This is a genomic window from Paenibacillus sp. MT86 (genome assembly GCF_058792535.1).
This window is the reverse complement of record NZ_CM179499.1, coordinates 267,844-325,514: the sequence shown is the minus strand read 5'-3', so window position 1 is coordinate 325,514 and position 57,671 is coordinate 267,844. Positions and strand designations below refer to the sequence as shown.

48 protein-coding genes and 1 other RNA gene (2 of these 49 only partly in view) are annotated in these 57,671 nt (G+C 48.8%); 14 read left to right on the top strand and 35 right to left on the bottom strand.

Going from position 1 to position 57,671, the window contains the following annotated elements:
- The 7 genes from lepB to AC3RCL_RS01450 all read right to left on the bottom strand — a co-directional run.
- Nucleotides 1-244: the 5' end (the start) of a signal peptidase I gene (lepB, locus tag AC3RCL_RS01480; protein WP_277747535.1), read on the bottom strand. It extends 401 nt beyond the left edge of the window; 244 of the gene's 645 nt are visible here — the first part of the coding sequence; it begins with the start codon at nt 242-244; its stop codon lies beyond the left edge, outside the window.
- Nucleotides 245-730: 486 nt separating this feature from the next.
- On the bottom strand, nt 731-1,078 hold the full coding sequence (locus AC3RCL_RS01475; RefSeq protein ID WP_452516354.1) for a transposase: 348 nt from the start codon (nt 1,076-1,078) through the stop codon (nt 731-733).
- A 172-nt stretch (nt 1,079-1,250) separates the two neighbouring features.
- Nucleotides 1,251-1,856: a response regulator transcription factor gene (locus AC3RCL_RS01470; protein ID WP_036664865.1), complete on the bottom strand. Its 606-nt coding sequence runs from the start codon at nt 1,854-1,856 to the stop codon at nt 1,251-1,253.
- Nucleotides 1,857-3,029, bottom strand: a complete 1,173-nt coding sequence (locus AC3RCL_RS01465) for a sensor histidine kinase (RefSeq protein ID WP_119850474.1) — start codon at nt 3,027-3,029, stop codon at nt 1,857-1,859.
- Nucleotides 3,030-3,773: an ABC transporter permease gene (locus AC3RCL_RS01460; protein ID WP_036664867.1), complete on the bottom strand. Its 744-nt coding sequence runs from the start codon at nt 3,771-3,773 to the stop codon at nt 3,030-3,032. It abuts the gene before it with no gap.
- Between the two features lie 26 nt (nt 3,774-3,799).
- Nucleotides 3,800-4,705 (bottom strand): ABC transporter ATP-binding protein, encoded by a 906-nt coding sequence (locus tag AC3RCL_RS01455; protein ID WP_492534288.1) that lies wholly within the window; start codon nt 4,703-4,705, stop codon nt 3,800-3,802.
- Between the two features lie 643 nt (nt 4,706-5,348).
- Nucleotides 5,349-5,864 (bottom strand): hypothetical protein, encoded by a 516-nt coding sequence (locus AC3RCL_RS01450; protein ID WP_192570043.1) that lies wholly within the window; start codon nt 5,862-5,864, stop codon nt 5,349-5,351.
- A gap of 147 nt (nt 5,865-6,011) precedes the next feature.
- Between AC3RCL_RS01450 and AC3RCL_RS01445 the strand changes: the two genes are divergently transcribed.
- Nucleotides 6,012-7,019 (top strand): hypothetical protein, encoded by a 1,008-nt coding sequence (locus tag AC3RCL_RS01445; RefSeq protein WP_192570044.1) that lies wholly within the window; start codon nt 6,012-6,014, stop codon nt 7,017-7,019.
- A gap of 716 nt (nt 7,020-7,735) precedes the next feature.
- Complete coding sequence (locus tag AC3RCL_RS01440; protein ID WP_213579953.1) at nt 7,736-7,996, top strand: hypothetical protein; 261 nt, start codon at nt 7,736-7,738, stop codon at nt 7,994-7,996.
- A gap of 62 nt (nt 7,997-8,058) precedes the next feature.
- On the opposite strand, the gene AC3RCL_RS01435 is transcribed toward AC3RCL_RS01440, so the two are convergent.
- Together AC3RCL_RS01435 and AC3RCL_RS01430 are read right to left on the bottom strand one after the other, a co-directional pair.
- Nucleotides 8,059-10,818: an AAA domain-containing protein gene (locus tag AC3RCL_RS01435; RefSeq protein ID WP_492534285.1), complete on the bottom strand. Its 2,760-nt coding sequence runs from the start codon at nt 10,816-10,818 to the stop codon at nt 8,059-8,061.
- Nucleotides 10,819-11,076: 258 nt separating this feature from the next.
- Nucleotides 11,077-11,343: a DUF6809 family protein gene (locus AC3RCL_RS01430; protein ID WP_492534284.1), complete on the bottom strand. Its 267-nt coding sequence runs from the start codon at nt 11,341-11,343 to the stop codon at nt 11,077-11,079.
- A gap of 157 nt (nt 11,344-11,500) precedes the next feature.
- Between AC3RCL_RS01430 and AC3RCL_RS01425 the strand changes: the two genes are divergently transcribed.
- Nucleotides 11,501-11,728 carry a helix-turn-helix domain-containing protein gene (locus AC3RCL_RS01425; RefSeq protein WP_492534282.1) on the top strand — a complete coding sequence of 76 codons (228 nt, stop codon included), beginning with the start codon at nt 11,501-11,503 and terminating at the stop codon, nt 11,726-11,728.
- A gap of 250 nt (nt 11,729-11,978) precedes the next feature.
- Here AC3RCL_RS01425 and AC3RCL_RS01420 read toward each other — a convergent pair whose 3' ends face one another.
- From AC3RCL_RS01420 to AC3RCL_RS01355, 14 genes are all read right to left on the bottom strand, one after another.
- Complete coding sequence (locus tag AC3RCL_RS01420; RefSeq protein ID WP_492534280.1) at nt 11,979-13,376, bottom strand: ATP-dependent nuclease; 1,398 nt, start codon at nt 13,374-13,376, stop codon at nt 11,979-11,981.
- Entirely contained in the window at nt 13,361-13,960 is a 600-nt protein-coding gene (locus AC3RCL_RS01415; protein ID WP_492534278.1) for an AAA family ATPase, read from the bottom strand. The genes AC3RCL_RS01420 and AC3RCL_RS01415 overlap by 16 nt, the downstream gene beginning before the upstream one ends.
- An 828-nt stretch (nt 13,961-14,788) precedes the next feature.
- The gene (locus tag AC3RCL_RS01410; protein ID WP_492534276.1) at nt 14,789-16,558 is read right to left on the bottom strand and encodes a UvrD-helicase domain-containing protein; all 1,770 of its coding nucleotides are present in this window, start codon (nt 16,556-16,558) and stop codon (nt 14,789-14,791) included.
- 3 nt (nt 16,559-16,561) lie between these two features.
- Nucleotides 16,562-18,703 (bottom strand): AAA family ATPase, encoded by a 2,142-nt coding sequence (locus AC3RCL_RS01405; protein ID WP_492534274.1) that lies wholly within the window; start codon nt 18,701-18,703, stop codon nt 16,562-16,564.
- Between the two features lie 441 nt (nt 18,704-19,144).
- Nucleotides 19,145-19,509, bottom strand: a transfer-messenger RNA (tmRNA) gene (ssrA, locus tag AC3RCL_RS01400).
- 310 nt (nt 19,510-19,819) lie between these two features.
- Nucleotides 19,820-20,299: an SsrA-binding protein SmpB gene (gene smpB / locus AC3RCL_RS01395; protein WP_036664873.1), complete on the bottom strand. Its 480-nt coding sequence runs from the start codon at nt 20,297-20,299 to the stop codon at nt 19,820-19,822.
- Between the two features lie 152 nt (nt 20,300-20,451).
- The gene (gene rnr, locus AC3RCL_RS01390) at nt 20,452-23,088 is read right to left on the bottom strand and encodes a ribonuclease R (RefSeq protein WP_192570048.1); all 2,637 of its coding nucleotides are present in this window, start codon (nt 23,086-23,088) and stop codon (nt 20,452-20,454) included.
- 192 nt (nt 23,089-23,280) lie between these two features.
- Nucleotides 23,281-23,511 carry a preprotein translocase subunit SecG gene (secG, locus tag AC3RCL_RS01385; RefSeq protein WP_009593367.1) on the bottom strand — a complete coding sequence of 77 codons (231 nt, stop codon included), beginning with the start codon at nt 23,509-23,511 and terminating at the stop codon, nt 23,281-23,283.
- A 301-nt stretch (nt 23,512-23,812) separates the two neighbouring features.
- Nucleotides 23,813-24,262, bottom strand: coding sequence for a PaaI family thioesterase (locus AC3RCL_RS01380; protein WP_192570049.1), 450 nt, complete (start codon nt 24,260-24,262; stop codon nt 23,813-23,815).
- A 100-nt stretch (nt 24,263-24,362) separates the two neighbouring features.
- The gene (locus tag AC3RCL_RS01375) at nt 24,363-26,039 is read right to left on the bottom strand and encodes a long-chain-fatty-acid--CoA ligase (RefSeq protein ID WP_492534271.1); all 1,677 of its coding nucleotides are present in this window, start codon (nt 26,037-26,039) and stop codon (nt 24,363-24,365) included.
- A gap of 101 nt (nt 26,040-26,140) precedes the next feature.
- Nucleotides 26,141-27,931 (bottom strand): acyl-CoA dehydrogenase FadE, encoded by a 1,791-nt coding sequence (locus tag AC3RCL_RS01370; RefSeq protein ID WP_375121354.1) that lies wholly within the window; start codon nt 27,929-27,931, stop codon nt 26,141-26,143.
- A 685-nt stretch (nt 27,932-28,616) separates the two neighbouring features.
- Entirely contained in the window at nt 28,617-29,807 is a 1,191-nt protein-coding gene (locus AC3RCL_RS01365; protein ID WP_492534269.1) for an acetyl-CoA C-acyltransferase, read from the bottom strand.
- Nucleotides 29,808-30,152: 345 nt separating this feature from the next.
- Entirely contained in the window at nt 30,153-32,594 is a 2,442-nt protein-coding gene (locus tag AC3RCL_RS01360) for a 3-hydroxyacyl-CoA dehydrogenase/enoyl-CoA hydratase family protein (RefSeq protein WP_492534267.1), read from the bottom strand.
- Nucleotides 32,591-34,771 (bottom strand): (Fe-S)-binding protein, encoded by a 2,181-nt coding sequence (locus tag AC3RCL_RS01355; RefSeq protein ID WP_492534265.1) that lies wholly within the window; start codon nt 34,769-34,771, stop codon nt 32,591-32,593. Before AC3RCL_RS01355 ends, AC3RCL_RS01360 begins: the two co-directional genes overlap by 4 nt.
- 484 nt (nt 34,772-35,255) lie before the next feature.
- On the opposite strand from AC3RCL_RS01355, the gene fadR reads away from it, so the two are divergent.
- The 3 genes from fadR (at nt 35,256) to AC3RCL_RS01340 (ending at nt 37,903) form a co-directional block, all read left to right on the top strand.
- The gene (gene fadR, locus AC3RCL_RS01350; RefSeq protein ID WP_009590197.1) at nt 35,256-35,846 is read left to right on the top strand and encodes a fatty acid metabolism transcriptional regulator FadR; all 591 of its coding nucleotides are present in this window, start codon (nt 35,256-35,258) and stop codon (nt 35,844-35,846) included.
- 38 nt (nt 35,847-35,884) lie between these two features.
- Nucleotides 35,885-36,652: an electron transfer flavoprotein subunit beta/FixA family protein gene (locus tag AC3RCL_RS01345; protein WP_192570054.1), complete on the top strand. Its 768-nt coding sequence runs from the start codon at nt 35,885-35,887 to the stop codon at nt 36,650-36,652.
- Between the two features lie 273 nt (nt 36,653-36,925).
- Nucleotides 36,926-37,903 (top strand): electron transfer flavoprotein subunit alpha/FixB family protein, encoded by a 978-nt coding sequence (locus tag AC3RCL_RS01340; protein ID WP_096774907.1) that lies wholly within the window; start codon nt 36,926-36,928, stop codon nt 37,901-37,903.
- Between the two features lie 165 nt (nt 37,904-38,068).
- On the opposite strand, the gene AC3RCL_RS01335 is transcribed toward AC3RCL_RS01340, so the two are convergent.
- Nucleotides 38,069-38,386 (bottom strand): MazG nucleotide pyrophosphohydrolase domain-containing protein, encoded by a 318-nt coding sequence (locus tag AC3RCL_RS01335; protein ID WP_096774908.1) that lies wholly within the window; start codon nt 38,384-38,386, stop codon nt 38,069-38,071.
- A 215-nt stretch (nt 38,387-38,601) separates the two neighbouring features.
- On the opposite strand from AC3RCL_RS01335, the gene AC3RCL_RS01330 reads away from it, so the two are divergent.
- Nucleotides 38,602-39,180: an LOG family protein gene (locus tag AC3RCL_RS01330; protein ID WP_012818487.1), complete on the top strand. Its 579-nt coding sequence runs from the start codon at nt 38,602-38,604 to the stop codon at nt 39,178-39,180.
- A 170-nt stretch (nt 39,181-39,350) separates the two neighbouring features.
- Here AC3RCL_RS01330 and AC3RCL_RS01325 read toward each other — a convergent pair whose 3' ends face one another.
- The 4 genes from AC3RCL_RS01325 to AC3RCL_RS01310 all read right to left on the bottom strand — a co-directional run bounded on the left by AC3RCL_RS01325 (nt 39,351) and on the right by AC3RCL_RS01310 (nt 42,473).
- Nucleotides 39,351-40,094 carry an SDR family oxidoreductase gene (locus AC3RCL_RS01325; protein ID WP_012818486.1) on the bottom strand — a complete coding sequence of 248 codons (744 nt, stop codon included), beginning with the start codon at nt 40,092-40,094 and terminating at the stop codon, nt 39,351-39,353.
- A gap of 290 nt (nt 40,095-40,384) precedes the next feature.
- A complete protein-coding gene (locus AC3RCL_RS01320; protein WP_145040367.1) occupies nt 40,385-40,987 on the bottom strand; it encodes a TetR/AcrR family transcriptional regulator in 603 nt (200 codons plus the stop codon).
- A gap of 275 nt (nt 40,988-41,262) precedes the next feature.
- Nucleotides 41,263-41,976 (bottom strand): SAM-dependent methyltransferase, encoded by a 714-nt coding sequence (locus AC3RCL_RS01315; RefSeq protein WP_492534261.1) that lies wholly within the window; start codon nt 41,974-41,976, stop codon nt 41,263-41,265.
- 98 nt (nt 41,977-42,074) lie between these two features.
- Nucleotides 42,075-42,473 (bottom strand): hypothetical protein, encoded by a 399-nt coding sequence (locus AC3RCL_RS01310; protein WP_492534259.1) that lies wholly within the window; start codon nt 42,471-42,473, stop codon nt 42,075-42,077.
- A gap of 79 nt (nt 42,474-42,552) precedes the next feature.
- On the opposite strand from AC3RCL_RS01310, the gene AC3RCL_RS01305 reads away from it, so the two are divergent.
- Both AC3RCL_RS01305 and AC3RCL_RS01300 read left to right on the top strand, forming a co-directional pair.
- Nucleotides 42,553-43,314: a kanamycin nucleotidyltransferase C-terminal domain-containing protein gene (locus tag AC3RCL_RS01305; protein ID WP_036664886.1), complete on the top strand. Its 762-nt coding sequence runs from the start codon at nt 42,553-42,555 to the stop codon at nt 43,312-43,314.
- A 161-nt stretch (nt 43,315-43,475) separates the two neighbouring features.
- Nucleotides 43,476-45,224, top strand: coding sequence for a M28 family peptidase (locus AC3RCL_RS01300; RefSeq protein ID WP_492534257.1), 1,749 nt, complete (start codon nt 43,476-43,478; stop codon nt 45,222-45,224).
- 122 nt (nt 45,225-45,346) lie between these two features.
- Here AC3RCL_RS01300 and AC3RCL_RS01295 read toward each other — a convergent pair whose 3' ends face one another.
- Entirely contained in the window at nt 45,347-45,793 is a 447-nt protein-coding gene (locus AC3RCL_RS01295) for a DUF3888 domain-containing protein (protein WP_012818480.1), read from the bottom strand.
- Nucleotides 45,794-46,025: 232 nt separating this feature from the next.
- Between AC3RCL_RS01295 and AC3RCL_RS01290 the strand changes: the two genes are divergently transcribed.
- Nucleotides 46,026-46,958 (top strand): alpha/beta hydrolase, encoded by a 933-nt coding sequence (locus AC3RCL_RS01290; protein ID WP_313958354.1) that lies wholly within the window; start codon nt 46,026-46,028, stop codon nt 46,956-46,958.
- A 312-nt stretch (nt 46,959-47,270) separates the two neighbouring features.
- Nucleotides 47,271-47,480, top strand: coding sequence for a hypothetical protein (locus AC3RCL_RS01285; RefSeq protein WP_036664887.1), 210 nt, complete (start codon nt 47,271-47,273; stop codon nt 47,478-47,480).
- A gap of 205 nt (nt 47,481-47,685) precedes the next feature.
- Here the strand turns inward: AC3RCL_RS01285 and phnX are convergent, their stop codons facing one another.
- The 5 genes from phnX to AC3RCL_RS01260 form a co-directional block, all read right to left on the bottom strand.
- Nucleotides 47,686-48,504 (bottom strand): phosphonoacetaldehyde hydrolase, encoded by an 819-nt coding sequence (gene phnX / locus AC3RCL_RS01280; RefSeq protein ID WP_492534254.1) that lies wholly within the window; start codon nt 48,502-48,504, stop codon nt 47,686-47,688.
- The gene (gene phnW / locus AC3RCL_RS01275) at nt 48,501-49,595 is read right to left on the bottom strand and encodes a 2-aminoethylphosphonate--pyruvate transaminase (protein WP_492534252.1); all 1,095 of its coding nucleotides are present in this window, start codon (nt 49,593-49,595) and stop codon (nt 48,501-48,503) included. Before phnW ends, phnX begins: the two co-directional genes overlap by 4 nt.
- Nucleotides 49,596-49,617: 22 nt before the next feature.
- A complete protein-coding gene (locus AC3RCL_RS01270; protein WP_096774919.1) occupies nt 49,618-50,613 on the bottom strand; it encodes an extracellular solute-binding protein in 996 nt (331 codons plus the stop codon).
- 261 nt (nt 50,614-50,874) lie between these two features.
- Nucleotides 50,875-52,491, bottom strand: a complete 1,617-nt coding sequence (locus AC3RCL_RS01265) for an ABC transporter permease subunit (RefSeq protein WP_492534250.1) — start codon at nt 52,489-52,491, stop codon at nt 50,875-50,877.
- The gene (locus AC3RCL_RS01260; RefSeq protein ID WP_012818473.1) at nt 52,484-53,236 is read right to left on the bottom strand and encodes an ABC transporter ATP-binding protein; all 753 of its coding nucleotides are present in this window, start codon (nt 53,234-53,236) and stop codon (nt 52,484-52,486) included. The genes AC3RCL_RS01265 and AC3RCL_RS01260 overlap by 8 nt, the downstream gene beginning before the upstream one ends.
- Nucleotides 53,237-53,487: 251 nt before the next feature.
- Between AC3RCL_RS01260 and AC3RCL_RS01255 the strand changes: the two genes are divergently transcribed.
- Both AC3RCL_RS01255 and AC3RCL_RS01250 read left to right on the top strand, forming a co-directional pair.
- Nucleotides 53,488-54,252 carry a DeoR/GlpR family DNA-binding transcription regulator gene (locus AC3RCL_RS01255; protein ID WP_452516312.1) on the top strand — a complete coding sequence of 255 codons (765 nt, stop codon included), beginning with the start codon at nt 53,488-53,490 and terminating at the stop codon, nt 54,250-54,252.
- 318 nt (nt 54,253-54,570) lie between these two features.
- Entirely contained in the window at nt 54,571-55,629 is a 1,059-nt protein-coding gene (locus AC3RCL_RS01250; protein ID WP_492534247.1) for a hypothetical protein, read from the top strand.
- A 58-nt stretch (nt 55,630-55,687) separates the two neighbouring features.
- On the opposite strand, the gene AC3RCL_RS01245 is transcribed toward AC3RCL_RS01250, so the two are convergent.
- A complete protein-coding gene (locus AC3RCL_RS01245) occupies nt 55,688-56,572 on the bottom strand; it encodes a GNAT family N-acetyltransferase (RefSeq protein ID WP_192572722.1) in 885 nt (294 codons plus the stop codon).
- 229 nt (nt 56,573-56,801) lie between these two features.
- Between AC3RCL_RS01245 and AC3RCL_RS01240 the strand changes: the two genes are divergently transcribed.
- Nucleotides 56,802-57,671 carry the 5' portion of an ArsR/SmtB family transcription factor gene (locus AC3RCL_RS01240; RefSeq protein WP_492534245.1) on the top strand. 249 nt of this gene lie beyond the right edge of the window, so only the first 870 of its 1,119 coding nucleotides appear in the window; the start codon lies at nt 56,802-56,804; the stop codon falls past the right edge of the window.

Here is a 57,671-nt window from a genome sequence, read left to right as displayed (position 1 = left end):
TAAAATAAACAATATCGCCCGGCTTCATGATCATACGGTCAATTTCCGAGTCAATTACTAACGCACCATCTTCAGTATAGTGATATTCTGATCGTTGCCGGCTCATATTGTCAATTTTATAGTCAACTGTTTTTAATACCTTCGGTTTTTCTGAATTGTTTATGCTCTCCATGGATGTCTTATCTGTAGAACATCCCGACATTAGAAAAATCAAAATAATACCAAGAATCCACTTTCTTCTCATCACAGCACCTCCTGTTGTAGTAATCCCGATCAAATTATAATATGCACTCACGCTTTATTTACAATTTTTATGATTAAAAATCAATAAATTACATGAATAATCTTCATATCATATTATTTAACGTTTCGGATTTCTTGTTAGTTATTGTTTTTTTTATTTTGTAGTTAATTTATAAAGGGGGGGATTTTGTAAGCTGGAAACTGTACTTATTAAACTTAGTTCCAATAATGGGAAGGCAAGACCCTAAACTTAAAAAAGACGAATAAATTATAGAATTATTCCCTAATTAGAAAGAATTTTTATTAATCGACTCTGGATAAAATTCATTTCCTCAATTAAAACAAGAACCTATATGGGAAAAACAAAAACCAACTTATGTTTGTCAAGCACCCGGGCTTGGATAATTTAAAGTTTGCTGGTATAGTTATTTACAGAACAGCAAAGAACCCCTCCGTTGTCGCGGAGAGTTGGCGGATAAATGTGGAATTACCTATGGTAAGGCTCACCTTTCTTTAGGATCGCATAGATGTGATGAAGTAGCTTGTTGGCGCAAGCAATCACCGCGGCCTTGTAAGGCTGCCTTCTTTCTTTTTCTTGTCGTAATAGTTTCAACTTGGAGCATTCACTTCGTCTGAGACTGAATTGTACGGATAAAAACAAGGCTCTCCTCAAACGCTTAGAGCCCCTCTTGGTAATTCGGTTGCTGGATGATGTAAATTTCTCTGAAACACCCCCGGATCCATTCCGGCATAGGCCACACCAGCTGCTTCGGGTTCTCAAACTGCTGAATGTCTCCAAGTTCCGCCACGAGCGTAGCTGCCAGCTTCTCCCCAACTCCTGAGATCGTTCGAAACAAGGAGTCGAGCATTAAATGAGATAACTGGTAACTCACCGTTATCCTACTTAGATCATTCCACCTCATAACACCAGAGAGCTTAGAAGCTCCCTAGGCTGCATCATCCCTTGAGTGGGGTGATCCGCTTACCTCCATACCTCGGAGTTCTCCTCAATCCAACCATCCCTTGCTACGTGCGATATCGATTGCCTCGATCCGTGTATTCGCCCCGAGCTTCCCAATCGCCTCTGACATATAGTTCCGTACCGTTCCATAGGATAGAAACAGCTGTGCTCCAATATCTTGAAGAACTAAGCCTTGGGCAGCCAACTTCATGACTTCACGCTCCCTGGGTGATAATGGACATGGATCATCCCATACCGCGAGCGACAATTCTGAATTGATGACACGTTTCCCATCATAGACCCGACGAATCGCATCAGCCAGTTCCTCGCTGCCCGTATCTTTAAGAAGATATCCATAAACTCCTGCCTGCATAGCCCGCTGGAAATATCCAGGACGCGCGAATGTCGTCAAGATGATGACACGACAAGCTGACTTATTTTTTTGAATTAATTCCGCAATATCTAACCCCGTTTTCAGCGGCATCTCAATATCCAGAACAGCTACATCGGGTTCATATTGCTGAATCATGGACATCACTTCTTCCCCATTTTCAGCTTGACCGACGACTTCAATATCATCTTCTAACGAGAGTAACGTTGCCAGTGCTCCCCTTAATAACTTTTGATCTTCTGCCAAAACAATACGAATCATCTAAGCACTACCTACCTTTTCATTTCGTATTACCCTAGGTATATGTAAGGTGACTTCCGTCCCCTTGCCTGGGGACGAAGACAGCGACATACGACCATCGATCATAACCAACCGCTGCCGTAAACCGGCGAGGCCATTACTGCTAGTATAGAATTGATCCATATCTGCCCCAATACCGTCATCACTTACGGATACACGAACTTCCCCTTCCTGAATGTCGAGAAGAACGCTGCAACTTGTTGCTCGGCTATGACGAACGACATTTGTAATCGTCTCGCGAAAACACATCGCCAAGATCGTCTCCTGCAAGGGTGTTAACGGAAGCGGATTGTTCACTAAAGCGTCTTCCGTCCCTACATTAGAAGGTCTGGGATCTGAAATCGATTGATATTGAAATAAAAGCGGTATGCCCGCAGCTGAACATAACGATACAGCATGCTTATATTCGTCAGCGAGATATGTAACTTTCATCTCCGTAACCAATTCTCGCATTTGTTTCAAGGCTGCGCGTGCCGTTTCTCGTATTTCACGAGCCTCTGCTATCGCTCTCTCGGGTTGGCGATTGACCAATTTCTCAACGACCTCCCCTTTTAGTGCGATTAATGACAGCGTATGCCCCAATGTATCATGTAATTCACGTGCGATCCGCTGGCGCTCCTCCTGCTGTGCCATTCGTTCAGCAGTTTCTGCCCGCAGCCGCGCAGACTTCTGTTGAAATCGGGTCGAAGTTCGAATAATATACGGCAGAATACAGATGCCAAACATAGGCACCAGCCCTATCCATACTAGGCTGCCCATCCGATCCAAGTAAGGAACGGCGATAAATCCCATAGCTACAGTGAAAACGATCGTTATAGAGAGTAATATCGGCAGCTTTTGTTTGCTCAGCGGAGCAGCTATCATAAAACCCATAAACGTATACATAGGGTGAAATACAGCTGCTAAAATTAAAAGTATACCCACCTGAACGATCAATATTGGCGTGGCCCACTTTAAATAAAAGTAGGATTGTCGAAATAATAGAACGAATATGCCTAACAGAACAAAGCCAAGCCACTGTATACTTGATGGCTCATAGAGTAGAAAGTACATGGGTATCATTACATTTGTTAACAAAATATAAGGAGCGACTCCTTCCGATTTTGGAAAGAGACGCCACTTTTCTCTATTCAATTAGACCGCATCCCGTCGATTATAGATATAGATTGATAGTAGCATAAAGAGGAGACCGCATCCTGTCAAAATTATGAAATCGATACTTGCTGGATTTTTTCCAGCGATCATATTCCATGCCCCATTGGCATATCGGTGAGATGGAAGCCATTCCCCGACCGAGCCCATCCAACTTGGCAAAGTACTAAGCGGCATCCAAAGCCCCCCCACAATGGCAAGCCCCATCTGTAACACATTTCCGATGGCAACGGAAGTATTCGCGTTTTTAAGCGTTCCTAACAATGCACCAAGCGCCAGAAAAGATATGCTCCCAATCCATAACCATAATCCGCATAAAATCCATTGCCCGGCTGTCAATTGTATATCATGAACAAGGCCAGCAGATAAAAATATAACTACAATGACGATCAAGTGAACAGCCATTTGCGATACGATTTTGCTGCCAATCCAGACGGCAGGAGATAGTGGAGTTAGCTTCAACAAGCGTACCCACCCGTCTTGATGCTCGAACGATAGACGGATACCGAATTGAGATACCGCTGTACCAATCAAACTGAATGCCGTCATCGACATCAATGAAAAGACACCCCAAGTTGTTGATTGAATCGATTGATCTACCCCATTCATACTTGCAAATAAAAAGTAGAAAGCAAGCGGCATCGCAATGGAGAAGAGTAAGAAGAATGGACTACGGATAATTCGTATACTTTCTGCTTTGGTCTGGGCAACAAACATATGTAACATGGCTATTTTCCTCCTAAAAATGTTTATTATCGTATAATTGTTTGTTTATTTGAGCCTGTAAGACTTCGGAATGTATCTTCTAAACTGGCGGATTGTATATCAATATCGGAAATTTCCCATTCAGACTGCATCAGTGTAAATAACAATACATCGGTCTCTTGGGCATAAAGGCGAATCCGCTCGCCGTTGCATTCTGCCTTTTCTACACCAGGTAATGTGAGCCATTCCTGCTGGGCTGGCGCGTTCGCCGCTCGAAATGAAACGGTTCTAAGTGCTGTTTGAGCCTTTAAACGTTCTGGAGTACCTTCCGCAACAACCTGTCCACTGGCGATGACTGCGATGTGATCTGCGACAGCATCAGCTTCATCTAAATGATGTGTAGTCAAAAGCACCGTACGTCCGTCACTTGCCAGTGCTTGGATGGTGTCCCAAAAGCGGCCACGAGCCTCGATATCCATTCCGACGGTTGGTTCATCAAGCAGGAGAAGCTCTGGATTTCCCGCCAAACTCTGAGCGAAGGCTAATCTACGGCGTTGTCCTCCAGACAGGGAGGATGCGCGTCGTTTCTGATCCGCATGGAGACCCGAAATGTCTAACAATCGCTCTAGCGACATCGGATTACGATAATAACTGCGGAACAATTTAAGCACTTCTTTCACCGTAAGTCCATCTGCTGCTTTAACATCCTGCAAAAGAGCTCCAACACGTTGCCGCAATTCTTTTGTGCCGGACGGCATCCCCAAGACCCTGACTTCTCCTGATGTTGGCTTGATCATTCCGAGTATCATGGAAATGGTTGTTGTCTTGCCTGCCCCATTCGGTCCGAGCAATGCTGTTATTTGACCTTTTTCAAATGATAGATTCATATGATCAACGGCGCAGTAATCGCCGAATTTCTTTACTAGATTTATACATTCAATCGCCTTTGTCATTTTGTCCTAACCTCCGCTAATTTCTTCTTTCGTTACTTGATGTCCTCATTATATTGAAAAAGCGCGAGATTCAATTAGTGTGGGTTGTCACAAGCCGGTTATGACAAATGTCAGAAAAAAGAAAGCAAAAAAAAGAAGGACCTCTAGGCCCTTCTTCAGCATAACTGCATTTAACGCTCTTTGAGTGAGGTGTCTTGCTTTGCAAAACTTATAGCTAAGGATTTTACACTTTTAATCGAACACAGAAAAATCCACAACCTCTGAAGTGACCCCATGAATGATTCAACGGACAATGCGGGTGTACAGGCTATCAGGTGTTCGGAAGGCGCGACATTAGTAGCTACAGTTTCTGGTTCAACGCCATTTGGGAAGATGGATAAGGGCATTAAACTAGGCACTCTAAATTCGGAAACACCTAATTGTCCGCCAGCGTCGAAAATTGCCTGTTTTGGGGATCGGAGCGACAGACTATTTCACAAAACCCCTTAGACATATGTACGCACATTAACATCGACTGCGTTTAGACTAATTTAAAAAAGTATCAAACTTTTTCTATTCGATGGTGTTTATCTATATAGCAGCAACATTCACACCCATGGAAATGAAGATTTATATAATCCAATTTGAAGGTTGAAAATCATTTTCAAGGCTTAGTCACTTCAATTTCGTCATCATCGTTAAGATCTGGTGAACTGTAGAAAAAATACATCTTCCCATCAATTTTCGCTGTTAAATTAGGTACCTGTTCTTTATTTTTTATTCGAATGCTGAATGAGTTTTCATCTCCTAATATAACAACACCACCCCAAACTGGAATGTGCTCTAAATGGTTATCTTTGTACGTTGGATAGGAAGCTTTTATGATTTCTATGTCTGAAGACTCTATTTTTTGCTGATAAGCGTGATTATATAGGGACCATAAGTTCCAACCTTTTTTCTGAAGAGTAATAATCCCTTTAATTTTACCGTTCTTTTCATATAAGTAATGGTGAAATTGATAGTCCTCTTTTGATATTAACATAACTTCTTTGCTCGATATTCCATTTTTCCAAAGTATCCCTTCGGGAGTAAATGTTCTAAAGAAATATACAGCTAATAATACTAAAACTACAGTAATTGACACGAAAGTAATAATCATTTTTTTTTTATACCTTTTCATAGTTGGCGAAGCACCTCCAGTAATGAAATCTGCTATAAGATTCTCCTATTATATATAAGTATCCTTATTTTATCAATAAATATAAATTATCCTTGTATTTCCATTATTAACCTGTTATATTCAAATCAAAAATAGTGGAGGTGCCGCATGAATAAAAAGAAACTTTTAACCATGATGCTTGCTGTAACAACCGCCATGTCTTGTTTTTCTGGCATGGCATCAGCTTCTAGCCAAGATCTAAAAGCCCCAGCATTTGATAAGGATCATCAACTTAAGATTGAATCATTAATTGATGATCTTATCTCTGTTAGGTTAGAAAAATCAACAATTAATCCTGCAAATTTAATAACTGATACTGCTTCTACACCTATACAAGCTTTAGACGACAAGGAAGAAGAGTTAATTAATTTACTTGAGGCTGAAGGAGTTCGACCTATAACAGAAGAGGAACGCACTATTCTAAATAAATCTACATATTTAAGTGCGGAAAATGGAAACCATGTTACAGCTGGCCCACCCACATGGGGACCATACCCATATGTTGACATGCTTACTTACGGTGAAAAAACTATTACTGTAAATGGTAGAAGCCATACAATTTGGGTGAATTATGCTGTTCCGAAAAATGGAGGTGGCGCTCCGTTAGTTAAACATTACGATTCAATAAAATTAATGAAACAACCTTTCGAGTTCGCCAAAGCAAGAGAAAAAGTTATTGACGTATTGATTCAAAGAGCGGCTGGAAAGTCCAAACTCTTTGAAGCATCATTTCACGAATTTTGGTGGCCTGCAATCCAAGGGTATACTAGTTTTGATACTCACGACGCTTTAATATCCTATGCTGTAAAAATGAAGTATGTTTGGGTTAAAAATGGATCAACATGGCAATTAAAGGCTTCTTCTAATAATGTACAAACGAATGAAAGACACTCCGAGAGAGGCTACCTTAATGGCAGACTTACTGAAAGCTCTAAACTTGAAACAAAAAATGTTTGGGGAGAATTGTACGATCAAATTGAAACTTTAGCAGTTTCAGAAGGTAACACTTACTTAAAGGATCCAGTTAGAGCTATTATTTACCGAGATTATGATAAAAAAGAAGTATTAAGTGTTTTTCCACACTACGCGGGTGGTCCGCTTGATCTTGCTCCATAATTTTTTGATAAAAAATAAAAAATAAGAGAAGACTTGAAGGCTGTCGAGACTTACTCGACAGCTATTCTTATGCAGATTGCCGGCTTTTTATATAGAGAATATAGAAGTTGGAAGCTAAATTTATTGATTAATTTTATCGTAATATCGCCATAATTCGCGCCGTAACTGAATTTTTTCGAGAATTTACTCTTTTAAAATTTACTAGAAAGTGCTATCACAAAAGAAATGGCTAAAAAATAAGCCATTGTTTCAAGCGGCTCAGGATTGGCAATCCTTCAGTTGCTCCATCCGTACCACAATACGTTGAACAAGCGCTAAACAATGACTTTGCATGTTTATTCCCATCTTGATCCGGAACGGGCAATGCTAAACGAATAAACACCAAAATAATGTTAAACCTCTGATAACTCGTGATGGTACGGAAGATCAGGGCTTTTCTAGTTATGAATATTTTCAATTTTAATAACTAGGAGATTCTTGTGTTCTTCTTTATTTACAACGCATTTATTCAGCTTTAAAATAAAATCACTAAGATTTCTCTTTGTATTTTCTTTGCCATCATTAATGGTGAATAGCTGGCTACAGCTAATAAAAAATCGGATTGAAACAGGAGGGCTATAAAGCATACGCGCTACACGTATGCTTTATAGCCTTCTATCCAGATTTATTTCAACATTCATGCTTCTGGATGCTAGAGAGGGAGGGATATAGAAACAATGGAGACATATGAACGAGTCGAAAACACTACTAAGGTTGGTATCCAGAACCGCCTAAAAGACTATAATACGGTCATCTTGGACATGTGGGATTACTTCGAGTCTGCGGGATTCACATTTCATGGAGTCATTCGGGACTGGACCGGCGTTTTTCATAACGGAGCCTACTACGCAGTCCACCATTTCGTAAAGGATCGTCCGGATCAGGATTGCATTGCTCCCGACAGTGGTTACTCATGGATGAGGGGAGTCGAACATTAAAAGGTAAACCTGCAACTAATAAGTTGAATCGGTGATGTTTAGCTCTATTTAAGTCATTCCACCTAATACAACATAGAGCTTAACAGCTCCCTAATCCTCTGTTCTTCCCCGCTCTCGTTGGTACGGAACCTTGCTAATTCCATTCCAAATTTCTCGAAAATCTCTTCTTTTTTCTCATCTCGCTTTAGTTGTTCAGGATTGTTCTCATGAAAGGCAAATCCATCGACTTCGATCGCCAGCGCTAACGATCTGTCCAGTTTATGATAAATCACAAAATCAACAGAAGAACGATTTCGGACGAATCTGCGCTCTTCCTCATTTAACCGTTCCAGGTCGGTAAACAAATTCATTAGTAAAACCTGATTCCCTAGTTCAAAATCCTTGAACATAGGCTCCTGTAGTATCTGGTCGAGCAAGGCATGCATAATATTCTCGCTCCGATGCCTTGATTTATTAAAGAAACGAACGCGTTCTCGAAAATCCTGTAGATGATCAGAGTACTCCTTGTATAACAAGTCAAATATAGAATGAATCTCGCTCTCCACGACGTTGTTATCCAGCGTACTATATTCCATATATCGCATAAGATCTCCCACTTCATTCCCATACTTGCGAAACGCAGAATGATCGGTCACCAGAATAAACCTCTCCTGCGCGCGGGACACAGCCACGTTAATCATGCAAGGATCATTAACAAAACTCATCCCCATGCCTCCTGCTCTCGTTCGATCGAGCACCGTAGACATGATCATGACGGACTTCTCACGTCCCTGATATTTATGGATCGTGTCGCTTTCAATGTCAGCAGTGAACTGCTGAGTCGCTTTCTCTACCTGTTTACGGTAAGGCGTCACAAAGCCGATATCCTTATGACCTGCTGCCGCTTCGAGGTACCCCAACAGTATCTCCTGTTCAATAACATCAAGTTCCCTGGAATTGAACTTTCCCTTTTTGCCATGGGTCACTTCCCTCATGTGATTGCCCTGTGACGTCTTATAGATTAATAAAGGAGATTCGGAAATCCCCGGATCGGTAAAAGCAATCAATTCGCCGTCGTAATATTTCCTGTTGCAGAATTCAATAATTTGGGGATGGCAGCGGTAATGCTCTCGTAACATCACCTTCGGAATGGAATTTCCGTATAAAGCCAACATGGACGACAACAAATTATGCTCGATATAACTGTAAGCTTCATTCATGTCAGGAGCGGCCTGGCTCTGGATCTTCTGTTCAATCTCCTTCCCCACGATATGCGGCAGTTGCTTGGTATCGCCCACAATAATAGTCTGTTTACAGCAGGACAAAGCCAGAGCCCCTGTCAGCAGATCAACCTGTGAGGATTCGTCAATAATACAATAATCAAACAAGTAATTCGTAGGAACACAATTCCGCAAAGAATGTGTTGTACTAAGCACAATCGGATAATGCTCGATAAACGTTTTAAATTTGTTGTTGTGAGTGTATGTCTTCTCATTGCAGTCCACAGCCGGACGGTTATGGTATTTCTCATGTAATCGTTGCCTAAATAGCGTTTCGGAGAACTTCTTGTGCTGATCCATTAAATCTTGATAGTCTTGGGACTCCAATTCTTTCTCAAGCTCCTGAATCCGATCTGATAGCTCCTCAACTTTTAACGTGTAAAATTTACGCTGAACATTCAAGATGACATCCAGCCCCTGCTCCTTCAATCGTTTGAAATCCGTAAAACCATGCCTGAAGAACAACTTGAATTGGTATAGGAGCTTATATTTCCTTTTCATCTCTACAGCTAGGAAGCTGTCCTTCATGAACTCCAAAATCCGCTTTGGTGTCTGCCGGTAAAATGATAACTTCTCTATAGGCGATATATCCTGCCTGGCATAATAATGCTCAAAATGTTCCTGTTCAAGCAAGTAGGCCGACAGCTTCTGCATAAGCTGTGCCTTCTCCCGATCCAATTCCATTAAACGTTGAATACGTTGATCCAAATCTTGTAGTCTGGCGTTTAATTCGTCCTCTTGCACGTCACTTGACCATTCCGATACATCCCAATTGGGTAGATTGGCAAAAAACTTTTTCTTGTTCTCTTGGTTGCCCAAACTAGCCACAAAAAAATGGTACCCTTGCCGTTCCATCTTTTCTTGCACATTTAGAACTGCTGCGTTGTTACCGGAAACAACCGCTACCTTTTTCCCCTGCATAACCGCCAGATTCGCAAGGATGTTTAAGATTGTCTGGGTTTTACCCGTGCCCGGAGGCCCTTCGATAATACTGATGGTGCTTTTTAAAGCCTGCTCAAGCGCGGCTCTTTGACTCAAATTGTACCTGAACGGGAAAATCGGTTCGCTTGTAACCGGGATATCGCTCTTTATAGGTTTTTTCAGAAGATAATGGCTCAAAGCACTATCCGGATCTACATAATGCAGTTTTGCAAACTGCTTGGCCAAAAAAGTTTCCTTGTTCTCCTGTTCATCCTCACTCTTCGCATATTTTGAAATCGCGCGCCAATAGTCCAGAATCTGACGCCCTTCAGCGTTTTGGGTACTACTGCTTCTAACTTGAATACGTCCACTATCGTATGTACGAATACTCCCATTTTTGAAACACACCCGAATCTTTGGACCGAAATCCAGCACCCGTTTTACATTATAAAAAGGATAACCATCGTGAAAAACAGCCATATCCTCCGTTATATCCTGAACGGTCGGCGTTAGTAACTGTATATCACTCGACTTATATGTATAAACCTCGGGATAACCTTTATATATAATCCTTACTATTGGAGGATCTTTTTCGTATGAAGATACATCCTGTGTTTTGTCATCACCTTTAACAATCATCATAAATCTCTCTTGGTCCATAGCAACCTCTCTGTATCTGTAATCTTGTTATATACAGAGTCTTCTATAAATTGGGTATATATTCCTGCCTTATGGAGGATTATTAGAGCGAGGGTACCTTATTTAAGGGGGGGTTAGTGTGAAATTCCTTTTTAAGGGCATGGGAAGTAAGGGCTGATAGTCAATGTTTTATGGTATTAAAAAAGACACGATTCGTGTCTTTACGGCTGTTCTATGAGTGTTCTGTTCTTACTGATCACACTATTCAGAGTACACCTCGATGATCATCGTCGCTCCCAGCCTAAAACCATCAGTAAAAGAAGCCGCCATTTCCAGCCCTTGAACTTGCCGACATAAATCTAATAGGTCCTCGAGCTCTCGAAACTCATCTTCTGAAAGCCTCTTCTTCCAGGCATCCATGGACTCGGATATTTGCCGGCTCAATTGGCGATACTGAGGGTCGTTAGAAACAGTCTTCTCTACAGGATTCAACTGTCCGTAATATAGGGATTCCAGAAAGCTGGGCATGGGATTCTCCTTTTTTATCAAATGATTGGCGGCTCGTTAATACTTGTCTGACAAATGCATCGTCGTTACGCATATGAGTACCAGTATTGAGGTTATTATACGGTACGCTTATGCGTATAGACAAGTTGAAAATCGATAGATTAAGAGGTGAATTATTATGGGGAAAAAAGTTGTCGTTAAAATCTCGGAATTGACCAAAGCACATAATATTTCTTTGCGGGAATTATCCCGACTATCCGATGTACGGCACGCTGCATTAAGTGAACTTGCCAATGGAAAACGGGAAAGCATCAGCTTTAGTCATATTGAAAGAATTGCTGAGGCTTTGAATATAAACGATATTCGGGAGATTATTGAGTTGGTTGATGAGGGGAAGAGTAACTGAAGAATTACTTTTCGAGCGTATATCATTTTACTCCATTATTTCTGATGTTTGTTATAACCCTATTGACTTTCTTGGAACTTGATTAATGAAAATGAGATAGCGAAATCTTGTGGGACCATTTTGAATTCACGCATGTTTGTTTCATTTACACAAAAAGAGACCCAGCTATAGCAGGTCTCTTTTTCTTTATTTATTGAATTAAACCAACTTCAAAAAGCCCACAATCCTCCGAAGCCTGCTCCTAGGAAGTTTACGAATTGAAAAACTGACTAATCACAATAGATAACTGATGTTCGACTGGATAGGTATTATTTATTTCTGCATAAGCTTCAGCAACTTTATATTTACTTTTATTGTCGCTCACAAATTCTTTAAGTTCAGTTTTCCTTCTATACTTAGGTTCAGTAGAAATTAAGAAAGACTCGTCCCCTGCAATCATTGACGTGGCTGCAGTTTCGTCGAAACTGTATGAACTAAAAATCTCTTTTATTGACTCGTCATTAGCTGCCTCAATTACCTTTTCTAACGCCTGAAAATATATTAATGGATTAAGACAATCTTCCATGACTGTTTTGTCGTAAACTTCTCCTTGCCTTTCTGGATTAATGAGTTTTATTATATATTTCTGATTCTCATAACAAACCTGAAGCCTGCACAATTGAATTGGGTCGTTTTTATGTGTGGATCCAAAGAAATTCAATCTTTTTTCATCAGTATCGATTAGGCATAATACTTTGTTTTTATTTTCAAGTTCATCGTTATTTAATGGATTTGAAAGTAAACTATACAGTTTTACAACATTACCACAACCACCAACTGGTAGAATCCTTACTTTTAGTGATTTTGGTAACATCGATTCGAGATATATCTTATCATCGCTTCCTTCACATATAATCCAGTTTGACTCTTCCGAAGTTTTCATATAACTCAATATGGTAGCAGCTAGATCAAACATACTTTTTAATTCAATATCATTCGGAAACCTTCTTCTTTCTTCCAAGTAATTAAAGAAACTAAATGTTGATATCTGTAAAGCATCTTCTTCTGATTTACTAAGATGATATAAGTATCCTTTGCTCGTTGTTGGCAAAAATCCATACCAATGGGTCGTAATGAGCACTTGATTTCCATATGTGTTAGCCAATTTTTCTAGCCTGTCAAATTGCATAAAACAGTTACCAATATTCATTGATACTTCTGGTTCATCTATTGCTAGTATCACTTCTTTATCAGATTTTCCACTGCTTGATAAAAATGCATACGCTATATCTATAAGAGCTTTCCTTTGCTCGCCAGAACTCAGATGATTTATTTCCCTATTATGATGTTTTAAGGATCTTTTATTAAAATATGCTTCTAATATCTTATCTCTAATATCTTTTTCTGTTAAATTCTTTTTTCCAAATGTCTCAGCACCATAATTGTAATTAACATCAATCTGTTGGATTGAACTATTAATTTCTTTCATAAAATTATTTAAATGCTCATTAATAAATGACAGAAACGTCCTATTTCTACCGTTTAAGTCAATCTTATCAGTAAGGGCGTTATCGATTTCTTCTAGTACATCTTTGTTCATTAGTTTCTGCATTTGAATTGCTTCTACTTTTAATACTTCGTCAACACCTTGCTCTACTGGTATATACACATAAGCATAAAATCTTTTATCAAATTTCTTATCTTGTCCGCATTATTTTCTAACTCAGCATCGAATTGTCTAATAGCACCGTCAAACGGAGCGTAAGTAGTCTTTCCATTACTCCTGATACCAACAACAGTTAAAAGGTAATCATCTTTGTTGTATTTTTGTTTCAATCTACCAATAGTCTTAATGAATGAGGATATATGTTCAAACCGTTTTGTTGCACCTTGAAAATAACTTTCAACATGTCCCCAATAAAAATCGTTTAAAACCTCCAAAGATGAAACAACTTGCGCATTTGTTTCCAGTTCGTTGGCGTTATAATAATTTTTATTTTGCGCTCTTTCTATAAATTTAGCTTTATTTATAAGAAAAATTGGAGATATGTATATTTCTTCACGAGTCGCTCCCCTTGTAATATTCCAAGGTCGCTCATTAAAAAAGACATCTAAGGATTCTAATATTGCGCTTTTTCCTATACCATTATTACCTATATAAGTCGAATATTTTTCCTCTAGATTTTCACTGATAGGCAAATAAAAAGCCCTACCATAAGATTTATATCCATTTATAAAAGTGCCAATCAGCATTGCTTTCCACCCTTTTTATATAACTTTATGTACATATTCGCCATTTAAGAAGTTTCCTTTTCTACAGAACATATAACATAAATGCGTTACAGATCACTGTCTATCATCTATGTGTGTTATAGTGTAATTCCCGGTTTGTCTCTACAACGTATGACAGTAAACTGAATTCCATCGATGATTTTAGAAATAAAATACAGGCAACCTGCTTAGGTCCATCATATCACATATATAGGACCTATAGCTTACTTTATCCAAGTCCTGTGAAGTTATATTCTCGTCTATATTAAGCAAAATATTATTCTCTGTTAATTTAACTACTGTAGATATCCTGTCTGCACAAATCCAGAGAAATGTATCCTTCTAAATTTTCCTTTACACTGTTTACGAAAAAATCCCCTTTCAAGCAAAAACCCGCTCACTGAGGCAGAGTGTCGAGAAAGTCCAGAGGACTTTTCAACACTTCATTTCTTAAATGGGGGAGACTCAACTTTTAAAACAAATCGATTTAAAACGATCTGAGGCCCCTAGTTTTGAGACTATGAAGGTAAATTTTAACCCCCTGCTAAAAAACAGGGGGTTTCTCGACAGCCTGACTGAGCGGGTTTTATGTATAGAGGCGGGGCAAATCCACAATTCGTCGAAGTGTTCTACAGAGGATGTTTGGTGATCTTACGCAGTAACATACGCAACCACTGATATTTAGTTCAATCAACATAACTAAAGTAAGTACCTCTGCATTTTCGCATATCTCCTTTAAAATCCGTTCATTGATAAGAAGTGATTCAACCCGATTAATAGAAACCAAATTACATCTCCTTCTTCAAGTAGCTAATCATCGTAGGAAAATTTAACAGCTTCTAATTCTCTATTAGTTGATCTATTCCGTCCTAGCTCCGCAATCAAATGAAGATTCCTCTTTGCTCTTGATCCAATCACATACAGTAATCTCTTGGATGAAAGCTCTGCTTGTATAACATCCCGGATTGAACCGTGAGGAACATACCCCTGCAACAAGCCATAGGCGATAACAGTTTCGTATTCTTCCCCCTTGACTCCTTGGCATGTATTCACTACAACCCCATTTGAGTGCCTAAACATGCTTCTAAAGTTCTCCAAACTTCGTGATATACCCTCAAATTCCCTTCGATTAAATCTTTCTTCAACACCAGTAAAAAATGAATTGTAATGCTCGTTCAAAAGTGTGTACGATGCAATATTAATGTTTAAGAACTTGAGTAAATTTATAAAACAGGAATTGAGAAAGACAAGCCCATCAGTATCATTTGAGAAAGCCCTTTTAGTTGTGTTGCTAAAATTCAACAGTAATCTAGGAGTTAACGGACCATGCTCTGTTTCTATTTCCAATAGATTTGTATGAATCTTTAGTTCTCTAATTATCTCCTCCGCCCACCTGCTACGCGAAACAAAAATAGAAGGAGATGGGTCGGTAAGAAAAATTCTAGCTACTTTAAACCAAAAATTATCGTGGCTTCTAGGTAAAGGGGACAACCCTGGTGCGTCAAATTCCACATCTGGCATTAAGGCTTTTAACTGCCTTGCCATTGATATGAGCATCCACCATTGTGGAGCAATCACACATATTTCATTTGATGGTATGCCACTATTTAAGTTATGTCTAATTATTTTGCCAATCTCCTCAACAATGCTTTCCTGAAAAATCGTATTATTAAACTTAATAATTGTGTCACTATTAGCATCTTTACCTACAGCCCTTATATCAATGTTAGTCAATTGAAAGTTTCTATAATAGTCAATTATTCGTTGCGCTGATCTATAATTCCCTGAAAACTCAATCTTCTTTATCGGGTAACCTCCAATTTCAAGGGAAATCTCCTCAGGTGATTTAGCGATACCACCTAACGTATCATAAATAGCTTGATCAGGGTCACCAACTAGCAATATGTTAGTTTCCCCTTTTCCTTCTCGTACAATCGAGCCCAATATACCATATTGAAGGTCAGAAGTGTCTTGATATTCATCTACACAAATAAGTTTGAAGATACGTGATAATGATTTCGCAATTTGTGGACGTTGCTTCAACAAAGAAAAGGATAGATGTAATATCAAGTTGAAATCAATAAATTTATTAGTACTTAACTCCCTGTTGTACTCATCAGCTATATACTGTTTTATAGGATTATCTTGCTTTATACATCCTTCACGGTTCCATTTCACAGAGATACTTTCATATTTAGAGATATTACTGGCCTCTTTTAGTTTCGTCAGTATCTTCTCTTGCCGGAACTCATCAATGACCGTAAAACCATTCTTTAATCTATCAACATAAGCTGCATATGGCCTTAATATCCATTCAAGACAAAAAGCATGAATTGTACCCGTCCAGAGATTTTCCATATCTACATTCATATTGTCTAATCTTCTTTGAATCTCTTCAGCGGCCCGATTGGTAAAAGTCAAGGCTATAATTCTGCGTTTACTGTTGCCCAAACGTTCTAACTCATATTGAATTTTCGATGTCAATGCTCTTGTCTTCCCGCTTCCAGGACAAGCAGTAACAACTACGTTCTCCTCCGACTCCACCATTATTCTCTGTTCCGTATTTAGTATTATTGTCATCTGCTATCTCCCCATAAAATCTAAGAGCTTTGTTAAGGGGTCGGCTGGTAGCCATTCCTTGTAAAGTTCAGCAAACTCCTGAAAGATAGATTGCGAGCCTGATTCGGTGGAGCTTAAAAGCATCTGTTCCTTTTTGATCTTCAGATCTTCAAAAATAAGGTTATTGGGATCATCTTCGTTTTTAATCCCTTGATCTATGCGATAATCAGCAATAACTTCAAAATGAGCATCTGTAAAATGTTCACAAGTAAACGCTATTGCTTTTAATATATATTCTGGAATGATAGTGCTGTAGTTAATATTTTCGGACAATAATAATGCAAACCAGCCTTTACCCTCTTTGTTAGCTAAACGAAGAACCTCTCTTCCTGATTCTTCTGTTGTTCCTAATTCAAGCTTTGCAGTTGAATCAACTATATATGACTGAATCTCATATATTGAAGGCAGTGTTTGAACTACACTAGCGGCATTACCTGCCATGATGTAATCCACTTCAAAAGTATAAGTTGCGTAGAATGGCTGTACCCACTTGTTATCTGCAAAACTTGAATCTAGATCACTTTTTCTCAAAATTCCGGCTTCTTGAGAATCTATACATTTCTTAATAAACTTATCTTCTTTGTCCGTACTGCTAGTGATGGTAATAATAGATGTATCCAGATCAGTAATAATAGCACATTTCCTCTGAATACGCTTATCGTCAAACAAAAGAGCTATATGTTTAAATACAGTACTGCTCATATTTATCAGACTGACCCCAACTTCATCTAGACTTATATTAAATACCTTTTTGAATAGAATTGGTATAAGTATGAGTTCAGCATCACCTTCAACCAAAATAATGCTTTTTGCAAACAACAATGTACTGCGAACGGCATCTAAATAACGTTCAATTTTTCTACAGACATCATCATCTAAGTCATTACATGGATGGAATACAACGGCTTCTTGTTGACGTTTAGCCAATATATTAACTGCACTAATACGGTTAGACGCAGAAATGTGCGTAGAATGTGTTGAGATAATAACTTGTGTGTTCTCGTACCCATACTTCTCAAAAAGGGTTTTTTGAATATGTGTATGGATATGCGCCTCTGGTTCCTCAATTAATAAAAAGTGTGCTGCTTTACTTGTTGATTGTTTCAATTCATATTCTAATAATTTCAAACTGATATAAAGGAGATTCGCCCCTCCTAAGGATAATTCGGAAATTTGACCTTGATAACCTAAATCATCGGTATCGCCTACCCATAGAGTTAAAGTCTGCAAAAGCTTATCAAGGTTCTCAGGAAGCTGAGAACGTATATCAATAGTCGGAGCGTACGTTGCCCCAATAGTCCTATGTACGGTGTTCTTCACTCTTTCTTTTAATAGCTGTATCTGATCTAATTTACTGATAGAAGTATTTAGCTGATTTACCTGTTTAATAATAGGTGTCCCGTCGATCTTGCTACCTAAATCCCGCACAAGATTCAAAAGTGGGTTACTCCTTATATTCCTCAATTCATATTCAGCATCACGAAGTGCCTTAATATATGTGCAAGTAACCTCATTATATATTGAGAACTTTTGCGAAGGCATTCCCAACACATCCCAAGCTTCTTCCTGCGGATCAGGGAACTCTACATTTTCAAAATCACCAACATAAGTTCTATAAGTATCTTCATTGCTAAAATCTGCAGTTCCTTTACAAGTGAATATCATTTCATAATCATTCAAAGTCACATCGTCTAATAGTGACTGTAGTTGATCTTGAGAAGCAAAATCTTGTGTTAATTCAAAAAGCTGTTGTCTAATTCGTCTATTTGGTCGGAAGTACATTGTATAAGCACCTGTTGAAGTACCATCCATTCTTTCAATATTATGTGCTAACATTTGTGTTCCTTCATTATCATCAATATTAGCAAAATCTAAATGTATTATTATCCAATGTCCTCTCCAGTTTCCTACGTTACGATTAAAATCACTTTCATTTATCTTTACATTTCTTGGTAAATTGGCATCGATTAAAAGCCGAATAGCATAAAAGGCATTCGTTTTACCTGATCCATTTTCGCCAATCAACGTATTTACCCCCTGCGTAAATGTAAACACCGCACTTTTAAAGTTTCTAAAGTTACGTATTGTTAGTTTAGAAATGTGCATTTAGTCAGACCTCCCGAGAATTATCCTCCTATATTCTACCATACGGAAAACGATGTCAAACCAAGAAATTCATGTCGGCGAGGCATCAAAGATTAAAATGAATCTTGGCGAAATGACAAGCAGATCAAAAACATCGTCTAGCGCCATCGCCAACGGTGTTTCCAACTATCCCCTGCTTACCAAGTAGAGAGAAACTTGAGGCTCAAAAGCTGAAGCAGTTGCGACACATTATCAAACAAGTCATTAGAAAACAAAAAGCAGCCGCACAAAAGAATATCTGCAACAAGCTGTTTTCCAAGTTCATGGATCATGTAGCTGAGATCAAGGAAGTAGAAAAACTGATTGTCTACAAAAGAATATGTTGATCTTATTTTGAACCTGCAAGTGTCGTAAAAGCAAAAATCCACAACCTCTGTCGGTTGTGGATTTTAAAAATTGTATGTATGGAGGCGAGGGGAGTCGAACCCCTGTCCGAAGATAACGACAACACAAGCTTCTACGGGTGTAGTGACAGATTTGATGTCACCCTAGGAACTCCCTGTCACCGGATTCCCTTCAGGTCAGCCTGATTGTCTTCTTCAGCTAGCCCCAGGCGGAGACTAGACAGCGTATCCCACTAAAGTTGAGCCCTCATCCCGGTACATGGGCGATACAGAGCGAGAGCACGCTCACAGGTTATTAAGCTGCGAAAGCGTAGTTGTTTTGTTGTTTGCCGTTTAATTGGCTTTAGCGTTGATGAAGTGGACGCGTCCCCACTACCCGCTACTCATGCCCGAACTATCCCCGTCGAATCCAAAAACGCCCCCTTAAGTTGGAGAAATGCCGGTGCTTCGCACCTTAAGCGTTCCTGCCAAAAAGGGCTATCGGATTAAATCAAAGAATGTATTCAGTCATAGCAGTCGATCTATTGCGCATTCTTTCCCTCCAAGAAAGGAATACGCAAGCTGTATGCTGATTGTCAAAGATCTTATTGATCTCTCTTACATCACTTAGTATATCACATTCGACATCAAAATGATATATACAATGCAGGTAACACAGCTAAAAGCTGCCATCCCACAACGTTCATTACACATGATGCCGATTTCTTAAGCGACATGCCACGAATAGCCGTAATTACCTTGCAATCTTCTGCTTCTCGCGCAGTGCACGCTGGATATCGCGTTGTGCATCCTTCTTAGCAGCATCGGCGCGCTTGTCGTACTGACGCTTACCTTTACCGAGGCCCAGCAACAACTTCGCATAGCCGTTACGGATGTAGATCTTCAGCGGTACGATCGCGTAGCCTTCCTGCTTGGACAGGCCCAGCAGCTTGCGGATCTGCTCCTTGTGCAGCAGCAGCTTCCGTGTACGCGTAGGGTCCGTCGGATTGTTGCGGTTCCCTTGCTCGAACGGGCTGATATGCATATTATGGATATGAATTTCGCCATTCCTGATGGTTGCGAATGCATCTCCGATGTTGGCACGGCCGTTCCGTATGGATTTGATCTCCGTTCCGGTCAGCACCATCCCGGCTTCATACGTATCCTCGATGAAATAATCATGGGAAGCTTTTTTGTTCTGGGCCAGAACCTTCCCGTCACTTTTCTTACCCATGGTCTCACCCCTTGTCATCAACAATGATAATGGAAAAAGGACTTCCGGCAGACCGCCAACATGCAATCTCACCAGAAGTCCATTGTATCAAACGTCAGCCTCCAAAAGCAAGGCGGGGCAAGCGACTCCCTCGATGGATCAAGAGAGGATTCTTACTTTTTCTTCTTGCGGACAAAAGCGGCCGTGCCGTTTCCGCCCTTGCTCTTCCGTTTGCGGCCACCCCCGCCGGAGTTGCCTCCAGCGTTACCGCCGCCCGGCGTTGGACCTTCGCCGATGAAAATGCCGCTGCCCGACGTCTTCTTCCGTCGGCCCTTCCCGCCAGCGCCGCCGGAGCGCGCGTTGCGGTCAAAGCCAAGAGCGCCGCCGCTGGCGGAGCTGTAGCCGCCTTTGCCGGAGCCAAAGGCGAAGCTCGCCGGCTGCTGCTCGCCAGCGCCAGCACCAGCGCCCGCTCCAGCTGGCGCCTCGCCGCCGCGCTTGCCGCGGCCGCCCTGGCCGCCGGCGCTGTCATTGCGGCGCCCGCCTGGCGCGCCGCCTTCAGCCGCGCCGCGTTTGCCGCCGCGGCCCTTGCCCCCGCGACCTCCACCGTCGCGGGCACCGAACCCGCGGCCGCCGCTGCCGCCGCGGTCGCCTTCGCCGCGCCCTTGGCGGCGCGGCTTCATGTCCACCATCTCAAAATCGATGGTGTGCTCATCCATGTTCACGTTCGCCACGCGAACCTTCACATCGTCGCCGATGCGGTATACCTTCGACGTACGCTCCCCGATGAGAGCCATATGGCCTTCATCGAAATGGTAATAATCGTCGGTCATCGCGCTGAGGCGGATCAAGCCTTCAACGGTGTTCTCCAGCTCGATGAACATGCCGAAGCTGGTGACGCTGCTGATAATGCCTTCGAATTCTTCGCCGACCTTATCCAGCATGAACTCGGCCTTCTTGAGCGCTTCCGTATCACGCTCCGCATCCACGGCTACGCGCTCGCGTTCCGAGGATTGCTGCGCAATGTCGGCCATCCGGCCGGCCAGCTGCTCATGACGGCTCTCATTCAGCGACCCGCCGTTCTCCAGCACTTCCCGGATGACCCGGTGAATGACCAGATCGGGATACCGCCGAATCGGGGACGTGAAGTGAGAATAGTATTCCGCGGCAAGGCCGAAGTGACCCGTGCTCTCCGCATCGTATTTCGCCTGCTTCATCGAACGGAGCATCATCGTGCTGAGCACCGTCTGCTCCTTCGTGCCTTGAATGGCTTCCAGCAGATTCTGCAGAGCCCGTGGATGGATCGCATTGCCCCGTCCCTTCACGTGATGCCCGAAATTCGCCGCAAACGCCATGAAGTTCTGCAGCTTTTCCTGATCCGGATCCTCGTGAATCCGATAAATGAAGGGAACCTTCATCCAGTGGAAATGCTCCGCCACCGTTTCGTTGGCCGCCAGCATGAACTCTTCAATGATCTGCTCCGCGATGGAGCGTTCTCTTTTGACGATATCCACCGGTTTGCCGTTCTCGTCCACGATGACCTTCGACTCCACGAAGTCGAAATCCACCGCGCCCCGGCGCATCCGTCGGTTCCGCAGCTTCAGGGCCAGCTCGCGCATCAAGCGGAAATCCTCCACGAGATCGCCGTAGCGCTCGATCAGCTCCGGATCTTCATCCACCAAAATCTTGCGCACGTTGTTGTACGTCATCCGTTCTTTCGTGCGGATAACACTGGTGAAGATGTCGTGCTTCACGACCTTCATCTGCTCATTGAATTCCATCTCGCAGGACATCGTCAGACGATCCACCTGCGGATTCAAGCTGCATATGCCGTTGGACAAGCGATGAGGGAGCATCGGAATGACCCGATCCACCAAATACACGCTGCAGCCGCGGTTATACGCTTCCTTATCCAACTCGGACCGATCACGCACGTAATAGCTGACGTCGGCAATATGAACGCCCAGACGGTAATTCCCGTTTGGCAGACGCTCCACGTTGACCGCATCATCCAGGTCCTTTGCATCTTCGCCGTCAATCGTCACGATGTTCAGACCGCGCAGATCGCGGCGGCCCTGCTGCACGATCTCTTCTTCCGTAATCGCATCGGGCGCTGCGTCCGCTTCGGCCAGCACTTCCTCCGGAAAGCCCTCCGGCAGCTGATGCTTGCGGATAATGGACAGGATGTCGACGCCCGGATCATCCTTATGCCCCAGAATCTCCACGATTTCGCCTTCTGCCGCAGCTCTTCCTTCCGGATAGCTCACCAGCTTCACAACGACCTTCACGCCGTCAACGGCACCATTGATCGCATGCTTCGGAATAAAAATATCCCGGTTAATCCGTTTGTCGTCCGGCAGCACGAAGCCATAGGCTTCATGGTTCTGGAACACGCCCACCACCTGGGTAACGGCGCGGGTCACGATGCGGACCACTTCGCCTTCCATTTTGCCGCCGTCGCTGCTTTTGGAACTGATCCGAACCAGCACGGTATCTCCATTCATCGCACTCTTCAGGTCATTGGCATGAATGTACACGTCCGGATGCTCGCGGTCATCGGGAATCAGAAAAGCAAAACCCTTCGCATGGGCCTGCAGCCGTCCGCGCAGCAAAGACATCCGTTCCGGCACGCCATAGCGCTCGGTGCTCGTCAGAATGATTTTTCCGGATTGCTCAAGTTCATTCAGCAGCTTCAGGAACTCCCTGAATTCATGGGCATCCTCAATCGCAAAATGCCGCTCCAGCTCCTGGTACGTCATCGGTTTGTATGCAGTTTCCCGCATAAAGTTCAGTAATGTTTCTTCAGTTATCATGTTATCACCTCGGGAACCTGCAATTTCATCGTTCCTCTATCCATTCTTTACCTTTATATACTCATACCCTAGTATACACGAATTTAATCCCCGGTATCCTTCCGAACACCGCCCTTACCTATGTAATCCGAAATTCAGGCAATAAAAAACCCCCGCTCTTCCAAGAGTGAAAAAGCGAGGGTAACGCAATTGTTATTTCAACATGGCAACAACGATGGCCAAAATCATAAATCCTGCTGCAAGACCTACCGTTGTACGCTGCAGTACGAGATCCATACCGCGAGCCTTCGTTTTACCAAAAAGATGTTCCGCACCGCCGGAGATGGCACCGGCAAGACCTGCGCTTTTCCCTTTTTGGAGAAGAACGACAGTAATCAACCCGATGGAGAAAATAACGAGCAATACTTCAAAAAATACAACCATGACTTCCACCTCCTACGTATGTAAACATCTAAATTTATGATCTTAAGAGACATTCTAGATTCTACATGAAAAACAGCATTCTTATTGTACCACAGCTTTAGTGGCCTGACAAGAAGTGCGAAGAACAATCCCGACAGAAAATCTGCTCGGCCAGCCGGTTGGAAGTCGCCTAACATCGTCGATTGGCGGCATGGACTGACGCTTCATATCCGGCCACACCTTGATTCGCTCGCCAAAAAATAAATGGCCTGCCCCCTGTTGAGATGACAGACCATCCGTTTCTTAGCAGCGGAAAGCTGCATTATTTCACTCGGAACGACCCTGTGCTGATCGCGACTAGCTCGCCCTTATCATTCGTTATCCTGCATTCCGTCGTGACCGAACGGTGCGTCTGATGCACGATGCTTGCCGTAACCGTAAGGGTTCCGGCCCTGGCCGGCATGACAAAATGCACGTTCAGATTGCTTGTCACCGTCGATTCGCCGGGACGCTCCAGCATGACGGCAATGCCCATGGCGTTATCCATCAGTGAGGAGAGTACGCCGCCATGCACGATGCCCATCATATTCATATGATGAGGCTGCGCATCCAGCGTGACAACAACCGCCTCCGGGCTGGCTGACGCAAGCTTGCAGCCGAGATATCCCCAGAAGGTGGGCTCTGCCGCTTTGGTCATGGCCTCGATGTACGCCTCCCGGTCGAATCCCGGCTGTTCGGCCTTCGCGTCGGGGTTGACATTGGTATGATTCATCAGGCCGCCTCCTTTTTTCTTCTGACGTTGTTAGATACTGTATCCATTCCAGCGGGATAACATGAATCGTTGGTCGTACCTGCACGGCTGTTCTTTCGCTTCAGCCCGTTCTGCCTTCCTCTTCCTCCTCCAGCAGCTTGCGGCGCAGCACCTTGCCTACCATCGTCTTCGGCAGAGAATCGCGGAACACGTACTCGCGCGGCACTTTATAGGCCGCCAGCTGGCTGCGGCAGAACTTCTCAAGACCCGAAGGGTCCGGAGACGCGCCGTCCTTCAACACAATATACGCTCTTACGGTTTCGCCGCGATAATCGTCCTTCGTTCCGACCACGACGGCTTCCTTCACGGACGGATGCTCATACAGCACTTCCTCGATCTCCCGAGGATAAATATTGAAACCGCTTGCAATGATCATGTCTTTCTTGCGGTCAATGATCGTAAAATACCCATCTTCGTCCATCGTGGCCATGTCGCCCGTGAACAGCCAGCCGTTGCGCAGCGTGTCGAACGTGTCCTCCGGCCGGTTCCAATAGCCCATCATCACCTGCGGACCCTTCACGATCAGCTCGCCCGGCTCGCCGACCGGCATTTCTTCGCCCGTCTCCGGATCCACGACCTTCGCGTCCGTATCCGGAACGGGGACGCCGATGGTGCCGATCTTCCGCCTTCCCCATATCGGATTCACATGGGTAACCGGGGACGCTTCGGTCAGGCCGTAGCCTTCGATCAGCCGCCCTTTGGTCAGCTCCTCGAACTTATCCTGCACCTCGACCGGAAGCCCGGCAGAGCCGCTGACGCAGGCATTGATCGAAGACAGGTCGTATTCCTTGATCCGCGGGTGATTTATCAGCGCGATATACATGGTCGGGGCGCCCGGGAAGAGCGTCGGCTTCATTTTTTTGATCAGGTTCAGGATCATCGCCACTTCGAATTTCGGTACCAATATCAGCATGCCTGCACGATAGATCGCCTGGTTCAGCAGCACGGTCAGACCGAACACGTGAAAGCACGGCAGAACGGCTAAATACCGCTCCTTTCCGTCCTCCACCTGAAAGCACCAGTTCGCGGACTGTACGGTGTTGGCGATCAGATTCATATGCGTCAGCATGACGCCTTTGGGAACGCCGGTCGTGCCGCCAGTATACTGGAGCAGGGCCAAATCCTTCTCCGCTTTCACGGATTCGCAGACGGGATCATTCGGCGCGCCTGCAAGCAGCTTTTTGAAGGCATGGACGCGGGTTCCATAGTCGACGACCGGAAGAGGGCCTTCCTTCTTGGCTTTGATCGGGTAGAGAAGATTCTTGGGGAACGGCAGATAATCCGCCACGGACGTGACGATCATATGCTCCAGTTCCGTCTCCTCGATAACTTTTTCAACGCGGGATACAAACATATCCATCGTAATGATGATCTTGGCACCGGAATCCTTCATCTGATGCGCAATTTCCCGCTCCATATAGAGCGGGTTGGTCATGACGGCCACGGCTCCGGCGAGCAGCACGCCATAATAGGAAATAACGACCTGCGGGCAGTTGGGCAGCATGATCGCTACCCGGTCGCCCTTCTTGATCCCTTTGCTGCGGAGCGCGTTCGCCATCCGGTAGGACGCATCCAGCAAACTTCTGTAGTTGATCGTCTTTCCCATGAAATACAGGGCCGGACGATTCGGAAACTTCTGCGCCGACGTTACGAGAAATAATGCCAAATTCTGTTTCGGATAATCAAAAGCGGGGGCTACTTCGGGCGGATAAAACGGCAGCCAAGGCTTTGTATCCATACAAAACCAACCCTTTCCTAAGGAATGCTCCTTCTTTCCTACTCCAAGAAAAATCTCTCTCTTTTGCGGTTACTTACGCATCGGATTGGCGTTATGCTTAGTTACACCGTGTACCGCTCGTTCTTGACCACGCGGGCTGCGATGCTGCGCTTGAGGGCCACCGTATCGACCGGCGTGCAGCGCGTCAGCTTCTTGAGCACCGACAGCTGCATCCGCAGCATGTCGCCGGTTTCCACCGAAGCCAGCGTTTCTTTGGCGAGCGCTTCAATGCGCTGGAACGCCTCGTAAGCAAACACCTGCGTCATCTCGATCATGCTCGCTGCCTTTTCCTCAGAGGTGCGTTCGATTTGCTTGCGGGTACGCAGCAGCGCACTCTCCAGGGCATAAATATCAATCATCATATCCGCCAGATTGGACAAGGCCTCCTGCTCCTTCTCCAGCTTCGTGCCGAACTTCTGAACGGCCAGACCGCCGGCGAGGAGGAAAATCTTCTTGCTCATGTCCAGGAAATGCGCCTCCTGTTCCAGCGTTCCTTCAAAGGTTTGGCCCGGTACCAGCTGGAGCAGCTCCCCTTGCAGGCCTTGCGCTTTTTGCAGGAGCGCGATTTCGCCTTTCATCGCCTTCTTCACGAGCGTCCCCGGAATGAGGAGCCGGTTGATCTCGTTCGTGCCTTCGAAGATGCGGTTGATGCGGGAGTCCCGATAGATGCGTTCCACTTTATACTCTTGGATGTACCCATAGCCCCCGTGAATCTGCACGGCTTCGTCTGCCACGTTATCCAGTCCTTCGGAACAGAACACCTTGTTGATCGAGCATTCGATGGCATAGTCGGAGATCGCGGCCGCCGAGTGGATGCCTGCATCTTCGCTGTTGTAATCGATGTCCTGCATCGCTTCGTCCAGCAGTCCTGCCGTACGGTACACCATGCTCTCCATCACGAAAGCGGTGATGTTCATCTCGGCGAGCTTTTTGCGCATGAGCGGAAACTGCGAGATCGGCGTATCGAACTGTTTGCGGGTGTTAGCATATTTCGCGCTCAGCTCGATCGATTCCTTCGCTGCACCGACGGTGCCCGCTGCCAATTTGTACCTGCCGATGTTCAGGATGTTGAAGGCGATCCGGTGGCCCTTGCCGATCTCGCCAAGCAGGTTCTCCTTCGGTACCTTCACGTCTTCGAAGAAGAGCGGACGCGTCGACGAGCCCTTGATGCCCATCTTCTTCTCCTCCGGCCCGAGCGTGAAGCCTTCCATTTCCTTCTCAACGATGAACGCGGTGAAGTGCTCTCCGTCAATCTTGGCGTAGACGATAAAGATATCCGCAAATCCAGCGTTAGTTATATATAGCTTCGATCCGTTCAAAATATAATACTCCCCGTCGTCGGACAGGCGTGCCGTCGTTTTGGCGCCCAGCGCGTCCGAGCCGGAGGTCGGCTCCGTCAAGCAATAAGCCGCGATTTTCGCGCCGGTCGAAAGATCCGGCAGGTACTTCTGTTTCTGCTCGGTCGTGCCGAAGAACACGATCGGCAGCGTACCGATACCCACATGAGCCCCGAAGGAAAGCGCAAAAGACGATCCCTTCGCCAAGTTTTCGTTAATAATCGTGGAGCTGACTTTATCCAGTCCGATCCCGCCGAAAGGCTCCGGCACATCGGCTCCGAGCAGGCCCAGCTCGCCTGCTTTGCGAAGCAGGTCTACCGTCATCTCGTAATTCAGCTTCTCCAGCTCTTCATCGTGCGGCACCACTTCGCCGTCGATAAAATCGCGCACCGTCTCGCCGATCATGCGATGCTCTTCCGTAAAATCCTCCGGTGTCAGGATCCGCTGCACGTCCGGATTGTCGATGACAAAGCTGCCGCCTTTGATTTTCGGTTCTTTGGTTTGGTTATCGCTCATGATTGGTTTCCCCTTTCGGAATGTGGAATAAGGTGGAGTGCAATGGTGGCCTTGGTGTTGCTAGGTTGCGAACTTGCTGGTTGATCATAGATGGTGTATGTGTTACTGCGGCGCAATATTGGCGCTCCGCGTGCGGATTGTACTTCCGATCGCTGTTGAGTTTGGATTTCCGGGAATGAATTGATCCATAGTAGAAATCCAAACTCAAAGGCGACCGCTCCCGCTTCTCCAGTACAACTCCGCCCTCTCCGCTGGGTTGGCGCAAACTTGTTAATCCCCTAAGTTCAAACGCCTGCGACCGGTTATCCATGCACTCCCCTGTGGTTGGAGTGAGTGGTGCGGTGTCCGGTCCGGGTACGGAACGGACACAGGTACATCGTGCGCACTGCTCCCCATTATCATTGCACTACACCTGTGGTTGGAGTGAGTGGTGCCGTGTCCGGTCGTGTACGGAGCGGACACGGGTACATCGTGCGCACTGCTCCCCGTGCGCACGATGCGTGGTCCGGGGCATGCTTGGATTGGTCGTCGACCCTGGTGATCTTGGCTGGCCACATTTCCCTCCTTGGGACTTGTTCCAGCTCTCCCCCAGTCAAGAAGGAGGCTGCTTCCCTGGGCCTGACAACTGACAGGATTGGTTTTTATTTCAATAACGAACGAGTTACGACTCCTTCGGAAGAGGCAATTACGCCCCGGCTGCGTGCACCTCGAACACTCCCGCTGCGCCCATTCCGCCACCGATGCACATGCTCACGACGCCGTAGCCGCCCCCGCGGCGGGCGAGCTCGGAGACGAGGCTGACGGTCAGCTTGGCGCCGGTGCAGCCGAGCGGATGGCCGAGTGCAATGGCGCCGCCGTTGACGTTGACCTTGCTCTCGTCGATCCCCAGCGCGCGGATGATGTGGAGGCATTGCGAAGCGAACGCTTCGTTAATCTCGAACACATCCACCTGATCCAGCTCGATGCCCGCCATGCGCAGCGCCTTCGGGATCGCTTCGACGGGGCCGACGCCCATAATCTCCGGCTCCACGCCGGCCAGAGCAAACGATTTGAAGGTAGCCAGCGGGGTAAGGCCCAGCTCCTCGGCTTTCTCGCGGCTCATGACGGCTACCGCCGCCGCGCCGTCGCTCGTCTGCGACGCGTTGCCCGCGGTAACCGAGCCGCCGAGGGCAAAGGCCGGCTTCAGTCTGGCCAGCACATCCGGTGTTGTGTCCGGCCGAACTCCTTCATCCGTATCGATGGCTAAGGTTTTGCTGAGCACTTTGCCCTGCTCATCGGCAGCAGCCAGCGTTACGTTCACCGGTACGATCTCGTCCCGGAACTTGCCTTCGGAGATAGCGGCTGCGGCCTTGCGGTGGCTGCTGGCCGCGAAGGCATCCTGCGCCTCGCGGGTGATGCCGAAGCGGCGTGCTACCTCCTCCGCCGTATGGCCCATGCCGATGTAAACCTCCGACATCTCTTCGACGATCGTCGGATGCGGTGCCGGCTTGAAGCCGGTCATCGGCACATGGCTCATGCTCTCGACACCGCCGGCGACGATGACCTCGGCATGGCCGAGCATAATGCGTTCCGCAGCAAAAGCGATCGCCTGAAGTCCGGACGAACAGAAGCGATTGACGGTCAAGGCCGGCACCGTGACCGGATAACCCGCATACAAGGAAATAATCCGCGCAACGTTAAGGCCCTGCTCGCCTTCCGGCATCGCGCAGCCGAGGATAATGTCCTCGACGTCCTCCTTTTTCAGGCCCGGCGCACGCTCAATGACGGCTTCCAGTACGGCTTTGCCGAGATCCTCTACGCGCGTCTGGGCAAAACTGCCCTTCTTCGCCTTCCCCACCGGGGTGCGAGCAAGGGATACTATGACTGCTTCTCTCATGCCATTCACCTCATCAACTAGAAATGGTTTGATCCAATACCGATATGATTGCTGGCCTTTCATCGGCCTTGAAATGAGTACGTAACGGGTGGAACTGATTAAAGAGCCGCCATCACCCAAACATCCAGCAGTGCGGACAGTTTGCCGCATGTACCGTATGCACGTTTGATTTGGCAAATCGCACGTTGCGGATGATAGCTGATCTGTTAGCTGTGAAGCTTTAAGGACTATACCAACATTATCGTTCGTATGTCCTGATTGCTTTTCAAGATGCCGAAGGCAAGGAGAGACCGGAAGGCAAGACGCTCAAAATTGCCAAGGAAGTACAGTCCAAGCTGAATCGCCTTAATTCCGCAGCGGCTTGCCTTTTGCCAGCATATGCTGCATGCGCTGCTGGGTCTTGGCCTCCCCGAGCAGGCTGAGGAATGCTTCTCGCTCCAGGTCGAGCAGATGCTGCTCGCTCACGACCGTTCCCGCAGGGACGTCGCCGCCCGTCAGGATATGCGCCAGCTTCTTCGCGATCAACAGATCGTGATCGCTGATATAGCCGCTTCGCTTCATGTCGATCGCGCCCATCTGGAGCACGGCCCGGCCGTCGCGGCCGACAACGCGGGCTTTGCCCGGCTGCGGCGGAACATAGCCCGCCCGGTCCATCGCTAACACGGCCTGCTTCGCTTCATGGATCCGGTAATCCTGATTCATGACCACCGTATCCCCGCTGCGTCCATACCCCATGCGGATGGCTTCATGTCCGCTGGTCGATGCCTTGGCCATCGCCACCATCTCGAAGATTTTGTTGATCTCCGGCTGGAGGTCGCTCTCCTTATCGGGATGACGGTTGCTGGTCATGAGGGCCAGCTCCTTGCAGCCGCCGCCTGCCGGTATCAGACCGACCCCCGTCTCCACCAGGCCGAAATAGGTCTCCGCCGAGAAGATGATCCGGTCCGCCGGCAGGCACGCCTCCACGCCGCCGCCCAGCGTCATCCGGTGAGGCGCGGCCACGACCGGCTTCTCCAGCCCCTTCAGCTTCATCATGCTGCCCTGGAACAGACGGATGATGTCATCCACCTCATCCCAGTCGCCGCTCTGCGCTTCCATCAGCATGAGCATCAGGTTGGCGCCGACGCAGAAGTTCCGGCCTTCGTTCGCCAGCACCAGTCCGCGGTAATTGGCCCTGACCTCTTCCACGCTCTGCTGGATCATGACCAGAATATCGGCGCCGATCGCGTTGTTCGGCGAAGTGAATTCAAGGCACGCAACGCCATCCCCAATATCGATCAGATTCGCCCCCGTATTTGAGCGGATGATCCGGTTTTGCGATTTGAGCGCTTGCAGCGAGATCAGCTCAGGCTGAACCTCAACGCCTTTATACTCGCCTTTGAAATAATGGAACACCTCGCCGTCCTTCTCTTGATAGAAGGACTTGTTGCCTGCGGCAACCCACTCCTTCACCCACGCCGGGACGGTCACGCCCTCTGCTTCCATGCGCTGCACGGATTCCGGCAATCCGATCAGATCCCAGGTCTCGAAGGGACCGAGCTCCCAGTTGAAGCCCCATTTCATCGCGTTGTCGATGTCCTGGATGGAATCGGCGATCTCTCCCAGCTTGCCGGCCGCATAGACGAGCACTTGCTTCAATACATTCCAGGCCAGCTCCGAGTAACGATCCTGCGTTCCCAGGAAAGCCTTGATCTTCCGCTTGGCTCCCTTTACCGCTTTGGCGGCTTCGATGGAAGCGGAGCTCACTTTGGCGCTCGGATTGTACTCCATCGTGGACAGATTGAGCGATAGGATTTTGCTGCCTTGATCGCCTTTTACTTTTTTATAGAAGCCCTGGCCGCCCTTTTCCCCGGTCCAGCCGCGAGCGACAAGCTCATTCATGACGTCAGGCACCGTGAACACGTCTTTCTCCTCGCCGTCCGGTACGGAGTCGTACACGTTTTTGGCTACATGGACAAACGTATCGATGCCAACCAGATCCAGCGTGCGGAAGGTGGCGCTCTTTGGACGTCCCAGAACGGGACCCGTGGCCGCATCTACTTCCTCCACGGTATAGCTGTTCTTCACCATCTCCTGCAGCGTGACCAGAAGTCCGTAGGTGCCGATCCGGTTCGAGATGAAATTCGGCGTGTCCTTCGCAAGCACAACCCCTTTACCAAGGCGCTTCGTGCAAAATTCAACCATGAACTTCGTAATGTCCGGATCGGTATCAAAGCCCGGAATAATCTCCAGCAGCTTCATATGACGCGGCGGATTGAAGAAATGCGTCCCCAGGAAGTGGCTGCGGAATTCCTCGCTGCAGTCTTCGACCATCGCATTGACGGAAATGCCCGAGGTGTTCGTGCTGACGATCGATCCTTCCTTACGCACGCCTTCAATCTGCTTGAAAATGCTCTTTTTGATTTCCAGGCGTTCCGTAACCACCTCGATGATCCAGTCCACATCCTTCAACAGGCTTAGATGGTCCTCGGTGTTTCCCGGCGTGATCCGGCCCGCAAAATCAGCGCTGTAGAGCGGAGCGGTGCTTGATTTAGGCAGAGCCGCAATCGCTTTGGCGGCAAGCCTGTTTCGTACCTTCGGATGATCCAGCGTCAGGCCGGCCTTCTCCTCCTCGGCGGTCAAGGAATTCGGAACGATGTCGAGCAGCAGGCAGGGAATGCCTGCGTTGGCAAGATGGGCGGCGATCCCCGATCCCATGACGCCCGAGCCGATCACGGCGGCTTTAGTGATGTTTCGACTTGCGACCCCGGAACCGCTGACGGCTTCTTTGGTAATGGTATTACTCATTGCACAACGACCTCCTGTTCATGGATTTCGGATAGACCGAATACGGATAACTCCAGAATTTCCGCAATATCTCGCGTTTTCACGCTTTCTTCCATTTCCTTCAGCTTCGTGCCGTCCTCCAGCATCGTCAGGCAGAACGGACAGGCGGAGCTGATCATCGTCGGAGATACGGCCAGCGCCTGCTCGGTACGCGCCAGATTCACCCGCTTGCCTGCGTCCTCCTCCATCCACATCTGACCGCCGCCGGCGCCGCAGCACATCCCGTTCTCGCGATTCCGCTCCATCTCCAGCAGCTCGACGCCGGGAATGGCGCGAAGCACGCTGCGCGGCTGATCGTATACGTCGTTATACCGTCCCAGGTAGCAGGAGTCATGATAGGTGATTTTCTCCTGAACCTGATACTTGGGCTTAAGACGCCCTTCCTTCACCAGTTGATCCAGCAGCTCCGTATGGTGGACGACCTCAGCCTCCAGTCCAAATTCCGGATATTCGTTCTTGAAAATATTGAAGGTATGCGGGCAAGCCGTGACGATTCGTTTCACATCGTATTTCTGAAACGTCTCGATGTTCTCCATGCACAGCTGCTGGAACAGAAATTCATTGCCCATCCGGCGCGGAGTGTCGCCCGAGTTCTTCTCCTCGTTTCCGAGAATGGCGAAGTTGACGCCCGCTTCATTCATGAGCCGGACGAAGGCCCGGGTGATCTTGCGGCTGCGATTGTCGTAGGAACCCATGGAACCGACGAAGAACAGAATGTCGAAGTCCGGATTTTCCTTCACGGTCGGGATCTTCAGATCCAATGTCCCTTCCGGGTCAACCTCCTTCACCCACTTGCTCCGGTCCGCGCGGCTGATTCCCCAAGGGTTGCCTTGTCGTTCGATGTTTTGCATGGCTCGCTGGCCTTCCTGCGGCACGCTGCCCTCCATCAGAACGAGATGTCGCCGGAGATCCACGATTTTGTCGACATGCTCATTTGCGACCGGACACTGATCCTCGCAGTTGCGGCAGGTCGTGCACGCCCAAATCTCTTCCTCGGTCATGACGCCGCCGATCAATTGAATATCCTTCGGGTCTACGCCCTCGACTTGGTGCCAGGAACGCTTCTGCACATCCATCGTCGGTCCGATGTCGGTGATGCCCTCGCCCTTCCAGCCGACAAGCGCCAAATCCGTTGCGCCCATGGAGTGGACGCCCGGCGACCCAAACACGGAGGCAGGCATCCACGCCGATTTGGAGGTGAGCGCGGCACCTTTTTCCGTGAGATGATCCCTCAGCTTCACGATCATGTGCATCGGCGACAGCAGCTTGCCCGTGTTCGAGGCCGGGCACACGTTGGTGCATCGTCCGCATTCAACGCAGGCATAGAAATCCAGCATCTGCTTCTGCGTGAAGTCCTCGATTTTGCCTACTCCGAATTCCTCGGCTTCTTCATCCTCCAGGTCTAGCTTACTGAGCTTGCCCGGGGGATCCGTGCGACGAACCAGAATGTTGATCGGCGCCGTAATGAGGTGAAAATGCTTCGATTGCGGCACATAAATAAGGAAAGACAGCAGAATCAGCAAGTGAAGCCACCAGAACACGTAATAACACACCGTTACTGCCACCGGCGGCATCCAGGCAAACGCGGCCGCGATACTTGAGGAGATCGGTGCCATGGCCGACCACGCCAGACCTTCCATGAGCCGTTCAAAGGCCATCGTCAGCAGCACCGAAGCCATCAGCGTGGTGATGAAAAACACGACAATGCTTGGCTTCCAGCCCCGCTTGAGCCGTTTCAGCTTCTCGCCATAGCGGCGATATGCCGCATAACCGATGGCCAGCAGAATCAGCGCAACCGTAATCTCCTGCATGAGGATGAAGCCCGCATGGCCCGGAATCGGCAAGCTGTGACCCGATAGCCCTTTCCAGATGATATCGAGCGCCCCGAACTGCAAAATGATAAATCCGTAAAACACGATAAAGTGCATGATGCCGCTCTTGCGGTCCTTAAACAGCTTGCTCTGTCCGAACACCTGGATGGCGAACTGGCTCAGGCGCTCCTTCAGATCCTTCTTCAGATTCGCCGGCTTGCCCAAACGGATATACAGGTAACGGCGATACACCACGGTGGCGAACATGTACACTGCCCAGCCCGTGATCAAGACAAAGAGCAGCGCGTTGATTAATGTTGGAATCATCCCTCTCAGCCCCTTGCGTTAAAAGATCCTTCTTCCACACCCTTCATTTCGTCTCTGCAGCGTCCAATTCTACAGCTCCTGTCACTCCTTCCAAAACCGGCTCGTCATTGTGTCAAGATTGGGACAATATATGAAGCGCTTTCATTATAGAGACAAAAATAAGACCTCCACATCGTGCCGTGCCGACCACTCTAAACCGAACATCATGACTGCTAGCTGCATCTCTTCATCTGTACAACGCTACATCCGTATTTGTGTACTTGCCTTTCGGATACCCAGCTATTCGTTTCTTCCGGTTAAACTGCCGTCTATTGCTCTGATATGAACGCCTTATTTTGCTGCTCTTCCAGGTCTGCTTCATCCATTTTACGCGTCATCGATAACCCATCGTTGACAATGACATGAACGTATTTTATGATGGATACAAGAAATGAATGAGTATTCATTCATAATTTTAACTGTATTCTAACACCGGGGTGAGCATATGACAAGTAAAAAAAATGAAAAATACCACCTGATCCTCCAGGGCGCCCTGAAAGTTTTTGCCGAAAACGGCTATCACCGGTCCCAGGTATCCAAGATCGCCAAGGCTGCCGGCGTGGCCGACGGCACCATCTATCTGTACTTTAAGAGGAAGGAGGATATCCTGATCCGCCTGTTCCAAGAAAAGCTTGGGGAGCTGGTCGGCAAATTCCACGAAAGCGTGGAAGGAACCACGGACGCCGTGGAAGCGCTACGGACGGTGTGCAGCATCCATTTCTCGGAGCTGGAGAGCAATCCCGAACTTGCATACGTCACGCAGATTGAGCTGCGGCAGAGCGATTTGGAGCTGCGCAAGGAAATCGGCAGCGCGCTCAAGCCATATATCGTACTGATCGAGAATATCCTGGAACAGGGCATCCAAGAACAGAAATTCCGTTCCGATCTGAACGTCAAGCTGGTCCGCAACCTGATTTTTGGCGCGATGGACGAAGCGGTAACCTCTTGGCTGATCTCCGGCCGTAAATATTCGTTGTCCGATCAAGCGGATGAGACGCTAAGCTTTTTTCTGAGCGGTGTTTCCGGCGGACAATAAGTCCTGCTGATATTCATATTGAAGGGAGAGTTTAACCGATGAAGATTGTGGTATTGCTTAAACAGACCTTTGACACGGAGGAAAAAATCACGATTGAGAACGGATCGATTGCCGAGGATGGGGTGAAATTCGTCATCAATCCGTATGACGAATATGCGGTAGAAGAAGCTGTGAAGCTTCGGGATGACCACGGCGGCAGCGTGACGCTCCTGTCGGTCGGACCCGACCGTACGGCAGAAGCCCTCCGGACCGCCCTTGCGATGGGGGCGGACGATGCGGTGCTGATCTCCGACGAACGGATTCCGGACGATGAATATGCGGTATCGAAGGTGCTGCATGCGTATTTGTCCAAGGAAAGCCCGGATCTGATCCTCGGCGGCAACTTCTCCGTGGACCGCGGCTCGGGCCAAGTGGCCATCCGCCTGGCACAGCTTCTCGGCATTTCGCACACCGGCTCCATTACCAAGCTTACCCTGAACGGGACCACCGCTGAAGTGCACCGGGATGCGGAAGGCGATCTGGAAGTGCTTGAAGTCCAGCTGCCGGCCATCTTCACCGCACAGCAGGGATTAAACGAACCCCGTTATCCGTCGCTGCCGGGCATCATGAAGGCCAAGAAGAAGCCTTTTCAGACGCTGAGCCTGGATGATCTCGGGTTATCCGAACCCGATATTCAGCCGGCAACGAAGCAAAGCGAGTTGTCCTTGCCGCCGGAGCGAAGCGCCGGGCGTATTCTGAAGGGGGAGCCTGCCGAAGTGGCGCATGAGCTGGTATCCTTGCTGCGGACGCAGTCGAAAGTGATTTAATAAAAGGACAAATTGAACCTGTGAATTCCTTCGATTCTCATTGTTGAATGCGGTTACATGGCAGCGGCAGAGCCCCTGCCATCGTGCCTTATGTATTCTGATTGTATGGTTTACGGGATGTCCGTCATGCACGCTTTTCGCTTAATGCGTCTTGGAAATCGGGGGCAGCAGCGATTGTAGGAATGACCCGCATTCGCTTTGGACGCTCAGGCTGGCCGACATCGTAAAACTCTCTTTACTTTCAACCCCAAATGGATCTTAGGAGGTTATGATATGAGCAAAACGATATTAGTGTATGCCGAAAACCGGGATGGGAAGCTGCGTCAGGTTGCTCTCGAGACGCTTGGCGCTGCCCGTTTAATTGCAGAAGATGGCGACAGCATCCGTATTCTGGTTGCGGGCTCCAACATTACGGAGGCCGTATCGGCCCTGAACGGCTATGGTGCCGATACCATCTATACCGTCGAGCATGAGGATCTGGAGAGCTATAATCCCGAAGCTTATATGGCCGCCATCGAAGCGGTAATCCGTCAGGCACAGCCCGATGCCGTCCTCTTCGGACATACGGCCATCGGCCGCGACTTGGCACCGCTGGTGGCCGCTTCCTTGAATGCCGGACAGATTTCCGACGTCACCGCCATTGACAACGAAGGCGGAGAAGCGGTATTCACGCGTCCGCTCTATGCGGGTAAAGCCTTTGAGAAACGCGTCTTTCAGAACGGACCGTGGGTGGTCACGGTTCGACCGAACAATATTCCCGCCGCGGAAGCCATCGAAGGCGCCAGCGCCGGCATTGAGGACATCGCTTACCCGGCTCCTTCCCTGCGCTCCGTGATAAAGGACGTTGTCCGCAAAACCACGGGAAAAATCGACCTATCGGAAGCCAAAATCGTCATCTCCGGCGGGCGCGGCGTGAAGAGCGCGGACGGCTTTAAGCCGCTGGAGGAGCTCGCCGACCTGCTCGGCGGGGCGGTCGGCGCATCGCGCGGCGCCTGCGATGCCGGCTACTGCGATTACGCGCTCCAGATCGGGCAGACCGGCAAAGTCGTCACGCCCGAGATCTATATTGCCTGCGGCATTAGCGGCGCGATCCAGCATTTAGCGGGTATGAGCCAATCCCGGGTCATCATTGCCATCAATAAGGACCCGGAGGCGCCCATCTTTAAAGTTGCCGATTACGGCATCGTCGGCGATCTGTTCGATGTCGTCCCGCTGCTGACGCAGGAATTCCGCAAGGTGTTGGTATCCTAGGATTTCATAACGATTTATCATATTCAAAAAAAGGCTGCTCCAAAAGGTCTGGGAACCTGGAGCAGCCTTTTACTTCATAAGTTTTGCGCCTGCAGCATCCTTCGCCTATAAAGCATTCCGAAGGACTACCACAACTGAATGGGAACAGGCACTAGCCTGTCCCCTTTAAGAACCAAACCGTTTCAACAGCTTCTGCCGATGCGCCGTAAACGCTTCTTCCAGCGAAATATCATAGAGATCCGCCAGAAGCGAGATGTTGCCGAGCACGTCGCCGATCTCCTCGACCAGATCCTGCTTGAGCCGTTCCCTCGACTGAACCTCCTCATCGGGGCGGTCCCTGCCGATCTCATAAGCGCGTACGGCGCGCGCCGTTTCCCCTGCTTCCTCCATCAAAAATCCAACCCGGATAAAGGGACCGTACCCGGCCCAGCCTCTTTCACCGTAGAACTGTTTAATCCATTGCTGCGCTTCATTCATATCCATGACGTGTGTTACCTCCGCGATTTCTTGGGATGACTGCATCCTTCTTTTTACACAATCCGAGATTAAATCCATGATAAAACGAACATGCATGCCATAAAATAAAAAGGTGCCATGTCGGCGCCGAAAGGATATGCCGAGCATTCCATGACATAAATCACTATATATAGTATAATTACTCGAACGAAATATCAACATCTGGGTAAGGAGTGTGCAAATTGAAATCCATATGCGTATTTGCAGGATCGAACATGGGCGAGCATCCGGACTATAAAGCAAAAGCGGCCGAACTTGGCAGGCATATTGCCCACAACCAATACAAATTAGTGTACGGCGGCTCCAACATCGGATTGATGGGTGAAGTAGCCAACGCCGTATTGCAAAATGGCGGCGAAGTGATCGGGGTCATGCCGAGAGGGCTGTTCAAGGGGGAAATCGTACATACCGAGCTGACCCAGCTCATTGAAGTCGCCGACATGCATGAACGCAAAGCGACGATGGGCAAGCTGGCCGACGGGTTTATCGCCATGCCGGGCGGTTTTGGAACCTATGAGGAATTGTTCGAGGTGCTGTGCTGGTCGCAAATCGGCATTCATCAGAAGCCGATCGGGCTGCTCAGTATCCGCGATTATTTCGAACCGTTCATGAAGCTGATTCAGTACAGCATTACCGAGGGCTTCTCCAACTCCTCTCACTTGAACCTGATCAACATGTCCGATGATCCGCTCAAGTTGTTAGAGCTTATGGATAGCTACACGCCTCCGACACTGGACCTGAAGTGGAAGGACCTGGACTAAGGATGCCTTGAGGGGCTTAAAGTGTTTTGAGGGTCTTGAGGGAAATAGCGCCCTCTATGGAAAAATGTGTTGCAGGTCATTATGACCATTTAAGTGGTCTGCTGTATTTCAAAAAAATGCACCGGAATCCCGGTGCATTTTTATTTTTCGCCATCGAAATAGAGGCGATATTATACAAACCCGCCGTTCACCCGCAGCGTTTGACCCGTGATCCATTTCGACTCTTCGCTTGCCAGGAACAGCACGACACCTGCGATATCATCCGGTTCCCCCAGACGTCCGAAGGCATTCATTTTGACAATCCCCGCAATCTGTTCCTCCGATTTGCCAACGGTAAATAGCTCCGTATTAACCGGACCGGGCGCCACTGCGTTAATCGTGATCCCTTTGGGCCCGAACTCCTTGGCCAACTGACGCGTAAACTGCTCCACAGCTCCCTTCGTCCCTGCATACACGCTGTAAGTCGGGAACATCTGCCCAGCGACCGATGTCGAGAAATTGATAATGCGTCCGCCCGAATTCATATGGCGAAAAGCCTGCTGGATCGCAAAATATGTCCCCTTCACGTTAATCGCAAACTGCTGATCGAAATCCTCCTCCGTCATGGCCGCAATCGGCTTGGTGGTCATGATGCCGGCATTGTTCACGAGAATATCGATTCCGCCATAGGCTTCGATCGTTTCACGAAACAGCCGTTCGATCTCCGCTACCTGACTAATATCGGCTTGAATGGCCCGGGCTTCGCCGCCGCCCTGCTTAATGCGGCCCACCACTTCCTCGGCTTTAGCCGGACTGCTTGCATAGTTTACGACAACCTTGGCTCCGTTCTCCGCAAGTCTCTCTGCAATTTCACGCCCGATGCCTCTGGATGCTCCCGTTACGATAGCTACCTTGCCCGATAAGCCCTTTGTCATGATAAAACCTCCCGCATATGAATTGAGAAACACGAATCTCTCCCCAGATGGATGTTCTGATCGGCAATCTCTTATTAGTAACTTGATTATATGTCGCTTTATAACAAATTACAAGTGACAGATTTATAATTTTGTCATTTGTAAACGAATCAAAACAAAAAAGACGCTATCCCATGCGAGTTTCGCCAAGAATAGCATCTTTTTTACATAAGGAATGATCTCATCATGCTAGCTCCCAAAGTGCCCTGCCGCATTCTGCATGAAGGCGGTTGGCCATATCCCTATCTCTGCTAACCGTTCGTCGAAATCCCGGCCAACAGTAACGTCCACACCGACTCAAAGGCGGCTTCGATCCCATCCGAAGTCCATTGATAGGCATGGGCCGGATGGTGAAACAAGGAGGTGGCCATGAAAAAAGCCTTCGCCGCCGACTCCGGCCGGCCTGGCTTGAATTCACCGGCACGCATCCCTTGATCCATGATCTGGGTGATCTGCCCGATTAACAAATTCACATGCGTATCAATGATCTTGACGGCTTCCAGCGTCACGGACGCGTACATGGCAAACATCTCGGGATCCTCGAGAACGTAAGTCCGCTTAGCCCGGATCAGGGTATCCGTCCATAACCGCAAGCGATCGGTGGCGCTGCCGTCCGTCCCGTCTGCTATGATCTGCAGCGGATCCGCGATCCGCTGTAGCCACCGCTCCGTGACGGCTTCTCGGAGAGCGGCCTTGCTGGGAAAATGCCGATAAAGCGAGCCGTGGCTCACCTGCAGCGCTTTGGCCACATCGACAACCGAAGTCTTGTCTGGGCCATAACGTCGAAGCGTCTGCTCGGCCGCGTCCAATATGGCTTCTTTTGTTAATGGTTGGTCATGTGACATAGGTTCCATGAGCAACGGGATTCCGTTTTCGCCCGCTGCCCACCTTCACGCCCCCTCTCTGTTGAACACATTATAGCAAACAACCTCATCATATCAATATTGAGTTTTTGTCATTTGTCCTCCACCATGAAAACCATTCTCCGTGCTTCTATAAGACAGGAACATACATTGGGTCAGTGAACGTGAACACGGCACACCCTGCTGATCTGGCGATAATCACCATCCCCAGAGAAAAAGGAAGCCGGCACATTGCCGGCTTCCTCGCTTCTTGCCTTCTCAAGCTTCTATATCTTGCGAATGCTTAGCAGCGAATTGCCGTTCTTCATAAACTCATAGGGTACTTTAACTTCCGCTACCCGCAAGCCTTCTGCCTCCAGCTCATGAATCAGACGGTCCAAATGGACGTAGCGGCTCCCCGATAAATCGGTCAACGGGAAGATGCGCACCTCTTCCGAGGCCACTCGCAGCAGCTCCCGAACCGTCTGGACATGAAAGTCATAGTCCAATCGGTCGCTGTACATGAACAGAAAATGGGCGGACAGCACCAGGTGAAACTGTTCGTTATCAAAAGGCAGCTCCGGCAGTACCGCAGCGACATAGCGATCCGGAAACTCCCGCATATCCCTAACGCAATCGCGGAGCGCTTGCTCGCGATGCCGGCGGAGCCCCTCCACATCCCCGTAATAATCCCAGACATAATTGCTTTTTGCCTGCTCCATCGTTTCCATGGCATGCCCGATATCCTGCAGTCCCTTGGCCTCCAGATCATCCGGTTTGTGATCATAAGCAATATCGCTGGCCGTTATATCGAGACCCTGCTTCGAACCGTGAGCGGTGAACGAACACGCGCCGGAAGGGCAATCCAGCACCCTTTTACCGGCAAGCTCCGGCATCTTCAAATCAAACATGTGCGCGTACTCTTCAAACGTGCGGCCAATGAATACAACCCGGTCCAATTCCTGCTTGGTCTTACCTCTACTCTGCTCAGCTTTACTCATCTCTTCTCACCTCAGCTATAGATTGGCTGCGGATGCGGCAGCTCCTGCACACTCCGCAAGGATATACTACCATAATATGGGGTAAGGGAATTGGAATATTATGATCCCTGCCTGTTCTTTTTAAGAAAATCTATAACATCATCTAAGTCATCCGTTTTCAAGACGATTTCCTTATCATTCACCAATACAATAATCGGAAATCTGGCTAGTCCTATAGCATCCGCCCTTTGCCTGCCGGTCTCGTCCCTTACATTATGCAACATGGCAGCCTGCAAAACCTCTCGATCGGCATCGGACATACGGACCTCTTCACTCCACCATGCAACATGCGTTTGCCCATTCGGCCCTTTCGCGGCATTTGCATCCTCGTAGAAATAATGAATTCGTAATTCATCTTCTTCCGCCAGCAGATCCTCAGGCACAGCTATCTTGCTTAATCCAGAACAACCAATCACCGTCGCCAAGACGAACCCGGTTAGAACGCTCTTAAACTTCAAAAACCCGTCACCCCCTAATGCACCCGTTCTATTTATACTATAATATAGATAACTAACTTTCTTCGGAGGGGATTTCCTTATGCTATCTTATCCTGCGGCTACGACCAGAGAAGAGAAAATGAACATCATTCATCACATCAAAGACCGGCTGCTTCACTTGCACGGCGATGACATTCTGGCCATCGGCCTGTACGGTTCGATTGCGCAAGGAATGGATGGCCCTTACTCGGACATTGAGCTTCGGGTTGTTACGCAGGACGGAGTCTCCCTGCCCGGATACGAATTCATATATCCCCCATTCAAAATCGAAATCGGAATGAAACAGAAACAGGACATCTTCAAGGCTGCCGCGTCAGTGGATGACTCCTGGGCAATTAAAGCCGGCGCCTATGTACACCTGCAGGAAATCTACGATCCGGGGAACCTGCTCGCCGAGATTCGGAAGCTGCCCCTTGAAGTTTCGGACGAGGCGATCAAAGAAACGATGCGGGAATTCATGATTTGGGAGCCCTACGAAACGATGGGCAAAATCCGAAACAACGTCCAGTCCGGGAACCTAAACTATCTCCCGCTTGGCGCTAAGGACCTGACCTGGCAGACGGCCAAGCTGATTGGGCTTGCCAACCGAACCTTTTATCATACTAGGGCCCGGACGTTGGAGGAATCCCTTACCCTCCCATCCCGACCTTCCGGTTATGACGAGCTGGCACAGTTGGTCATGCGCGGACAGCTTCTCCAAATCGATCATGTCTATGAACTCTGCGAGCAGCTCTGGACCGGACTAAACGCATGGTATGAACAGATGAATATCGAATATAAATTAAAGGAGCTTCCATTCTGATGGAGGCTCTTTTGTTAGGGTAAGGAGCCATCGTTCTCAATCTTATATTGACACATGTCATATTCTGGAACTACGCTGTGTAAGGGCCTATTTCTTACATATGATGAAAGATCACACCGCGAATGACCCTGAATGATCCTAAAAGGAAGTGAGTATTGATCATGCAAATTCAATTGAGCAGACCGCCGGACCGCAGACCTCCTTATTGGCTGCCGCTTACAACCATCCTGGCCGTCATACTCTTTATCTCCCTCATGCTGTGGTTCGAGAAGCCGCCGGAAGCCAGAAAGATCGATGCACCCGCAACCGAGTTCTCGGCGGAACGCGCCATGGCACATGTCGAACGGATTGCCCAAGAGCCCCACCCGATGGGGTCCCCTGCCAATGCGGAAGTCCGGGCTTATTTGGTGGAACAGATGAAGCAGCTCGGCTTGAACCCGGAGGTTCAGGAGTTTAATGACCGTCTGACAACCAAGTACGTCGACGCCGACGTGCAGCTTACGAACATTCTCGGCGTCATTAAAGGAACCGGAACTGGTAAACCGCTCCTTCTGATGTCGCACTATGACTCGGTCCCTACCGGCCCCGGGGCGAATGATGCTTCGGTCAGCGTAGCCTCCTTGCTGGAGACGGCAAGAGCGATCCAGGCCGGAACTCCGCCGCAAAATGACATCTGGATCCTGCTGACAGACGGGGAGGAAAGAGGCCTGCTCGGTGCCGAGGTGTTCTTTCAGGATCCGGCGCACCGTGAGATTGGCATGATTGCGAATTTTGAAGCCCGGGGATCGAAGGGTTCGTCCTTCATGTTCCAGACCAGCGACAGCAATGGACGGATCATTGAAGAATATGCCCGGGCCGTATCCAATCCTGTCAGCAACTCCCTCTTGGTGGATCTCTACAAACAACTGCCGAACGATACCGATCTGACGGTGGCGCTGGAGCATGGCCTCCCGGGGCTGAACTTTGCCTATGGCGACGGGTGGGTAGCTTACCATACCCCGATGGACAACACGGAGAATGTCTCCCTTGAGACCATGCAGCATCAAGGCGAGAATGCGCTCGCCATGGCAAGGCATTTTGGCAACCTGGACTTGGCTGACCTGACCTCCACAGGCGACCGCATCTATTTCAATCTGTTTGGCCTGCTGGTTCACTACCCTGCGCAATGGGCAATTCCGCTCACCGTGGCGATCGCAGCGCTATGGCTGGCTTTTGCTTGGTTGTTTGCCCGCTTCTCCCTGCTTACCGTTAAGGGAAGCCTGATCGGGCTCGGAACTCCGATTCTGGCCGTCGTGCTCTCAACCGCGCTCAGCTATGGCTTGTGGACGCTCATCGATGCATTGTGGGCAGGCAAAATGACGCAGCCCACAGGCGCAACCTATGATTCGCTTCTGTACAGCGTCAGCTTTGTCCTGGTGACACTCATCGTTCATGTGGCACTTACCCGCTGGATTGTGCGGAAAGCAAATGAAGTGGAGACGCTGCTTGGCGGCGCGTTCCTGTTCCTGCTGCTGCTCATCGGCTCGACCTGGCTTCTGCCGGGCGCAAGTTATTTATTCACGATACCGCTGCTGGTACATTTCGCGGCTCTGACGTGGGCGGCATTTACCCGGGACCCGCGCGAAACCTTAACCCATCCGGCCGTCGTGCTAGGAACATCGCTTATCCCGGTTCTGATGTTCACGTCGGTCTTTCACATCGTATTCCTTCTGCTCCCGCCGGGAATTCATCTGTTCAGCGTTGTGCTGATCGGACTGATACTGGCCCTGATGTCCCCGGCAGTCCGAATGCTCGCGCATTCTTGGAAATGGGTGCTGCCGGCCGCTTTCATCGCCATCGTTGTCCTGCTCGGCATCGGCTGGAGCCAAGCTGAACCCGGGCCGGATCGGCCGGTTTATGAGAGCCGATAGGGTTCCCCTAGAGCAGCTGATAGTTGTTACACCTGATAAGTGCACTCTATCCTGCATGCCAAACAAGCAAACGCGAACACCGCGTTTGCTTGTTTTTTTACATGGATGAGCCTCAGCCGCCGTTACTTCACGATGTCTTGCCAATGCGAGGGAAGCTCATACGTATTCAGATGCTTGTATTCTACCAGCTTCACCATACCGCCGGGAATCGTCGGGGCGACCTCAAAGACAAGGCGGTCCTTTCCCACCGGGATATGGGGGCCGACCACCGGGCGGGCCTCCAGCGTGATGACGAAATGAAAGCCGCGGAATCCGTTCACTCTCTTCACTTGGATCACGTCCACGAAGTAGGGATAAACAACCGGAAGCTCCTTCAACGTATGGCTATAATGCCGATTGACCACTTCATCGATATGGGGAAGCAGAAACAGCATCAGCAAATCCTGATACTGCAGCTGGGCACTATCCTTTTTCGGTGATGTATAATCGGTCACCTCGGCATGGGACGGCAGAGGCAAGCCGAAAATCGTGACGACGGCAAGGATCAGGCTGATAAAGCATTTGTTCATCTTCCTCTCTTCGCACCTCCTGCCACAGTTCTTATGGATTAGGTTCTCCCAACCGATAAGATTGATGTAACGCCATCCGAATCGAACGTGATCTGCCATATGGATGAATCAAGATACGTACGATATGATAGGTGGAAGGAAGCTATCGATTCGGCGCATTCTTCCTCTCGGCATGCCTTCAGCGCGATCAACACTGACGGGGAGGGTACACATCATTAAGAAAAAAAGGATTATGACCATGTCTGCAGCTATTATCGCATTACTAGCAATCATTATAATTTCAGCCAGCTTCTACTTTTATAACGTCGCTATTGCCCGGGCCGACAAGGCCTTCCTGAACGGCAACCCGGACCTGGAAGCCAACTCGAATATCGACAACCCCTTTGCGGATAGCAAGGATTGGTGGGCCAAGCAAAGCTTCGAGGAATGGAGTCTTACCTCAGACGACGGATTGAAACTGCATGCGTACTATTTACCTGCCGAAGTGCCTACGGATAAAACCGTCATGATCGCGCACGGATACTCCGGCCATTCGGAGCAGATGAGCGGATTCGCCCAAATGTACCATGAGGACCTGGGCTACAACGTCCTGCTTCCCGATGCGCGTGGCCATGGAAAGAGCGAAGGCGATTACATCGGCTTCGGTTGGCCGGAGCGGATGGATTATCTCAGATGGATTGAACGCGTCATCCGGCATACAGGGGAAGACGCCCAGATTGTCCTGCACGGCGTGTCCATGGGCGGGGCAACGGTGATGATGACCAGCGGCGAAGAGCTTCCGCCCCAGGTAAAAGCCATTGTCGAGGACTGCGGGTATACCTCGGTCACGGATGAGCTGACCTATCAGCTAAAGCGCATGTATAAGCTTCCATCCTTCCCGCTGGTTCAATCCACGAGCTTGCTCACCAAGATCCGGGCCGGATACTCCTTCGGCGAGGCCTCCGCGCTGGAGCAGGTGAAGAAATCCAAGACGCCGACGCTGTTCATACACGGCGGCGGGGATCTGTTCGTCCCTACCGAGATGGTGTATGAGCTGTACGAGAACGGTCCGGAGCAAAAGAAGCTGTTCATCGTCCCCGATGCAGGCCACGGCCTGGCACGCCAGTTCGATCCAGAAGGGTACGACCGGGAAGTGAAGGAGTTTATCGGCACGTATGTGCAATAAATTGAAAGAAGAGCAGTCCATGCGGACTGCTCTTTTTTGGTGAGGTGAATATACCCCTGATCAGCTTTGTGGTCACATTTAAGCCCATGTTGGTGAGCTATACCCTTTGAGCGAACTCAGGTTTAGAACATAAATGTTGGATGCATGATATGAGACCACTTGACCTGGTTTCCCTCAAGAGATCAACTACATGTTCCTGTTTAGATTCAGAATCATGCTATAATTAGAATATTCTGTAAACACACATTGTTTTTGGAATGAGTAAATAAATTATAAGGTTTTTAGTTCCATTGTTGAAAGGATGGATTCTTCATGGTTGTTGGAGTACAAGAGCTCATTTTTTTTATCATTATTTTAGCAGCAAATTACTTACTAATTTACCTGATTGTTAGTAATGCTATTTCAAATTCAGGGTTGAAATCGGAAATGGATAGTCTCAAGAACGAATTGAAAGATATAAAGAAATTGCTAGTAGATCATTCGGAAAAAACACTTGGGGATCGTAAGAATAAAGAAATCTAAATGCTACCTCATTCATTGTTAGCGATTTGCGTTAGAAACTTAACTCAATCTAAAACAGACCCGGCAATTCTGCCGGATCTGTTTTATTGAGGTTTAAAGTGAGCACCCTCTCAATGAAGGAAGTCAACAAAAAAGTACAGTAGAAACCGAGACAGAGCTTATGCACCGAAGAATACCATTCGCGGTTTCTTCATTAAATACCATCCTAGCGCTGAATGCCCGGTCTTTTTCCCTCAGCCAGCATGCCGTTAATGCTCTCGATCAACTGCGGCAGCTCGCTCATCGTCCGGATCGTAAAATCCGCCCCGTTACGGATAAACGTCTCTTCGGTTTTCGAGATCGCGGCTTCCCGGTCCGACTCTGACAGGGCATGAAACTCTTCCAAGCCCAAGCCCATTTCGGAGCTGCCGATAGCAACGCCAACCGACCACACGCCTGCGTTCACGCCTTCTTTCACGTCGGAGACGGTATCGCCGACCTTAATGACTTTCCATGAAGCCGATAATCCAAGAAACTCCATGTTCCGGTAGATCATGTAGGGGTAAGGTCTTCCTTGGGAGCGCGTGTCATCCGGCGTGAAATAAACATCCGGGCTGTACCCCTTTTGCCGCGCATTGGCAACCACGACCTCCATCATGCCGCTCGTATAACCGGTCGTGGAACCGATTTTCAAGCCTTGCGCCTTCAGCGCTTCAACCGCCTCAATGACACCCTGAATCGGGTCCGTGTACTCGGATAAGGAGACCATCAAGGCCGGCTCGAATTCCGCATACAGCCGTTCTACATCCTGCTCACCGAAAGCTCTGCCGTACTTCGCCTCCCATAGCGCAGACACTCTCGGCATAGACAGCATGGCACGAATATGGTCGATCTTCAGCATCCCCATTGGTGCTCTCGCTTCCTCCATCGTTACCTCAATACCCGCATTCTTGAAAATATCGACAAACACGTTCACGGGCGCAAAACATCCAAAATCCACGGCCGTTCCAGCCCAGTCCAATATAACGCCTTCGATTCGGTTCATTGTGCCGTCACCCCCATATATTCTTCAATAATCGTACATAATTGCTCGATATCCTGTTCATAGATCTCCCCGATATTCCCGATGCGGAAGGTATCCACGTCGGTCAGCTTACCCGGGTAGATCACATAACCTCTTTCTTTAATATAAGCGTAAAAATGCTCAAAGCTGAACCCTTCGTTCGGGAATAAAAACGTGGTGATGATCGGGGATTGTTTGTCATCGGTGATATACGCCCGGATGCCGATCTGCTCCAATCTCTCCCGCAGCAGTCGATTGTTATTCCGATAACGGCTGAACCTGGCAGGGACGCCGCCTTCTTCATTCAGCTCATCCAACGCTTTGGAGAAGGCCGCCACGACATGGGTCGGCGAGGTATAACGCCATTTGCCGTCCTTGTCCATGCCCTTCCATTGGTCGTACAGGTCGAGCGACAGGCTGCGCGCAATCCCTTCGCAGGCCGTAAGCTTCTCCAGCTTGGCGATCACGAAGCCAAACCCCGGAACGCCTTGAATGCATTTATTCGCGCTGCTGATCAGGTAATCGATGCCGAGCCCCTGAACATCGATCTCCATGCCGCCAAAGCTGCTCATCGCATCAAGGATGAGGGTTTTTCCATATTCCCTGGACAGCTTCGAGATCATCTCCAGCGGGTTCAGAATGCCGGTGGTCGTCTCGCAATGAACCATCGCGATATGCGTAATCCGCAAATCCTCATGGAGTATGGCCCGCAGCTCATCTTCGCTTGGATGTTCATCGTAATTCACCTTGTATTCCGCGTAATTCTGTCCGATGTACTCCGCCATCTTCACGATCCGCTCGCCGTAGGCGCCGTTCGTTACGATCAGCACCTTATCGTCTTTCGAAATGGCGGACGTCATGACGGCTTCGACGGCAAACGTGCCGCTTCCCTGCATCAGCACGGCGGTATACAGCTCTGGATCCGCTCCGGCCAGTGCCAAGAGCTGCGATCTGATTTTTTGCGTAATCGATTTATATTCATCATCCCACGTGCAGCGGTCAAAGAGCATTTCCTCTTTTACCGCCTTGGTTGTGGTCAAAGGTCCCGGTGTCAAAAGCTTGTAGGTTTTCATGTCGCATCGCTCCTAAGTCGGCTTATTCTTTGGATCCGTTGAAGAATTGCTGATGCTCTTCCAGCAGCTCCACGGTCAGCGGCTTCTCGAAGGTCATCGAGTATGCAGGTTTGTTGACTTCATCGACGGTCTCCCCTTCGTACAGGGCCACCGGGTAGTTCGCAATCAGATCTTTGCGGGCATCCTTTACGATGGTCTCGGCCATCTTCATCGCCAGATCCGTCGTTGCATTCTTCTTGTCCACGACCGCAACCGATTCGGTCAGCGAGAAGTTTCCTTCGACCGGATCCACGTAGTCAATCGGTGCACCGGTGGCTTTAGCCGCTACCGCCTGATGGCGAAGGCCAAACCCGGCCGCCACTTCGCCAGCCTGCACTTTCTTGATCGGACCGGAGCCCGAGCTCTCCAGATGCGGTCCCACGTTGGCGATCAGGTCATGAAGCACCTTACGTCCCGCATCTTCGCCGTATTGCGTAATAATGGCCTGAACGAGCAGCCAGCCGGTGGAAGAATCCATGATGTTCGGAATCGATACGAGTCCGCTGAATTCCGGTTTGGTCAGGTCGGTGATGGAGGTGGGCATCGGCAATCCTTTATCCTTCAGCACTTCCGTATTCACGAAGATGGAGCCGGTATTCGCCAGAATCGGCGTGTAATATGCCGGATAAGAATCGGTAGCGCCTGCGTCAAAGGCCAGATCCTTAAACATCGAATGCTTGCTCTGCGAGCTTTCGATGAAGTAGGAGCTCATGGTGACGAGATCCGCCTCGATTTTGTTCCCCTCCGCCATCAATTTGCCCCCAAGTTCGGAGGTGCCCAGGGATTGGACAAGATACTGTCCTTCATATCCGGCATTCTTCAACGAGGTTTCCATTGCCGCAACGGCTTCTTCATCCCCATTGGTGTAGATGACTACCTTCTTCGCTTCCCCCGCGCTGCCGCTGCCGCAAGCGGCCAAAGCAAACACCATACTGACTGCGATCAATGACAGCAGCATTCCCTTCAGCGTCTTCATCATGATTAACTCACTCCTTGAATGTTTTTATTGGCTTTAAAATAGGTTCAGTGCTTGATGTCCGCTGCGATACCGTATCGTACCTCCGATCGCTGTTGTCTTCGGATTTCTTCTGATTGGTATGAATCCGACTGTAGAAATCCGCAGACAAAGGCGAACGCATTGGCTTCTCCAGTACGATACGTCCTCTCCGCTGGGTGTTCGAGTATGTTTTTCCCCAACCACAAATCCGGCATCGTAGCGGACAGGCGTGATGGGGCAGCTTTAGCGATGCGCCGTTCTCCTCTGCCATGCGTCGCACACCATCTTGATGATCAGATTCGTGAAGAAGATCAGCATCGACAGCACGAAGATCTCATTAAACTTGGCGAAATGCTGCAGCTCTTTGATTTTGCTGGCGACGAGCGACGTCTGGGCCGATACGAGAAAAATGATGCCGCTGATCGTCACCATGGCGTTGATGAAATAGTAGCTGAACATCTCAATGACGGTTGAGGCCGAGTTCGGCAGGATCACCCGATACACGGTCTTGAACCAGCTGTCCCCCAGCAGTTCTCCCGTGGTTTCCCAGGAGGGATTCATCTTGGACAGGGAGTTCTTGGCCATTAGGTACGGCGTCGTAAAGAAATGAACGATGTTGCACAGAACGATAATGATAAAGGTTCCCTTCAGGCTGCTCCCGTTAAAGAAGAGCAGGTAGGATATCCCCAGCACCATGCCGGGCACCGTATTGGTTATCATGGATACGATGTCTACCGCGGACCGGGCTTTTAACGATGTTCGCACATTGAGCAGCGCGGATAAGTACGCCATCAAGGTACCGAACAGCGCCGTCAAGAAGGCGACCCAGAGCGAATTGCGATATACCCCCGTCAAGTCGCTCGATTGAATCACATCCCGCACATGCTGGAACGTGAAGGTCATGTCATAGGGGTAACTGCTCAACCAAGGAGCGATGAACATCACCGCAAAAATGGACAGCTTGCCCGTCACAATGGCCGACGACATCACGCCGAAGGCGATATCCCGAACGCGCTGCCGCGGCAGCTCGATATCCGACAGCTTGTCATAGTGGAAATTCCACTTTTCCAGATAATTCAGCAGCCAGATGCCGAACACGGCCGGAATCAGCATCATCACCGCAATGACAGCGCCTTGATTGAAGTCCGGAATGGAACCCAGCATCACCTGGTACAGCTGCGTCGCCACGACCGGATAGGTACCGCCGACGGAAGCCGGAATGCCAAAATCCGTAAAGCTTAAGATAAAGGACAGCACAAAGGCCCCGCCAAGGGCTCCCGCAAGGGGACGCAAAATCGTATTCATGAAACTTCTCATCGTGCCGTCACCCATTAACTTGGATACGATGATGAATTTTTTATCAATGTACTTAAACGCGTTATGAATCAGCAGGAATACCGGCGGCAGCGTGTAAATGACGTAGCCGATGAGCAGCCCGTTCCATCCGTAGATATCGAACAGATTGCGCCCGGCAAGCCGGGTGATCAAGCCCTGGTTACCGAACGAATACATGATGGCGAACCCATAGGTAATGGTCGGAAGCAGCATGGGGACCATGATGACGGTTTTCAGCAGGCCTTTGACGGGCCGGTATATTTTGGTGCAATGAATGGAATACGCGAGTATGAACCCCAGAACGGTCGTGATCACGGCCGTTACGCCCGATACCTTCACGCTGTTGCCGATCGCCGCGACGAATTCCCGATTCGCCCCTATGGATGCATAGTGTCCAAGGGTAAATCCCTGATCGGATCCGAAGGACCGGATCAGCAATATGAGCAGCGGCAGGAACAGAAACACGGCGAACAATAACAGGATAACGGTAAAGATAACCCGCATTTCCGGCTTCGCGCTACGCATACTGTTCACCGAACAGGTTGTAGATGTTCTGCCGTTTGATATGCAGCTGCTTGATAATGAACTGCTTCACAAAATCATTGCTCGGATGATGCACAATCTCCTGAGGCGTGCCGAATTGGGCAATCTGTCCCTGATGGATGATCAGGATTTTGTCCGAGAGCGTCAGCGCCTCTTCCGGGTCATGCGTCACAATGATCGTGGTCAGCTTGAATTCCCTGGCGATCGACTGGATCCGCTGCTTGATCGATTCCTTGATCACGCCGTCCAGCGCGCTGAGCGGCTCATCGAGCAGCAGGATTTTCGGTTTCGTGACCAGCGTTCTGGCCAGGGCCACCCTCTGCTTCTGTCCCCCTGACAGTTCGCCGATCCGCTTGTCCAAGTGGGGCTGGAGCTCCAGAAAATCGATATATTCCCGGACCTCTTGTTCGCTCACGGTTCCCTTCTTATTGCGCAGGCCGTATACGATATTGTCATAGGCATTCAAGTTCGGGAATAAGGCATAGTCCTGAAACACGATATTGAATCCCCGCTTCTTCATCGGTACGTTGCTCAGATCTTGACCCTGGAACACGATTTTCCCCTGATCCATTCGGGTGAGTCCCAAAATAATATTCAGCAATGTGGTCTTCCCGCTCCCGCTCGGACCGAGCAGCGATACAATCTCGCCCGTGCCGATTTCTACGTTGATGTCATCCAAAACCACTTTATCGTCGAATTGTTTGCAAATATGCTCTAGCTTCAGCAAACGGCTCACCTCCTTAAACACATCCTCAGTATAGAAACCATATGTAAATAAGAATCATGGGAACTGTTAAATGTAAGTAAATTATGCATATATCATTCATAAATCAATACTAACTATTGACCATATTCATCCTTAACAGATGCCTAACTTATGAATAATGTAGGTAATTGTATTGAACATGGCCGTGCGAATCGGTAAACTAGACATGAATACAGGCATCAACCACTAATGCGGATTGAATGGGTGAGCGAATGTTTCCATTGGAGAGGCAAAAGAAAATACTTGAGCTGCTTACGATTCGAAAAGTACTGAAGATCACGGAGCTTACGGATGAGCTGAACGTCTCCGTGGATACGCTGCGACGGGATTTGAACACCCTGACCAAGCAAGGGCGGATTGAGAAGATCTATGGCGGGGTGAAGCTCGTGGAGTCCCGGTTCGGCGAATCCTCCATGGATGAGCGCATGGTCAGCCAGCTGGAAGAAAAGGACCGGATCGCCCGCAAATGCAGCGAATTCGTTCATGACGGCGACTGCATCTACATCGACAGCGGCTCGACCACGTACCAAATCGCCAAATACGTGAAGCATAAGAAGAAGCTGACGGTGGTTACGAATTCACTTCCGGTTGCGATCGAACTGATGGACAGCGACGTGGAACTGATTATGATCGGCGGCAAAATCCGGCGGGAGGAGCAATCCGTCGTCGCGTATGAATACATCTTCAACTTTCATGAGCTGAATGTGCTGAAGGCGTTTATCTGCTGCAGCGGCATTACCATCGAAAAAGGCATCTCCGACTACAACCTGGAAGAAGCCATCACGCGCAAAAAAATGATCGAGCTGTCCAAAGAGGTGATTGTCATGGCGGACAGCACCAAGTTTGGCAAAGACGTTACCATTTCCATCGCTCCGCTCGACAGAATCGATACCATCGTGACGGATGCGAACGTCCATCCAAGCTTTATTCCAACTTTCAAGAAAACCAATACAACGCTTGTGATTGCAGATGAATAGAATAGAGAATCACGCCAAAAACGGACATTACCGATCGCCGAACGACAGCGAGTATGGGAACGTCCGTTTTTTATTTCACACTGGCGGAGACCGGTGCCAACTTATATGGATCGAGACTTTTTCAGTATCCTGCATCCATAAGGATTAATCTTCTTTCCATGCATCTCCATCTCTCTTTATTATGTGGATGACGGACCAAGCCCCCTTTGTAAGCGGTTGTACATTAGGAGGGAAGTCCATATAATGATGAAGGAATGAAAATCAGGATTATTTTTGTTATGTTCTGCGACACCATGCAGGTAGAGGAGGAATCTGATTATGAACGTTGGATCAGCACGAGCAGCGGCAACGGATTGGGTCTTGCAGCATGCCAGCAGGGAGCCTGGATTCATGGGTGCCTATTTCAGCGGCTCCACGGTCGGCAAGCCGGACGATGCCGAGATGGCTCCGTCATCAGACATTGACGTCGTTGTAGTCACCGCGGATCCGGAGCCCCCGCTGAAACCGGGGAAGTTTATCTACCAGGACGCCTTGATCGAGGTCACCTATCTGTCCTGGCAGGACCTAGCTTCGCCCGAGCAAGTATTAACGTCCTACCATCTGGCCGGCAGCTTCCGCGTAGACACCCTGATGTCCGACCCGACCGGGCAGCTGCGCAAGTTGCAGACGGACGTCTCGCGGCACTTTGCCGACCGGATCTGGGTCACCCGCCGCTGTGAGAACGTGCGCGAACGTATCTTGAACGGCCTCCAATCCATAGATCCTTCCGCTCCTTGGCATCGCCAGGTGACCTCGTGGCTGTTTCCTACCGGCGTAACCACCCATATGCTTCTGGTCGCCGCGCTTCGCAACCCCACGGTCAGACTCCGCTATGCGGCAGTTCGCGACGTGCTGAAGGAATATAACCAAGAGGAGGTCTACGAGGAGCTGTTACGTTTGCTGGGCTGTAAAGACATGTCTGCCGAGCAAGCCATGAATCATCTCAACGGACTGGCCCGCACCTTCTACGCCGCTGCTGCGATTGCCAAGACGCCCTTCTTCTTCAGCAGTGACATTACGCCGGAAGCAAGACCGATTGCCATTGACGGCAGCCGCGAGCTGATCCTAAACGGAAGCCATCGGGAAGCCGTCTTCTGGATGGTGGCCACCTTCGCCCGCTGCCACAACATCTTGGAGGTTGACGGGACTCCTGAATTTCAGGAGGAGTATGTACCCGCTTTCGATGCGATTCTGGCCGATCTCGGCATAACGTCCACCGATGACCTGCTCCAGCGGGCCGAAGAGACCCTCCGTTTCCTGCCGAAGCTGTGGGATGTCACGGTAGGCATTCTGGATGCCAATCCGAATGTATCCGGCGGCGAGGAATCAACCTCATAACTCCTATTTTCATATAGAAAAGACCACGCCAGGATTCGTTCCTGGCGTGGTCTTTGTATTAGCGGACTTCCTGCTCCAGCGGCAGGTAAAACCGGTGCTCCTCTTGGTCTTTGGCAAAGCCGACCGACTGATAAAGTGACAACGCCGTATCATTGGCTGCCTTTACTTGCAGCTTGACCGTGGCGGACCCATGCGCCTGAAGATAAGACATGGCACGGCAAAGCAGATATTTGGCGATCCCCCGCCGTCTCCACGGTTCCCGCACAAACACATCTTCAATCACGCCATCCCCCTCCTCCTGCCATGCCATGGTACTGCCGACGATCGTATCCCCTTCCAGAACATTCATGGCGATCCAGTTGGAATGCGCCTTATATTCCCGTAATCGTTCGAGACCCAGCGGCGCTTCCGGCCAAATTTCAGCTTCGAGCTTTAGATACTCCACTTCCTCTTCCGCAGACTCGATCCTCCACAATCGATTTTGATAGCGATCATCTAACGGCAAGGCAGGAATAGGCTCCTCCAATGATCTTTTCATGGCATAGAGGTTCTCCAGCGGCTGAAACCCCTTCTTCACCGTAAAAAAAGCGTTATTGGCGCTCTCATGGACATAATTGCCCACGCACAAATACGTCTCGTACGTCTTCGGCAAAGTCCTCATTAAGACAACCGCCCGTTCATACAGGACCTGATACAATTCGTCCAAAAGGTCGAAATCCCGCTCACGATGCGGAACCGCCTTGAGATTCACGTAAATATGATGCTTGCAGTTCGGGGCACATCCCGGCGGAATCACGTTTATGATCCCGACCTGACCCTTAGCTACCATCTTCCCGTCTTCGATAGCGCAGAACACGTTTTCCCAATTCTCCCGGTCACCCACCCACCAGAACAGCGCATTCTCGGCGGATACCGCCTGATATAACTCGCCTAGCAGAGGCATGTCGCCCTGCCCAAAACTACGAATGATTCTTTCACTCAAATGAATGTCACCAGCCTTTGCGTTCATTGTAAGCCGATCGGAGTGCCAGCAACAGAGAAAAAACAACTATAGACAAACAAGCCGCTTTTTCAAACAACGATCTCCTTATAATGGGTGTACAATAATAAAATTACGTAATATAATAATTACGTAATAACATAATACTCTAAAGTGAGGTTGATGATTCCACATGACACGTGACCTGAGCCAAGAGATGGATGTCTTAAAGAATCAAATGGCGGAGCTGCAGCAGCTTGTTTATCAAGCTTTTATGGAACGAAAACCTGCATCCGCATCAAATCCATACCGCCAAGAAATCGCAACAGCGCCCACCATAAATGAACCCAATCCCGAAGACGGCTCTGTCTTCTACTCCGGGCAGGTGCACCTGAACGGACAAAACATCCGCTGGGAGCCACAGCAACGCCGATTGAATCAATTGCTGGACATGAATACCGAGAAGGCGGCCAAAATCCTCGCTGCCCTGGGCAACAAGCAGCGCCTGGATATTTTGAAGGCCGTCATGGCGGAGCCGCTATCGGGATCCGAGTTGGTGGAACGGTTGAACATGGGGACGACGGGTCAGCTGTATCATCATCTCAAGGCGCTGCTCGGCGCAGACCTGCTCGTCCAGGAGCAGGGGGGCCGCTACGCTCTTCCCCAGCATCGAAGCCTGCCGTTCCTGCTGCTGTTGTCCGCTGCCGGCGATCTGCTCGATGCCAGCGATTACCTGGAGATGTCGGAAACCCGCAACAATGCAGGGATGTACTTCGGGCCCTCGCATGGCTTTGATATTCATCAGCTGCTTTGGGCCGTGGTGGAAAATTCGATTTTGGAGCATACGAGCGGGTATGGCGATCAGATCGGCATTTTCCTGCATGAGGATGGCAGCGTGACGGTAACCGACAACGGAAGAGGCATTCCGGTGCAGGCCCTCCCGAATTCCGATGTCCCCGTTGTGCAGTCGATTCTGACCGATGTCCACCGCTTCAACAACAGCGCGCACTTTCTGGTTCCCGGCGCGGAAAAAGGCATCAGCATTGCCGTGGTCAACGCCCTT

Coding starts and splice junctions, on each gene's coding strand:
- AC3RCL_RS01415 (WP_492534278.1), bottom strand. CDS start 13,960: ATGCTGATTGGCACTTTTATAAATGGATATAAATCTTATGGTAGGGCT.
- AC3RCL_RS01445 (WP_192570044.1), top strand. CDS start 6,012: ATGAATAAAAAGAAACTTTTAACCATGATGCTTGCTGTAACAACCGCC.
- AC3RCL_RS01460 (WP_036664867.1), bottom strand. CDS start 3,773: ATGTTACATATGTTTGTTGCCCAGACCAAAGCAGAAAGTATACGAATT.
- AC3RCL_RS01425 (WP_492534282.1), top strand. CDS start 11,501: ATGGGGAAAAAAGTTGTCGTTAAAATCTCGGAATTGACCAAAGCACAT.
- smpB (WP_036664873.1), bottom strand. CDS start 20,299: ATGGGTAAGAAAAGTGACGGGAAGGTTCTGGCCCAGAACAAAAAAGCT.
- AC3RCL_RS01250 (WP_492534247.1), top strand. CDS start 54,571: ATGAACGTTGGATCAGCACGAGCAGCGGCAACGGATTGGGTCTTGCAG.
- AC3RCL_RS01315 (WP_492534261.1), bottom strand. CDS start 41,976: ATGAGTAAAGCTGAGCAGAGTAGAGGTAAGACCAAGCAGGAATTGGAC.
- rnr (WP_192570048.1), bottom strand. CDS start 23,088: ATGATAACTGAAGAAACATTACTGAACTTTATGCGGGAAACTGCATAC.
- AC3RCL_RS01290 (WP_313958354.1), top strand. CDS start 46,026: ATGACCATGTCTGCAGCTATTATCGCATTACTAGCAATCATTATAATT.
- AC3RCL_RS01340 (WP_096774907.1), top strand. CDS start 36,926: ATGAGCAAAACGATATTAGTGTATGCCGAAAACCGGGATGGGAAGCTG.
- AC3RCL_RS01430 (WP_492534284.1), bottom strand. CDS start 11,343: ATGCCCAGCTTTCTGGAATCCCTATATTACGGACAGTTGAATCCTGTA.
- AC3RCL_RS01410 (WP_492534276.1), bottom strand. CDS start 16,558: ATGACAATAATACTAAATACGGAACAGAGAATAATGGTGGAGTCGGAG.
- AC3RCL_RS01435 (WP_492534285.1), bottom strand. CDS start 10,818: ATGATGATTGTTAAAGGTGATGACAAAACACAGGATGTATCTTCATAC.
- AC3RCL_RS01370 (WP_375121354.1), bottom strand. CDS start 27,931: ATGAGCGATAACCAAACCAAAGAACCGAAAATCAAAGGCGGCAGCTTT.
- AC3RCL_RS01245 (WP_192572722.1), bottom strand. CDS start 56,572: ATGCCTCTGCTAGGCGAGTTATATCAGGCGGTATCCGCCGAGAATGCG.
- AC3RCL_RS01285 (WP_036664887.1), top strand. CDS start 47,271: ATGGTTGTTGGAGTACAAGAGCTCATTTTTTTTATCATTATTTTAGCA.
- AC3RCL_RS01450 (WP_192570043.1), bottom strand. CDS start 5,864: ATGAAAAGGTATAAAAAAAAAATGATTATTACTTTCGTGTCAATTACT.
- AC3RCL_RS01325 (WP_012818486.1), bottom strand. CDS start 40,094: ATGACAAAGGGCTTATCGGGCAAGGTAGCTATCGTAACGGGAGCATCC.
- AC3RCL_RS01355 (WP_492534265.1), bottom strand. CDS start 34,771: ATGATTCCAACATTAATCAACGCGCTGCTCTTTGTCTTGATCACGGGC.
- AC3RCL_RS01380 (WP_192570049.1), bottom strand. CDS start 24,262: ATGAATCATACCAATGTCAACCCCGACGCGAAGGCCGAACAGCCGGGA.
- AC3RCL_RS01345 (WP_192570054.1), top strand. CDS start 35,885: ATGAAGATTGTGGTATTGCTTAAACAGACCTTTGACACGGAGGAAAAA.
- AC3RCL_RS01335 (WP_096774908.1), bottom strand. CDS start 38,386: ATGGATATGAATGAAGCGCAGCAATGGATTAAACAGTTCTACGGTGAA.
- phnX (WP_492534254.1), bottom strand. CDS start 48,504: ATGAACCGAATCGAAGGCGTTATATTGGACTGGGCTGGAACGGCCGTG.
- fadR (WP_009590197.1), top strand. CDS start 35,256: ATGACAAGTAAAAAAAATGAAAAATACCACCTGATCCTCCAGGGCGCC.
- secG (WP_009593367.1), bottom strand. CDS start 23,511: ATGGTTGTATTTTTTGAAGTATTGCTCGTTATTTTCTCCATCGGGTTG.
- AC3RCL_RS01270 (WP_096774919.1), bottom strand. CDS start 50,613: ATGATGAAGACGCTGAAGGGAATGCTGCTGTCATTGATCGCAGTCAGT.
- phnW (WP_492534252.1), bottom strand. CDS start 49,595: ATGAAAACCTACAAGCTTTTGACACCGGGACCTTTGACCACAACCAAG.
- AC3RCL_RS01295 (WP_012818480.1), bottom strand. CDS start 45,793: ATGAACAAATGCTTTATCAGCCTGATCCTTGCCGTCGTCACGATTTTC.
- AC3RCL_RS01305 (WP_036664886.1), top strand. CDS start 42,553: ATGCTATCTTATCCTGCGGCTACGACCAGAGAAGAGAAAATGAACATC.
- AC3RCL_RS01405 (WP_492534274.1), bottom strand. CDS start 18,703: ATGCACATTTCTAAACTAACAATACGTAACTTTAGAAACTTTAAAAGT.
- AC3RCL_RS01360 (WP_492534267.1), bottom strand. CDS start 32,594: ATGAGTAATACCATTACCAAAGAAGCCGTCAGCGGTTCCGGGGTCGCA.
- AC3RCL_RS01320 (WP_145040367.1), bottom strand. CDS start 40,987: ATGGAACCTATGTCACATGACCAACCATTAACAAAAGAAGCCATATTG.
- AC3RCL_RS01440 (WP_213579953.1), top strand. CDS start 7,736: ATGGAGACATATGAACGAGTCGAAAACACTACTAAGGTTGGTATCCAG.
- AC3RCL_RS01300 (WP_492534257.1), top strand. CDS start 43,476: ATGCAAATTCAATTGAGCAGACCGCCGGACCGCAGACCTCCTTATTGG.
- AC3RCL_RS01455 (WP_492534288.1), bottom strand. CDS start 4,705: ATGACAAAGGCGATTGAATGTATAAATCTAGTAAAGAAATTCGGCGAT.
- AC3RCL_RS01265 (WP_492534250.1), bottom strand. CDS start 52,491: ATGCGTAGCGCGAAGCCGGAAATGCGGGTTATCTTTACCGTTATCCTG.
- AC3RCL_RS01255 (WP_452516312.1), top strand. CDS start 53,488: ATGTTTCCATTGGAGAGGCAAAAGAAAATACTTGAGCTGCTTACGATT.
- AC3RCL_RS01375 (WP_492534271.1), bottom strand. CDS start 26,039: ATGGATACAAAGCCTTGGCTGCCGTTTTATCCGCCCGAAGTAGCCCCC.
- AC3RCL_RS01470 (WP_036664865.1), bottom strand. CDS start 1,856: ATGATTCGTATTGTTTTGGCAGAAGATCAAAAGTTATTAAGGGGAGCA.
- AC3RCL_RS01365 (WP_492534269.1), bottom strand. CDS start 29,807: ATGAGAGAAGCAGTCATAGTATCCCTTGCTCGCACCCCGGTGGGGAAG.